Raw genomic sequence first — 54,042 nt, forward strand, 5'->3', positions numbered from 1 at the left:
GCCAGCGCTTCAAAGCGCGGCTCAACAAAAGGCCCAGCGGCCAAATCCATTGCAGCCAACTTTTGCAACAAAATCGGTCAACAGCAGACTAAGGCTCCGCAGGCGAACGGCGGTGGGTTACCCAATACTCATTCTGCCACGCTTCGTAGCCAAGCAACTCGCCAAAGCGCCGTTCGCGGTCGTCCGACCAGGCTCCGGGTTCGTTCAGAAGCGCGAGCATGGCATCGACCCGCCACTCATGGCCGAGTAAAGTGTAGAACAGCATCTGATATTCGAGCTGCGGCAGTTCGGGACACGGTCCAATCACTGCGCGCCTTATCAAGCGACCCGCATCAACGTGTCTGTCGAACATCCGCCAATACCGAATACAGACATCCGGTTCATGACCGACGATATACGAGAAATATGCAAGCGGCTTCGCCCCGCTCAGCATTAGGCCGAGTTCTCTGTTGGTGTGAACCAAATAGGGCAGCTGACGACGCCATTCGGAATGCATGTTCGGCATCTTGACCGCACAACGTTAATTTCCGCTAAGGGTCAAAGGCTGCCTGGGAAAGCTTGCATGCCCTGTTCCGGTGAACTTCAGGAAGCAGACCTCGCGACACTCTGAGCTAATGGAGGACTCCGCACGGTTTTTCCCATGCTGACCGACATGACATAGGTTCAGGCGGCTCGTCGGCTAGGCGATCAAATAGAAGGTGGTTGCCAGCGCCGCGGCGAGGACCGCCAAGCGAGTGGCCGCTTTCATCATTTTAGTCATGGACGATTTTTCGATGATGAAGTTTAGCCCGCTAACGACCACGACCATGAAAGCCACAAGCAACCACATGACGCTCCTCCTCTGATTGAGCACGTGGTATCTGTATCGGGCCAAGTGTCCTAATTTATCGCTGCTTTATTCTAACCAGACAGCACCCAACAAAGGTCTGCTCAGGGTCACAAGCGGTCCTGGACCAGCTGCTCGCGGCAGGCCACGGGCGCAAGAAAACCGGTCGCTCACGCGACCGGCTAGCCACGAACCTTTAGGTAAAAATTATCAGCGGCCCAGCTTACGCTCTACCTTTATCCGGCTGCTGCCCACCTTCTTGACCGCTTTCTTCACGGCAGAGGCCGAGCGGCCCGTCTCCTTCGCTTCGTAGCCGACTTCGTATTTCTGTCCGCCCGCTACGCGCGCGCGGTCTTGCTTGCGACCGCGAGTTGTCTGCTTCTTCGCTTTAGCCATGTTGCTCTCCTTGCGTCTGTGAAACGCAAGAGGATTCAAATGGTTCCTTAGATCCGTCCGTCCGCGCCGATCAACGGAACGAATCCGGCCGTGAAGATTCGAATCAAGGTGTTCGTTGCGTGGAGTTTGTCAGTGGCGTTGCAGCGTCAGCGTAGGCAGGGGATAATCGGGTGAAAGCGCCCTTCCCCGGCTTCATCAAACCGGCCTTGGCATCGTGGGTGGACCGCGTGCCATCCGGAGCGCGGTGGATTCACGAAATCAAGTTCGACGGCTACCGGGTCCAGGTTCATTTGGCGAACGAAGTCGTCACCGTCTACACCCGTCGCGGCTTCGACTGGACCAAGCGCTTCAAGAAAGTCGCCGACGATGCCTGGCACATCAAGGCGGGATCGGCGGTCATCGATGGCGAGGTTGTGGTCCCCGCGGCCGATGGCAGCACCGATTTTTCCGTCCTTCAAAACGAGCTGAAGGGCACATCAACCAAGATCGTGCTCGTCGCATTCGATCTGCTTTATCTTAATGGACGAGACCTGCGCGGCCTGCCGCTGTTTCAGCGCAAGGCCGAGCTGAAGAAGATCATTTCCGGCACCGACGTGCAGTTCAGTGAGAGCTTCGAGATCGAAGGCCGCGAGATGTTCGCGCACGCCTGCAAGGTAGGGCTGGAGGGCGTCGTCTCAAAGGTTCGCGACAGCACCTACAACAGCGGCCGCGGCAACAACTGGGTCAAGACAACTTGCGCGCAGCGAGAGACGCTAACCATCGCCGGCTTCGCACTCGACGAAGGCAAATGGGACGGCATCTATCTCGGGCGCCACAAGGGAGATGATCTTATTTATGCGGGCAAGGTTGACCACGGATTCGACAAAACGTCTGCCGCAGAACTGCAAAAACGATTGAAGCCGCTCATTCGCAAGACGCAGCCTTACGCCAAGCGAATCGCGCACAAGGGTATCTGGGTCGAGCCAAAGCTGCTTGCGGAAATCGAGTATCGCGCGAAGTCGGCGGAGGGGAAAGTCCGGCATCCATTCTTCAAAGGCTTGCGGGAGGACCTTTAGGTGAAGTTTTGCGCTGTTTGCGACAACTACCGTTGGGTCTGCGAAAATCATCCGAACCGCCCCGCTTTCGGCCCTCGCGCCTGCGAGTGCGGCGCGGAGAGCCCTGCCCCGTCTGCAATCCAAGCGATGAATTCAACATCCCAGCCATGCCACCCAAGTTTGTGCCTGATCGTCTGGATGAAGATGATGGAGACGACTGAGGTGAACATGAAGGTCGAGGACAGGTCCGAATTGATCGGAGCATTGGCGTCTTACGATTCAGCGGATGACGAAGGCGGTTCAGCAATTGCGGATGGCCCGGCTCCAGTCGCCAGCATGCTGGTCTATTGCGCGCACAATTGTAACACTGAATTCGAGACCGAGGTTGAGGAGCTCGAATGCGGCGCCGGCCAGATCGTCTGCCTGGAATGCGACGGGAGCGGACGCTGCCTGTTTCCTCCAGAGATGGTCGGAGGCGAACTGGCCTGCGTCGATTGCAAGGGGACGGGCCGCCAGTTGGTCAGCATATGAAAGCCCTTTGGTTTTCCACAGCCACGACAGGAAGTAGCCCGTTGCGCTTCTCGCCTACCACCTATCGATAATTTGTCAGCTTGGCCGGCACATGGCTTTGATCGCGGCATGACCACCAAGTCCCGCCAACATCTCTACGGCACTCAAATCAAGATGTCGGCCGAGCGCGCCAAGGAGGCGCGCAAGGAGGCCGACAAACTGGCTTGCGCGGCCTGGAACTATCGGATGCTTGGCTATAAGGGCCCGGCGCAGCCATCGCCGACGATCGGAGATGCCATCAACGCCGGCTTCCTATACCTCGAAGTGCGATGCCTTGGATGCGACACCAACCAAACCGTGGCACTCGATGTCGTCCGTCGTGCCAAGACGACGCCGGTGCATGAACTTGAGCGCTACATGCGATGCAAGAACTGTTCGGAAGTGCGGCGCTATCCGTATAAGCGAAGCGCACTCGTTGCATTAAGACCAACGAAAATCTCGGCGGATAATCCGGCATCTTACTGGTGGCCCGGCGAGCGCTAAGGATCATCGAACATATGTGCAATCTCTATTCGATCACCACCAACCAAGCCGCGATAGCCGACCTCTTCCGGGTCGTCCGCCGCTATGAAGGCAATTTGGCGCCAATGCCGGGTGTGTTTCCGGATTACCCCGCGCCAATCATTCGCGATGCGGGCGGCGAGCGAGAGATGGTGCTGATGCGCTGGGGCATGCCGCCCCCTCCGCGTACCGGCGGCCCGCCCGTCACGAACATTCGCAACACCTCGTTGCCGCACTGGCGCGCGTGGCTCAAGCCGGAGCACCGCTGCCTCGTGCCACTCAACAGCTTTGCCGAATACGCGCCGGAGCCCAACCCGGAGACGAAGAAGAAAGACATCGTGTGGTTTGCGCTCGCGGACGCCCGGCCGCTGTTCGCGTTCGCCGGGATCTGGACGACTTTCAATGGTGATCGCGGCACCAAGTCGAAGCCGATCCCCGGACCGCATCAGGTGTACGGTTTTCTTACCACGACGCCGAATGCGGTCGTGGAGCCAATCCATCCGAAGGCAATGCCGGTGATCCTGACTACAGCGGAAGAGCGAGAGATTTGGCTGAGGGCGCCGTGGGATGAAGCCAAAGCACTGCAACGGCCGCTGCCGGATGAAAGCTTGAAGATTGTTGCGCGCGGCATCGAGAAGGAAGATGCGTTCACCACTGCTACAGCCGTAAGATCGGGCGAGCTGGGTTAACGCTGATTATGCCGAGCCATCGGCACAGAAAAGAACGGGCAAGCCTTCGAATCGATCGGAGGCCTGATAACGAGCCGAGAAGCGCTCGCGCGAGTCGCGACCAAACGTATCGCCGTCTTTGACCACAAGCCCGTGCTCAACCAGATAGACGGCAAGGCCGTCCACCTTATTGATCAGCGTTGGAAGTGTCAGCTTGTGGGTCTCGAACTCGATTTCACGCTCAGCGAATGCTGACAGCCCCATCGTTACCGCTCCGATGGCCGTGTCAGATCGGAACGGCAATATGTCCACCCACAGTGAGGAAGGATAGTCTGGATACGGCGCAAACGATCGGCTGGACATGTCCAACCATAGATCGGCGGATCGTGCGACCTTGCCATTCCATACAACGGCGCAACATTCCGGCACCGTCGCGATCAATGCGCCGATAGCGGCAGTCGTGAGACGAGCGGCGCGCAACGGACGCTGATTCTGGCCAAGCACAGAGACGATCAGATGCCCTCGATGTCGCGCCGCGGCCGCCTCAGCCTGCGGCCATGTCGTGGAGGCGCGCGACCACAAGCCGGGATCGTCAGGAATGGGCGCCGGCATCGACATGACGGCAACAAGCTCGTTGCCACAGCGAATGAGCGGCGAGTTTGCCTGAGCCTGTTGCGCGTCTCCATTCTCTGCAACCTCAGTTGCCAGTTCAGGATGTCGAGTGCGGAGGGCCTTCGCAAGCGCCGACATGTCCGGCGTTGCCGGCGTGTCCAACAGGACCAAAGCGAGCAGTGAATTGCTCATCGGCTACCCCGCACAAATTTTGGGAACGAGATCAGATACACTTTTGTCATTCGCCCACAGGTTGAATTTTTAATTTCCTAGAACAAAACGCGAACACTGTCAATATCCTCTCGCCCGCGTTGGGTGGCGGGCCACACGCACGTTGTTCTGAAATCTTCTCGCGCGTGATGATGTCATCGGCTTTGCTGCGTTGAGCTGGGCAGCGCTCGAGCCCGCGCAGAGACCACACATCCCGCGCTGATCATCCGGCGCGTCCCGTCCCGCGCGAGCTGAGCTCGCCTCTGTCCAAAAGTGCACATTGCTCACAAGCACTCAAGATGAGTAACGCGCTCAAGTCGCTGAATTTGCTCGCGCAATTAAATCCGCCAACATATCATATGATATTTCCTCTCGCCACCAGAAGCGCGAGGATTGATCCATCACCGCAAGGCAGTTGGCATCGACCCGGTGATGAGACCGCCGAAATTGCTCCCGCACCATAAGAACGAGGGAGACGTGCATGCAGAAGCGTCGACGTTTCAAGCAGACCAAGACACTCGACGAACGGCTCGCCGCGGAGGCCGCGCGGCTGCGCGAGGAGGCGCGCACGCTCGCGCCGGGGCGCCGCCGCGAGATGCTGCTGCGCCAGGCGCGGCAGGACGAGACCGCCATGCATATTGCCGCCTGGCTGCAATCGCCAGGGCTGAGGCCGCCGACATGACCCAGCAATATCGCGCTTACCTGGTCGGCGACAACGGCGTCTTCCGCTCCGCCGAAGCGTTCGAGGCCGCGTCGGATGCGATCGCCCTCACCTTCGCGCAGCAGTTCACGCGGCACGGCAAGGTCGAGGTCTGGCAGCTCGGCCGCAAGATCGCCGTGCTCGAGCCCGAGCAATCCCCGCCCGGCGTTCTCACGCGTCAATGATCGCGTGATGCCGCAGGCGTCCTGAAGGTCTCGATCGCGAACGAGAACTTGACCTGCATCACGGGACCCCTGGCATCGCGAACGTCGATCGCCATCGTCTGCCTGCCGCCCGCGGCAGGCGCGGAGAGGATGGCATCGCGCGCCATGTCCGCGACCGACTTGGCGGCCTCCGCCTGAACGGCGCGCCAGCTGGCCAGCTCCAAGCCTTCCTCGTCGAGCGCTACACCAGTGTCGTCGCGCAGATCGAAATAATATCGGGGCATTGCAGCATCCTTTGCCCTAATAGGTCCGAAGCGGACAAAGGTTTCCGGAAGCCGCGAAAAAATCTATGGGGGATCAATGGGTTCCGGGAACTTCGCGGTTCCCTGCTGCCGCGTTCGTGCCTCTTCAGGAAGCCGAAAGCGACAGGGCGAAACGACATTCGGCCCCCTCACTCCTCCGCAAGCTTCCCGACGATGTAGGCATCCACCGTTTCGGCGAACGAGCGCTGCACGCCGACCGCAGTGCCATGCTGGTCGAGCGCGTCGCGCTGGAGCACGCGCAGGCCACGGCCGCGCATGCACACCGGCGCCGTGTTCAGATATTGATCGATGGCGCCTGTCGCGAGCGGGATGGCCTTCGGGTCGCCCCTTGCGATCAGAAGCCGCAAGAGGCTCTGGCATTCGGCCAAGCCTGGCATGGATCAGCGCCTCACGCCTGCCGCGATTTCGCCGGCCGCTTCACCGGCTGGGTGTGGGTGCCGAACAGAGCGAGCAAAAACGCGACTTCTTCCTTCGAGCCAACCTGGATCATGATGATCTCCTTTTCGCTAGGTTGGTCGGGCGCAACGGGCGGGGCGTTCGAGACAATCGGGTTTCAGCACTGTTTCAGGCGTGTTTCGTCGCGTCGCGCGATGTCCACGCTCGCCTGAAATAGGAACAGCTTCTGGGATCAAAAAGTTATTCGCGCGTCGGTCCGGATGCACGACCGGCGCCCCCCACGGCCTCAGCTCGCCCCCCGGGCTGGGGCCGTTTCTTTTCGACGCCTTAGTTTCGGCTTTGGCTTTGGCTTTGGCTTTGGCTTTGGTCTCGCCCGGGCGTCTCCCAGAACAGCTTGTTGCACTGGGAGCACCGAAAGATGGCCATCGCGCCGTCCGGTGAACTCACCGCGTCGATGAATGTCATGGGTTTGTTGCACGCAGCACAAATCGGCCGCTGCCTGGTGTCTTGATCCATGCGCGCAAACGCGGGAACGGCGGAAGAGGTTTCTATCGTTCTGGAGGTTCAGGGTGCCAGATTTTCGGAACTTGCTGCTGAAGCAGTGAGATCGATGCCGCGATCTGCTCCCGCGAACGGCGCAGCAATTGTCGTGTCGTTTGGCTTGCATCGAGCTGGTGCATTTTCTGCCGGTCGAGATCCGTCTCGAAGTCCTCGCGGGTGAGCATGACAAGCTCCCGTGTTGCTGCCCATTCGCAGAGTACGTCGAGAGACGATTGCGGACCGTTCATAAGTGAACACAGGCCGGGATGCCCGCCTTCGACCCAGCCGGTCTTCAGGGTCCGCGCTTCTGCGTGACGAGGCGCAGCGCGATGCCGTGCTGCCACGCGCGCACCCTCACCGCGGCTTCACTGCGACCAAGTTCGCCCGCGATCTCGTCCGGCCGCCAACCGGCTTCGGCCAACGCCTTCAGCCGCTCGTGCTCTTCCGCTGTCCACTTCTTCAACAACGGGTAGCGTGATTGCATGGTCGGAAGCTGTCTCGCCTTGCGTGATCGATGCAGGCGACAAGCGAGCGAAACAGGCAAAGTTCCTGTCCGACATTCTTATGCGTTGTTTCCATGAGATCTACAGCGCGCCATCCCGCAAGCGGGCCGACCCCGAGGACGTGCCTCGCTCAGATCCAGACGTCCTCGCGGCACGAATCGCACCGATAGATCAGGACCGAGCGTTCGCGCCTCACGTCGAAGATCGAGGTCAGGCAGCGCGTGCCCCTCTCGCATTTGGGGCACGCCGGCCCCGGCTCGTAATATTGATCCGGCCGCGTTGCCGGGCCTGCTTGCTGTTCACTGCTCATCTCATCCCTCGTTGGAGGATTGAGTTCCAAAGTGCCAAAGTGGACATTCGTTCCTATCACGCGGGTGGCGCTTCTGATGGAAGCGAGGGCCTAGACGCCCCATGATCGCGCCCGCGGATCATCGGCTTCGTCCTGAACCATCAAGCGGGTTTGCCCTGAACGATCAAACCGGCTTGCTGTTGGCGCCCCCCCCGCAGTTCGTCCAGGCTCTCGACGGTGCAGATGCGCGCTGCGCGGCGGGCCAGTTCGTCGTAGTTTTGCGCCACCTTGCGCAGCACGTCCCGCGTCTCGGGGTACTCGCAATTGTCCGCCTTGGTGCGAAATTCTTCCGCCCGCATCCGCCAGTAGCGCGGAGGGTGCATCCGCTCGGTGCCCATGGGCCCCTCCCCTCGATTGGACTGTTCGTGTTCGTTAATGGAGAGCGCGTCCAACAGTTCCCGCGCAGATGTTCTGGCCCCGATCACACGTCCAGATTGCGGCCCGCTGGGACAGCATCTCCCTGGATTGGTCGACTTTAGTTCAAATGCAGCAGGGCGGGTTCGCCAGGATGCAATTGGTTCGCGCCATGCTGGACAATGTCCCCTGCGACCAACGCAATCGGGAAAGGGCCGGAGAGATCATCGATGTATTACGTCGCCGCCGCGCTGCTGGTACTGTCGGGACTGTTCTACTCCGCGAGCCATCACGAGATCGGCTCGTTCGGCGTCACCATGTGCACCTATGGCAGTGCGTTCTGCAACAACCCGCTGATCGTCTTTGCCGGCGCCGCGCTGGCCGGCGCCTGGGGCATGTTCGTCAGCATCAAATAGTCCCGACCGCACGCGCTCAGGAGATAAACATCTCGCCGGTGTCCCTGCGCGGGTTGCGCACTGCGCGAACGCCGGGCCATCGCAGTCCGGTCGCGCTCGGAATGCGTGCAAACGCTGCACCAGGTATTCTCCGATGATGCACTTATACAGGTGTTTTGCCCGACGAGTCAAACGAAATTAGCTTTATCAGAAATCAACGAGGCGCGCCTTACCCGCAGCCCGGGAACCTTGTTCCCTCATTAGCATTTGTGAAGGACGCGCCCCGACCGAGACCCCTCCTGCCATGACCGACGATGCCGTCAGCCCCACGAAATCCGCACCGTCGCTGTTGCAGAGGCTGGGGCCGGGTCTCGTCACCGGGGCCGCCGACGACGATCCGTCCGGCATCGCCACCTATTCGCAGGCCGGCGCGCAATTCGGTTACGGACTGCTCTGGACGGTATTTCTGACCACGCCGTTCATGATCGCCATCCAGCTCGTCAGCGCCCGGATCGGCCGCGTCACCGGCAAGGGGCTGGCCGCCAACGTCATGCAGATCGCGCCGCGCTGGGCGGTGCTGTCGCTCGTCGCCATGCTGGTCGCCGCCAACACCTTCAACATTGCCGCCGACATCGCCGCGATGGCGGAGGCGCTCTCGCTGGTGATCGGCGGCCTCAACCACGAGCACGCGCTGATCTTCGCGGCGGGCTCGACCCTGCTGCAGGTGTTCCTGCCCTATCGGCGCTATTCGCCGGTGCTGAAATTCCTCACCTTGGCGCTGTTCGCCTATGTCGCGACCGCCTTCACCGTGAAGATTCCGTGGAGCACGGCGCTGCTCGCGGCGGTGTGGCCGAAGACGAATGTCAGCGCCGACTATTTCATGATGGTCGTCGCCGTGCTCGGCACCACGATCAGCCCGTATTTGTTCTTCTGGCAGGCCTCGCAGGAGGTCGAGGAGATGAACCAGGGCAAGCGCGACAAGCCGCTGCGCGAGCTGAAGCGCGGCGGCAGTCTCGAGCTGGCGCGCATCCGGGCCGACACCCTCTCCGGCATGCTGCTCTCCAACGGCATCGCCTTCTTCATCATCCTCACCACCGCCTCGGTGCTGCACGCGAATGGCGTCACCAACATCAACTCGGCGACGGAGGCCGCCGAGGCGCTGCGGCCGCTCGCCGGCGACTTCACCTTCGCCCTGTTCGCGATCGGCATCATCGGCACCGGCCTGCTCGCAATTCCGGTGCTGGCGGGTTCGGCCGCTTACGGCGTGGCGGAGATCTTCGGCTGGCGCGCGACGCTGGAGGCGAAGCCCGACGAGGCGGTCGGCTTCTACACCATCATCGCCGCCGCCACCATCATCGGCTTCGGTCTCGGGTTCACCGGCATCGACTCGATCCACATGCTGGTCTGGAGCGCCGTGCTCAACGGCATCGTCGCCGTTCCGATCATGGCCATGATGATGCTGATCGTCTCGAGCAAGGCGATCATGGGCCGCTTCAAGGGCCGGTCATGGCTCGTCGCGCTGGGCTGGCTCGGCACCGCGTTGATGGCGCTGGCTGTGCTCGCCCTGCTCGGCTCGTCATTGATGGGCTGACTAGCCTTTGACTAGCCTTGCGACAAGACTGCCGAGATCTGCGAGGCGATGATGAAGGCCGCAAACACAGCCGGCACGCTGATGAAGCGCAGGAATTGGTCGATCGAAAGCATCGCTGTCTCCCCCACGACAAAAACGTATACGCCGCCGCGCTATTCCACCCCGTGCGCGACGTGCTGATCGGCCGTCAGAAACTGATCGGAAATGGCGGCTCCACTCATCGTGAGCAGCGCCAGGATCGTAATCACAGCCAGAAATCTCATGGCCGGAAGATCGATCCCGATTGTGGCCAAAAACGTCAGAGCATGGCGCCTTTTCAGGACGATCCCGGGCAAGATCATGGCTGTCCCCACCGGATTCCCCGCGTTTTCCAATAGAACGTTCGGAAGGGGCTTCCCTGCACACCTCGCCAGGCTTCACTGCGCAAGGCCGTTAGCCTAACAATCGTGGCTGGACCCGGGCTTGCGCCCGCCAAAGAAAAAAGCCCAGCCGGGCAACAGGGAGCGACATGACCAAATCGTCGAAAGCAACAAGTCTCGAAATTCTCGCCTGCGACGCCGGCTGGAGAAACTACCACTTCGTCAAGCTGACGACCGAGGACGGCATCGTCGGCTGGAGCGAGTTCGACGAGGGCTTCGGCTCGCCCGGCGTCGGTGCTGCGATCCAGCGCCTGTCTGCCCGCGTCGTCGGGCAGAACGTTTTCCGGCACGAGCGCATCTACGCCGAACTGTTCGCGGCCACGCGTCCCGCCGCCGGCGGCGTGGTGGCGCAGGCGCTCGGGGCGATCGAGAATGCGCTGCTCGATGCCAAGGCGAAATGTCTTGGTGTGCCCTGCTACGAACTGCTCGGCGGCAAGATCCGCGACCATGTCAGGGTCTATTGGTCGCATTGCGCAACGTGGCGGATCAATCACCCGTCCTGGTACAAGCAGCCGATCGAGAACCTCGACGGCGTCAAGGCAATCGGACGCGAGGTCCGCGAGAAGAAGTTCACCGCGCTCAAAACCAACATCTTCTCCTATGATGACGGCAAACCGACCGGTTGGCGACCGGGCTTCGGCTCGCCCTTCGCTCCCGAGATCAACGTCGATCGCAAAATCCTGCGCGATCTGCGCATGCATCTGGAAGCGATCCGGGACGGTGCAGGCCCCGACGTCGACATCTTGCTTGACTGCAACTTCAACGCCAAGACGGAGGGCTATCTGGAGATCCTGCGCACCATCGCGGACCTCGACATGTTCTGGATCGAGATCGACAGTTTCAATCCGGAAGCGCTCGGTTACATCCGCAGGCAAAGCCCGCATCCGATCTCGTCCTGCGAGACGCTATTGGGCTTGCGGGAATTCCTGCCCTATTTTCGCGAGCAGGCCATGGACGTCGCGATCATCGACACGCCCTGGAACGGCGTCTGGCAGTCGATGAAGATCGCAGCCGCCGCGGAAGCGTTCGAAGTCAACGTTGCCCCGCACAATTTCTACGGCCATCTCTGTTCGATGATGAACGCGCATTTCTGCGCCGCCGTGCCGAACCTGCGCATCATGGAGATCGACATCGATCGCCTGGCGTGGGACCGCGAACTGTTCACGCATGAGCCCGACATTCAGAACGGCCATCTGGTCATTCCGGACCGGCCCGGCTGGGGCACCGATCCGAACGAGGAAGCCCTGCGCGCGCATCCGCCGAAGACCACCGGCGGATTGCTCAACTACGGCCGCAAGGGCTAGAGCGTGTTACGGCGTCACTGGATTGACGGTTGGGGACGTCTTCGGCCCCGGCCGCTCCGGCTCGATCGGGGAGTGCGGTTCGGTCGGGAGAATTTTGGCACCTGCGGCCCGCGCGGCTTCACCCGTGGTTGCGTACATCGCAACATGGGCGGGCTGCGTTTTGGCCCGATTCCATGGTCCGTGATCGACGATGAGCATCGCAGCAATCGTCAACGCGGCCACAATCAACGCGATAACGCCGGGATGGCGAAGCGCTGAGGACATGGAGTTTGCGAAGCGATCCGTTGCCATCGTGGAATCCATAGGCTTTTCCTCTCACAGGTTAATGCAATCGCGTCCTGCGAGTTCCGCCCTTGGCCAAGGCAAGTTCCAAGCGGATACGGGAACCTGGTCGCCCCAAGGCGCTCAGTGTTTCACATCCGGCCGCGCGTCGCCGACGAACCGGTCGCGGTTCGGCATCTTGACCGCTGCAAGCGATTTGGCATCGAGCGTCGCATCCGCTCCGACCAGTCCATTCAGGTTCAGGATGTAGGCGGACACCGCATAAACCTCTTCATCGCTCAACGATTGCGGCGCGTTCTGCGGCATCGCGCGGCGGATGTAGTCGAACAGCGTCGGCGCATACGGCCAATAGCTGCCGACCGTGCGGATCGGCCTTGGCGTTGCGATCGTGCCCTGCCCACCGACGAGCCGGTCACCGAGCCCGCCCTCGCCTTTGTCGCCATGGCATGATGCACATTGCTGGGCGAACACCTCGCGCCCTTGGCTCACCGAGCCGCTTCCCTTCGGCAGATTGCTGCCGTCGCGTCCGATATCGATATTCCAGCCCGCAATCTCCGCAGCCGTCGCGGGCCGTCCGAGGCCGTACGGGGCTTGCGCCTGCGCGCCACTCGCGAACGCACACAGCACGATGACGACAGCAATGCCGCAAGTCTCACGCCAGCGCATTGGTCACCTCGCCGTCAGCCGCGATGCGCCAGGGCCAGATCGCGTTGTTGTGGTAGAAATAGTTCTCGCCGCGCACCGCGAGCAGCTCGGAGAGCGTCGGCTGCACATAGCCGGTCTCATCGATGGCACGACTCTGGATCACGGCAGGCCTGCCGTCCCACTGCCAGGGCAGGCGAAAGCGTGTCAACGCACGCGTCAGCACCGGCTCCTGCAATTGCGTGCTTTGCCAACTCTTTCCCTCGTCGACGGACATCTCGACGCGCGCGATCTTGCCATGCCCGCTCCAGGCTATACCGGTGATCTCGTGGAAGCCGGGCCCGTTCAGACGCTGGCCGCCCGAAGGCCGGGTGATGATCGACTTCGCCTCCATGTAGAACGAAAATTCACGCGCGGTGCCGTCCGGCAGCAGGTCGGTGTATTTCGAGGTCTCCTCGCGCGAGTAAACTGGCTCAGCCGTCACATGCAGGCGGCGCAGCCATTTCACGCTCATGTTGCCCTCGAAGCCCGGCAGGAACAGCCGCAGTGGATAGCCCTGCTGCGGGCGCAGCCGCTCCCCGTTCTGGCTGTAGACCAGCATGGCGTCCTCGAGGCATTTCTCGATCGGGATGCTGCGGGTCAGCGCAGCCGCGTCGGCCCCCTCGGCGACGACCCATTTGGCTTCCGGCTTCAACCCGGCCTCCTGGAGCACCAGCTTGAGGCTGACGCCAGTCCATTCTGCACAACTCACCAGACCTACAAGGTCCGACGCGGTCTTGCCGTAAGGCTTGCTGTAGCCGGGATTGCCGGAGCATTCGAGAAAGTGGACGCGCGATTCCGACGGGAAACGCCTGAGATCGTCCATTGTAAAAATCAGCGGGCGCTCGACCAGCCCGTGCAGCATCAACCGGTGCTGGGCCGGATCGATGGTCGGAACGCCACCATGATGACGCTCGTAGAACAGTCCGTTCGGCGTGATGATGCCATCGAGCTCCTGCAATGGCGTCCGGCTGGAGGCCGAGATGTACTGCTTGAGCGTCTTCGAGATGTTCTTGACGACGCCCTTTTCGAACGGTGACGGCGCGCCGTAGGGCTGGCTTCCCATCGGTTCGCCGGGCGCCTTCATCCATTCGGGAATGTTGGGTGGAAGGTTGTCGGTCTCGGCGGCAACCGATGCGCGGGCGCCCAGGACGGTACCACCCGCCACCGCAGCACCGCCGCGCAGAAAGCGGCGGCGAGTCGTCCCCGCGGGTTTGTCGTCGGCATCGAACGTGCGGCTCATTTGCGGATCCTCGGCTGAAGCGCGACCCGCATGAAACATTCTGCGACGAGCATTTGCAATTCGCACCTGTTTCAAAAACAGGCGATTTCCATCTGGACTGATCTAAATCCGGTGGCGGCGACGGCAGTTCTCTTCTTCGCAATGCACAAACGGCTCGTCCGTCACTCGCCCGGCGCGATCGCATTGCTCGGGGTCGGCCGGTCGGCGATCTGCTGGCCGAACAGGCTGCCGATCAGTTCGACCGCGGTGCGCGCGGTGCGGCCACGCTCGTCGAGAAACGGATTGAGCTCGACGATGTCGACTGATCCGACCACGCCGGAATCGTGCAGAAGCTCCATGATCAGATGCGCCTCACGATAGGTCGCGCCGCCCGGCACCGTCGTGCCCACTCCGGGTGCCACGCAGGGGTCGAGAAAATCGACATCGAAGCTGACATGCAGCACGCCGTTGCTGGCCCTGACGCGCTCGATGACGCGGCGGATCAGCACGGCGACGCCGAACTCATCGATCTGGCGCATGTCGACAACCCTGATCCGGCGCGTGCGCATCAACTCCTTTTCGAGCTTATCGATTGAGCGCGCGCCGAACAGGTCAAGCCGATCGGGACCGATCGGGGCACGGGGATCATCGCCGAGCAATCCGTCGAGGCCGGGTTCGCCGCACAGGAATGCCGCCGACATGCCGTGCATGTTGGCCGTGATCGTCGTCTCCGGCGTGTTGTAGTCGGCATGTGCATCGAGCCAGAGCACGAACAGCTCGCGTCCGCGCTCCTGCCAGTGACGCGCCATGGCATTCACCGATCCCATCGACAGCGTGTGATCGCCGCCGAGAAAAATCGGCAGCGCGCCGGTTTTTGCGATCTCGTAGCCTCTGCGGCTCAGGACGCGCGTCCAGCGCTGAATTTCGCGGTAGTGATTGGCCTTGTCTGGGGGCCTGTCGGCGAGGTCCCGGAGCTCGGCCACCGAGAGATCGCCATAATCGACGATCTCGAAATCCAGGCTCTCGAGCAGTGTCGCAAGGCCGGCGGTGCGGAGCGCCGCAGGGCCCATCAGGGTACCGCGCTGCGAAGCCCCCATGTCGATGGGAGCGCCGAGCAAGGCGATACGCCGGGCTCGATCCGTCGTGGTCGGGTCGGTCACAGCTGTCTCCTGAGATCAGCAAGATTGAGCCAGCCTAACAGAGATTCGCATCCGTCGTTTCACGGGGGGCGGTCCGCGCAGGGGCGCATCATCTCGGAACAAAAGCCCGCGCGCCGAATTGCTCATTCAAGGCCGGTACCCGCCGTAAAAACCACGGCGCCTGTCGCGGATAGCCAAAGGTCAAGCGACCCGCTGTTCAGAACGAGCGCTCGCGCGGATAGCCAAAGGTATCGGCCTCCGTCACACGATCAGCCCGGAGGTCGCGCACTTGAGCACGGAGATCCCGCAACCCACCTCGCATCCCGGCATGGCCGAGCGCGCCATCGATGCAGCGACGGACGTATCCCACACAGTCGGCGAGATCGCAGGTGGCCTTCATGCTGCTGTCGACCGCATAACCTCCGCAATCGACGAAGCGCGAAAGCCCGGCCGGCCCCTCGCGACCGTCGCCGCGATCACGCGCGAAGCGCCGCTCGCCAGCCTGTTCGTTGCTTTCCTGTTCGGCGTCGCGGTCGCGCGTCGGCGCTAACGCATGTGCTCAGGAAGCGGCTGCCGCCTGATGTCCGGTTTACCGGCAACAGAGTCGCCGCAGAGAGCAGCGGACCTGCAGCGATTGGGATCACGCAATAAGCGAGACCTCCCCCGACTGATTTCATCTTACATTGTCGCGCCGATCGGTTGTTTGTGAAAATCTCGTCCATACCATCAGTTTAGTAGAGACGGACGGCTTCGGATCAAAAGCACACGCATTCAATTGACCTTCGGCAAGGGCCAAAAGCAGCTCAAGCCTTCCCGTGAGAGGACGGATGCAGTCCACTCCGGCTGTGAGCATCGATTAGCCCGAAAGGTGCCGAACGCACCGTTGTGCTCTTCGTTCCTCGATCGGCTTTCACTCGCGTCAGGGGACAGCTAATTGAGCTTATGCCGCAACTCCTTGGCCACCGCGGAGTTCGGTGATGACCTCCTTCTCGCGAGGCAATTGCGGATGCTCCAAACAGGGCGGGACTGCGGATTGCTGCCGCCGATCCGGCCAGTACGACTGGCTAGTATGCTGCTGGCGATCGTCTAGCGCTCATGTGCGCCACTCCTGCTGATCCGAGATCCGCTGTCGTTTAGCTGGTTTGTTCTTGGCGCTCAGCCCAGTTAGGCCTCAATCGTAGCTCCGCCATTTCGATCCTAATCGGCACCAGAATTGAGCTGCCGATGACAATAAAGGCGTGCAGTAGCGGTGCACACGACGGACCCGGACCTCTCCCCATGAAGGTCAACGCCCGGGCCTACAGAAAAACAGACCATGCGGTCGTCTGCGCCCGGTAGGCTGATATCTACTCCCGTCTGAGCTGCCACAGACACCTCCAGAGTTGTATTGCAGTCTCGCTTGCGAAGATCAGATCGCGCTCGCCCAGGCCAAGTGCGCTCTGTGAATGGAATGCACCGCTGTAGCGCGCAATAGGAACAATTCAAAAAACCGTGAGTTGGATTGCAAGAAATCCGAAAAGCGAGAGAGGGTGATGCGATGACGCGGTCCGTGGAGGAATTAAGACGTGAGTCCGAGCGAAGTCGCGCTCAGTTGGCCGCTACGGTCGACCGGCTGAAAGAGCAGGTCTCCGAGACGGCCGAGGACATCCGCCACAAGGTCTCGCCGCAGCATATCAAGTCGGAAGTATCCGACTACGTCACCCATACGACAAAGAGCTGGGTCGACGGACTGAAACAGCAGCTCATGGATAACCCTATGCAGGCAGTGGCCGCCGGGACGGCCGTGGCGATTCCACTTCTGCGCTTGGCGCGCGGTGTCCCCTTGCCGCTTTTGATGATCGGTGCCGGCTTGGCGCTCACCTCGAAAACCGTGCGAGACCGCGCCTCCGAGGTTTCCGGCCCTGCGATGGACAAGGCGGGCGAGGTTTTCGAGGACATGGCGGGCCGAGCGCGCGCCATGCAAGGCGATCTCAGGGATCAACTATCTTCCGCCAGTAATCAGGCCGCCAGCATGGCCGATATCGCGCAAGATTCGACTGCCGGTCTCGCGGCGGATTTGCGCGCACGGGCTACCCAGGCCGCCGACACGATTGGCGAGAAGCTCAAGAGCGGGGTGGATGCGGCGAAGGACGGTGCCTCCGCAGCGAAGGACGCGGCCGGCAGAGCGCCCCAACAAGCTCGCGCGATTATCAGCGATAATGCTGCGCTGATCGCCGGCCTTGGCGTGGCGATCGGAGCCATCGTCGCAGCCGCTCTTCCGGAAACCAAGGTTGAAGCCAAGGCAATGGGCCAGACGAGCGACGGCGTGAAGCGGGCCGCTGCCGAGGCGGCTCAATCGGGATTTGACGCGGCAAAAGATGCCGCAATGTCGGCAGCCGACGCGGCAACAAGCAGGGTCGCTGAGGCCGGCCTCGGTGAGCATGCCAGCCGCCTGACTCAGAACCTCGCTGACTCCCTCAAGACAGCCGCCGACGACGTCGTCGGAGCCGCTTTCAATCCCTCCCGCAATTCCAATACCTGAAGGAACGCACCATGAGCGATCTAGACCTGAGCAGAAACACGAATTCAAATGAAGATCGGAACGCGGGATCTCCCAAGAACCTGAAGGACCAAATGGCGGAGGCTGGCGCGACTGTGAAGCAGCGGGCCGACGAGGCCTTCCGGGCAACCGCTGACGTCGCCCAGGACAAGTTCAAGGAAGCCGGGGATGCGGCCAAGGACCTCGCTTCGGGGACGATGGACCAGATTCGCGGCCAGGCACGCGAGCAGCAGCGGTCTGGAGCCGAGTTCATTGAGCGACTTGCCGGCAATGTTCGGGAAGCGGCTCGCGCCTTCGAGAGCGATGTGCCTTTTGCCGCCCGCGGCATCAACTCCGCCGCGGACTATGTTGAAGATACCGCCGAGAAGATCCGCAACGGCAGCTTACGCGATCTCCTCGATGGCGCAACCGATTTCGCGAAGCGTCAGCCAGCTGCTTTCCTTGGCGTCTCGGTGCTCGCCGGTTTTGCCGCCGTCCGCTTCTTGAAGGCCTCCGGCGGTGACTCGCCTTCATCGCGACCTGGAACGAACAGTGGAACGTCCTCGACGCAGGGCGACGAATGGCGCGGAACCACGTCTTCCGCCAAGGCCGGTCACGCATCAATGCAGGGCTCATCGGCGCCCGGCAACAATCCGCAGCGAACGACGTCCTTCAAAGGCGGCAGCGTGTCATGACCATTCAGCATGATATCGAGACAAGCCAGAACGATCTTCGGACCATCTCCACGCTGGTAGCCGAAGCGATGGGCCAGTTCGCCAAGCTGTTCCAGAACGAGATCGACTTGGCCAAGGCTGAACTCAGCGACAGAGCGCAGAAGATAACGGGAGCAGCAGGCCTCCTTGCCGGTGGCGCTCTCCTGGTGATCCCCGCCCTTGTGATGGCGCTGTTGGCGCTGTCCGCGGCGTTGATCTCCGCGGGATGGTCTCAATCGCTTTCCTACCTGACATCCGCGATTGTCGCTGGCGCCATTGCGGGCGTGCTGTTTGCGGTCGGCATCAACCGGCTGGATGCCCGTAATCTTGCGCCGCGGGAGACCATCCGGCAGCTGGAAAAGGACAAGGACACTGTGAAGGGAATGGTCCGATGAGCAGCACGCAAACTGGCTTTTTCGATAGTCTGGTCGCAGCGGCCAAGGAAAATCCCCTCGCCGCCGTCCTTATTGGAGGCGGCGCGCTGTGGCTTATGGCTGGTGACGACAGGATCAAGGGCGCGGCTCGGTCCACGGCGGCTGCCGCGTCCGGTGTGGTCGATAGCGGAGTGAGCACAATGCGGACTACGGCATCGGCGCTCCAGCGCACTGCGGCGCCTCCCACGGCGCCCGAAATGGATCACGTAGGGTCACTCGATGGCGACGATACGTTGCGGTCAGCCAAGGGCGCCGCATCCAGCGTTCTGTCGGACACCGCCGACAAGATGAGGGCCCAGTTTGAGAGCGGCGTAGAGATGGTGCGGGACGGCTTCGCCAAAGTAGGCGACCAGGTTCCGGGCGGCGAAGCCGTCTCAAAAGCAAAGTCGTCGTTGTCTGATATGCTCGAAAAGCAACCGCTGGTGCTTGGCGTCGTCGGCTTGGCCATCGGCGCTGCAGTCGCAGGGGCATTTAGAGCAACCGACATCGAGAATGAGTATGTCGGAGAGACCAGCGATGCTATGAAGGCCGACCTGAACAGCCGTGTTGGTGCCGTCTCGCAGGCGCTGCGCGAAAACTCCGACACACTGTTGGCAGAGGTTTCCGATACCGGCGGCGAGGCTCTGGATCGGATCAGGCAGACCGGGATCGATGCAGTCGAAGCAGCCCGTGAAAAGGCCAAGTCGTCCTGATGTGCTGTGGCCACGAAGAGTCGTCGCGACGTCTGCGGCGACTCTTCCGAATTATTCCGCGTAAATCAGTGCATCATCCAGGTGCCCAGCTCGCGCTCCCCGATTCGTCATCAGCGCTCCTCGTAGCAGTAGATCCGCTTCGGGGATGCTGTGCGCTGTCGGTAAGAACAGCTCCTGGTCATCGCGACGACCGCTTGTGGTCACAATGCCAAGATCTCAACGTCAGCAACTCTGGTCCGTCATGCCCTGATAAGCGGACCTCTTGGGAGGGGCCGACACTTCGCCGATAGGCCAGATATGGAAGATCGATCAGCTTTCCGGTTTTTCCGTCAGCGGCCGTCCTGCGACTTGAGCGATGTCGCGGGAACCTGCATCGAAGCTCAAGTGTTCAGGCGGCACTGACGGCGGCGCACTCGGCTGCGAGGAATTGCCGCTCGAATGCTTCCGCCGGCATCGGACGGCCGAAGAAATAACCCTGACCTTCCTCGCATCCCATGCTCACCAGGAAATCGGCCGTCGCGCGGTTCTCGATGCCTTCGGCCACGACTGTCAATCCGAGCTGTTTGCTGAGGCCGATGGTCGACCCGACGATCGCGGCATCGTCGGAGTCCGCGAGCAGACCGAACACGAACGACCGGTCGATCTTGAGCCCGTCGAGCGGAAACTTCTTCAAATAGCTCAGGCTTGCATAGCCGGTGCCGAAATCGTCGAACAGGACGCGGACGCCGAGCTGCTGGATGCGTTTGAACATGTCGAGCACGCGCGCTTCATCATGAAGCAGGATGTCCTCGGTAACCTCGAGCTCGAGCAGCGACGGTGTGAGCCCCGTCGCTTCGAGCATCCCCGCAACCGAATGCGCCAGATCGCCGGACTGCAACTGCGAGGGCGACAAATTGATCGCGACGCGCACTCTGTCGCCGGACAATTCCCAGGCGCGTGCCTGCCGGCAGGCGTTCTCCATCACCCAGTTTCCGATCCGCTCGGACAGGGCCGAGCTATTGACCACCGGCATGAACTCTCCTGGCGAAACGTAGCCGCGCACGGGATGCCGCCAGCGGATCAGCGCTTCGGCCCCGACCAGGCTGGCGTCGACCAGGCGAACCTGGGGCTGGTAGAACAGCTCGAACTCGCCGCGATCGGCGGCAAGCGCCAATTCACTCTCCAGCGTCAGCCGGTTCTCCAGCTCCTCCCGGATCGCGCTCTCGAAGATCACATGGCTGCCCCGCCGGGTCAGCTTTGCCTTGCTCAGAGCGAGATGGGCATTGCTCAGGAGATCGTCGGCGTTGTGCCCGCCTTCCGGATGGATGGCGACGCCGATGCTGATTCTGACGCGATGCTGCCGCGTGCCGGTCGCAAGCGGCGCTTCGAAGGCGCGCGCGATGCGCTCGGCGAACTCTGCGATTGGCGGGTCGCCATCGGCGCCTTTGCGCACAATGGCGAATTCGTCTCCGCTAAGCCGGGCAACGACAGCGCCGCGCGCCTCGGCTCTCAGGCGACCAGCGACCGCCTGCAGCACGAGATCTCCGGCCGAATGACCCAGCATGTCATTGATGCTCTGGAAGCCGTCGAGCCCGATCACGAGCAGCGCGACCTCGCAAGGGCGCTGCCCCGCATCCGCGATCATGCCGACCAGCCCTGCATGCAGCGTGTTGCGGTTGGCAAGACCGGTCAGTGCGTCGTACTCGGCGAGATATCTGACGCGTTCGGCCTCACGCTTGCGGACCGAGATATCGCGCAGGATGGCTCCGTACTGGAAGCCGTCCGTTCCCTGCCAGCCCGAGAAGCTCGCCTCGACCGGGAAAGTTTCACCGTTCTTGCGCCGCCCTTCGAACTCGACGACGACCGCCCCGCCAGGGACCAGGAGGGCCTGGCGCGCGGCGTCGCGCATGGACGGCCTCGCGTCACCGTCCACCGACACGGCGCACAGCGTTTCGAACGGGCGGCCGATGATCTCGGCGGGCATATAGCCGAAGATCGCACTGGCGCCGGGATTCCACACGGTGATCAGCTGACCTTCGTCGGTGCAAACGAGGCCATCGCCGAGCGACATCGCGATACGATGAAAGCGGCTTTCGGCGATGCGCCCCAAGAGACCGCGGAAATCGATTTCGTCGAGTGCGATCGCCGTCAGATAAGCCACAATCGCGATGTGGAACAACGATGTGTCGATGATGAAGGGCCATCTTGCTTGCACGAGGACCGCCAGCAGCTCGAAAACCGCCCCGGCCGAGATCAGGATTGCGGCGCGAATTCCCGGTCCGAAGCGGCGCCACGAATACACCATCAGCAGGCAGATCCCAGCGAGACCCAGGAACATCCCGGTATCGGAGGTCCAGCGCAGCATCCGGTTCTGGAGGATCGATTCCGCTGCCAGCGCCTGGAGGATGGGTCCGGAGATGATGCGGCCATTCGGAACGCTGAAGCGGTCGCCGAGTTCGAGCGCCGTCGCTCCAATGATGATCTTCTTGTCTCTCAGCTTGTCCAGAGCGGCGGTTTCGCCGCGGAGCACGTCGACATATGAGACACTCGGAACCGAGTTCGCCCGAATGCTGAAATCGATCAGGAAAGGCGGCCGCCGATTGGCGTTCTGCCCGGCCAGCACGACGGCCATCGATGGCATCACGGCATCGCCGAGCTTCTCGCCGAACGGATAGCGGCGAACGAGCCCGTCGGATTCGATCGCGACATTGACCAGCGCCGGCCACGACTGGTTGCCGAACGGCTTGAGGGGGCGATTGATGTGAGCTGCGCCGCCATTCGGCGCGGGCTGCTTGAAGGACGGCAGGATGGTCGAGCCGCCGGCCTTACGCAACGCGTTGACGAAAGCCTCGTCGGAGGCGGGATCGGATGGCGAGCTGAAATCGACGTCGAAAGCGACGTCCTGCGCCCCCGCGGCCTCTAACCTGTGCAACAATTCCGCGTGCAGCCGGCGCGGCCAGGGCCACACCCCGATCTGGTCGATCGAGGGCGCGTCGATGGCCACCACGACGACGTTGCCGCTCGCGGCACGCGATTGCCATGCGAACCGCAAGTCGGTCAGCGCGTTGCGAAGCGCACCATGCCACCCCGTGGACAGCACGATCGCCAGCGCGGTCACGACTAGAATATGCGGACGATAGCGCGTCACTCCGATCCTCCCGCGCACCTGCTTCTGCAGGTACGCCCCCTCATCCCCTACGAAATCGCCTCAGTGCTTGTTGTGGCCAAAGGCATTGCCGTGGCCATTGCTGCCGTTGCCGCCGCCGTTGCCGTTGCCGTTACCATTGCTGCCGTTGCCGCCGCCATTGCCGTTGCCGTTACCGTTGTTGCCCCTACCGTTACCGGTGGCGCCGTTGTTGCCGTTACCGTCGCCGGAATTCCCATTGCCGGAATTGCCGTTACCGGAGTTGCCCTTGCCGGGGTTGGACTTGCCACTGGAATTTCCACTGCCGCCGCCAGAGCCGTCGCTAGACGCACCGGCCGTCGTCGCGGCTATTGTCGTGCCGGCGGCCGAGGAGCTGGTGCTGCCAGCCGTCACGCCGCTGCTCGTGGTGACCGCAGTCTGGCCGGTGCTGTTGGATGCCGTCGTGCTCGCTTTCGAGTCGCTCCAGACCGTCTCGGTGCTGGCGTGCGCGTTGCGCACCTGTCCGGGGGCACCGCCGCCGTGGGCGAGCCCGTGCGTGACCTTGTGGACGTTGAGCTTGACCTCGCCCAGCGAACTCGAGATGCGCACGACGCCGGGCTTTGCAGCACCGCCCTTGGACGCGTGAGCTCCGGCCGCCGGTTGCGATGGCTTGAGCGCGCCGGCCGCCTTGGCGCCCTTGTCGATCGGACCGAGCGCGTGGATCGCATGGCCGTTCGCGGCGTTGCGCGGGGCCGACAGACCTGATTTCGGCACCGGGACGCGCTCGATGCTCGAGGCGCGCGGCTTGCCGTGCTCGATCGGATTGAAGGTGCCGGAGCCGCTCAGAGAGAGGCCGGGCTTGCCATGCTCGAAGACGGTGGCGGCCTGCCCCGGCAGGACCTGGGCGATCTGCCCCGTCTTGAAGTCGGAGACCTCGACTTGGCCGCGAAGCACGCCCACCTTGGTGCTGCCCGCATTCACGGTGACGCTGAACTGGGTGCCCTTGACCACGGCGGCGAGATAGGGCGTCTCGACCTCGAAGTGCTTGACGTTGCGCTTCTCGACCTCGAGCAGGATCGAGCCCGCCTGCTGGATGATGGTGGTCGAGAGACCGTCCTTTTTCTCCGTCGGCAAGCCGACCACCGAGTTGGGAGAGATCAGGATGGTCTCCTCGCCGCGGACGAGCAGGACGCGGCCATTACGTCCGGTACGAATGGTGTCGCCGGGCTTGAGCGCCTCCTGCTGACTCAAGGACACTTGCTGAGCGCCGCTGGTGGCGACCCACACCTCGCCGGTGGCCTTGCCAACCGACCAGACGCCATCATCCGCAGCGGATGCGGCGGAAGCCGTTCCCAGCATCAGCGCGGCCGCCAAGGCGCACCGCATTCCAACCTTGTTCAGCATGACGATCCTCAGTCCGCGTTACAGCCGGCCTTGAGGGGTATCCGAAATCACTCAACATAGGATTAGCGGGAAGCGGCCAGCGGAGCGGTCGCGTTAACCATTCGTTGACCATAAAAAACTATGAAAAATCATGTGGCTAACGAACCCTTTTAGCATCAGGGGCACATCTCCGTCGAACTACGGGGACAGGCGCGTCGCGCGCGTTGCGAAGCGGCATCTCGTTACCGCAGCGGTGCTGTTGGCGCCGTTCTTCGCGGGAGTCCCTCAGGCTTTCGCGCAGCAGGCGAACCAGCCGGGTTTCGATCCGCGCCAACCTCAGAAATATTTTGAGAACCAAACCGAGCGGGAATCCCTGAGCCGTCCGCCGGTCAGGCTCCCAACAATCGACCAGCCCAGCACCGGCGGCGATACCAAGCCTCAATTCGTGCTGCGCGGCGTCAACGTCAGCGGAGCCCGCGCCGTTTCTCCCGATCGCATCGCCGCGGTCTACCAGCCCTATGTCGGCAAGAAGGTTTCGCAGGCGGATCTCGCCGCGATCGCCGGCGCGATCAGCGATCTCTACCGTGCCGATGGTTTTCACTTGAGCCGTGCGATCGTGCCGCCGCAGGACATTGCCGACGGCCTGCTCCGGATCCAGGTGATCGAAGGCGCCATCGTGCAGGCCGAGCTGAAAGGCGATGGCGCCGAGCAGTTCGGCGTGAGACCGATGCTTGGGCCGGTTCTGGCTGAGCAACCGTCGCGCCTGGCAACGCTGGAACGTCAGCTCTTTCTCGTCAACGGCAGACCTGGCGTCCGGATCACCGATACCGCACTGGAGGAGATCGGCGGTGCAACCGGCCGCTTCCGCCTCATCGTCTATTTGAAGACCTGGCACGTCTTCTCGTCGTTCGGTCTGGACAATCTCGGCTCATCATCAGTCGGTCCGTGGCAGACCTATGCGACCGGCGCGTTCAACTCCTATCTCACGGCCGGCGACACGCTGGCGGTCAACCTGTCGACCATCGCCAACGACCCCCGCCAGCTTGGCTTCGCACGGCTGTCCTACGATGCACCGATCGGTGTCGACGGCGTGCGTCTCGGCGGGTCTGTCTTATACAGCGCGGTCAGGCCGGGCGATGCGCGCCGCCTCGACAGCGACATCACCACGACCGAGGCGTTCGAGCTGCGTGCCAGCATCGTCCCATTGCAGTCGCAATTGTCCTCGCTGACCCTGACCGCGGCGACGACCTTCAGCAACGTGTCCGAGCATGACCTTTACGGCCCCTGGTACAACGACCACATCAGGACCGCGAGCCTGACCGCCGACTACCGGCTCCAGGATCATTTCGGCGGCACCAATTTCGCGACGCTGATCTACCGCCAGGGCCTCGACATCTTCGGTGCCTCGCATTTCGACGACGACCTGTTGTCGCGCGATGGCGCGTCATCGAACTTCTCCGTGCTGAACCTCTGGTTCACGCGCTACCAGACGCTCAACGACGTCTGGTCGCTCAAGCTCTCCGCTGCGAGCCAGACGGCGTCACGGCCGCTGTTCACCTCGCAGCAATTCTATCTCGGCGGCGCTGCCTTCGGGCGCGGCTATGGCGCAGCCGAGATCAGCGGCGACAATGGTCTCGCCGGCTCGCTCGAACTGCGCTTCGACCAGAAGCTCAATTTCCGCTACTGGACCGGCTATCAGCTCTACGCCTTCGGTGACGCCGGCGCAGTCTGGAACCACGGTTACCGCCTGAGCGAGGGCCTGTCGCTGACCTCGGCCGGAGCTGGCGTGCGGTTCTTTCTGCCAGACGATTTCCAGGCCGATCTCGGCGTGGCCGTCCCCCTGAGCTACCGGGCGCCCGACAACGAGCGCCGCAGCCCGCGCTTCCTGTTTACTCTGTCAAGCGCGTTGCAGCTCTGCTCCGAACGCGGCAAGGGCGGTTGTCTGTAAACCCCTTGTCCTTCGCGCTGTAGCCCGCGACATGCGGCCCCTGGGCTCAGGCTCACAGCCTTGCCTAAATTTAATCCCGTAACCTGCTCACGATCGCTCGATCCGGGAGTTCCCAATGGCCATGTTCAGTCAAAAGTGATTTGAGACGGACCATGAAAAGGGTGTTTGCAGTTCTGGCGTTTCTCTGCGTCCTCGGCGTCGGCCAGTATTTCGTCGTCAGCCGGTTCGCGATCCGCCATGAGGTGTTGACCCTGTTCGACGCCGCCCGCCAGCGGCCGATTGCGGTCGAAATCGCTGTACGGCGCGATTACGAGACCAAGGCCAATCTCGGCCTCTGGAAGCTCCCGCTCGCCATCATCAGCAACGGCAATACCGTCAAGGCCACTGAATATTCCTTCCTAGCCAACGTGCTCGCCGCACGCGGTTATCTCGTCGCCAGCATCCAGCAGGATCTGCCGAGCGATCCGCCGCTGATGACCAAGGCCGGTCAGCAATATGTCGGCCGGCGCGAGGTCTATATCCGCTGCGAGGCCAACATCCTCTTCACCTTGGGCGAGTTGAAGCGGCGGCAGGAGAACGCCGACTACGACCACATCACGCTCGTCGGCCATTCCAACGGTGGCGACGTTTCGATGTACGTCGCCCATCAGCACCCGGAGCTGGTGTCGAAAGTGATCACGCTCGACAATCTGCGGGTACCTTTCGTGCTTAGCGACAACATGAAGATCCTGTCGTTCCGCTCGAAGGATCCGCATTTCGTAACTGATCCCGGCGTGCTGCCGACGCCAGAAGAGGCCAAGGCGCGCGGCATCGACATTATCCACACTGGCGCACAGCATACCGAGATGAGCGATCGCGGTCCCGATGCGGTCAAGGAGAAGATCCAGGCGACGCTCGACCGCTTCCTGCGCGACAGCGCCAGCAGCGCGCTCGCCCCGGCCGATACACGAAGCCCGATGATCATGAACCCCGGCGACTATTAATCCGGCCCCTTTGCGGCAGATCAAGGCTGCCGCGAGCCGACCCCGATAGAAAGAGCCTCGTCATCTCGGAGAGGCACGTGTCGCACTCCATCGATAGCCTTGATACGAAAAGACACGATACGACAAGCTTTGGCCTGCCCGCGGCAAGGACGCTGAGATTCGCCCGGCACCTCTATCGTTCGGCTCGCAAGCTGCTGCGGTCGATCATCGCCCGCATCGACCTCTCGCAGTTTCCGGGTTCGTGTTGCGGATGAGGATGGCGTCGCTAGCCAACAACACACAGGATTGCCCCATGCACCGGCATTTGAGACGAATTTGCCTGCTGGTTGCCGTGGCCTTGAGCGTGGGCACGTCGTCCGCTCTCGCCGCCGATGCAGATCACGGCGCCGACCTTGCGAGGCGCTGGTGCGCCAGCTGCCATGTCGTGGCGAACGGCAAAACTCAGGCGAGCGCCGACCGAGTCGTTCCGAACTGAAGTCAGGCCTGCGCGCAACGGACACGAAAGAGGGGGACGCACCCGAAGATGCCGAATTTCCCCTTGAGGCGGATCGAAGCCGGCGATATCGCGGCCTACATCGCATCGCTGCGTTAGCAGAGCGACCGATTGGTCAAGACACCTGCGACAGATGCAAATCCCTGCCTGAGAACCGACAGGGATCAGCGGAAAGGATGATGGGCGGCGAATGAGGTCCATTCGACGGCCCATCATGGACCGATACCAGTGCGGATATTCACGCCGTGCAAGTCCAATCTGTGGACGCGCCGTGAACACACCGAGAATTAGGACTTGCCCTTCCCCGGTTGCATCAGACTACCGGTAATCTGGCGCATGTGGTCTCCGGCACTGGTGAACTGGCTGCGCAGGAAATCCGATTGGATTCGCATCGCCTCCTGAAGGTCGGTCGCATGGACGAGCTTGCGGGCATGCTCGAACGCCGACTTCATGTTCTGCTCGGTGAAAGCGAGCGCCTGCTTCGAGACGTCCGCCCCCGCGCCCGGAACGGTCGTCATCGATTTGGTGGCGGCTTCGAAAAACATGCCGAATGCCTTTTCCGCCTGGTCAATCGTCTTCTCGGCCAGGTCGCGCAGTTCGGCCGGAACTTCGAGCTTCGGTTCGATCATGGTCGCACTCCTCCCGTTTTCAGAACTGAATACCACACTTGCCGGATCGCCTGCCAGCGTCCAGCCCCGGGGAAGACGTCGCCCGGCGGCCTGCTGTGGCAGGAAAACATAAGGCCGGCGCGCAAGCCGGCTCAGGACAGGGGGTGTTCGGGGAGGGTTTCTTCGGTGGCGAGGTCTTCGACGAGCTTGATGACCTCGAAACGCTGCCGGGGCGCGAGCTTCAGAAAGGCGCGGAGCAGGCGCAGGCTTTCGACGGTGCCGCTTGCAGGCGCGCCGAGCTTGAGGTGCAGCTCAGCTGCGAAATTGAGGTTCTTCATCTCGCACCTATGACAAGCATCGGACTTCGTGATCCAACATCGAGGTCCCAACTAAGAACCCAACGACACAACTGGATGCCATAACCGGATGCTATGGCGACGGCGCGCCTTCGGCCGGGGGGAAGCCCGGTGTGTTCGCACGCCGAGCTACATGTGCAGCGCGCACACCTGAATAGGTTGCAACTATGTCAAGAAACAACCCCTCCGGCAAGCCTAACGGTTGGCGCAGCGATGCTTCGTCTGCATCGCACCACGGCAATTCCGGATAACAGGAATAGGGCCGGCCGTCACCCACCTGCGTCAAGAAGCGGCATCGATCAGGCATACAGCCTCGATTGCCGTCAATCGACGCTGCGTTTCGTGTTGTTTCGGATGTGAATGGACGTTGGCGGACGCGAACCAGTGCTTCTTCAGCGTATACACGTAATTGTTGAATCTGGCGTCGGCGGTTGTATCGTCGACGAAATAGGCGTCGATCTCGCGCTATGGATCGGCAGCCACAGCGCGGCCTTCTGACCAAGAGACAAACTATGACGTTTGGATTTCATCCAAACCCGTCCCCTCGAGCTCTTGGACTTGGACCCGCCTCTTCGCATCAGGATTCATCGGGCCCCATTTGTTTCCGGCCGTGAACTGTTTTCGAGGAGCAAACGACAAACCGGTGGCGTAACAGTCACGCAGATCACGGGCGCCGTGGCCGATGCATTGATCGATTCGGGCGCCCCAGCACCAAAGGACGACGGCATGCTTTCTCGCTGCGATCTCATCAAGGGCGCCGCAGTCGCGCTTCTCACCTTCTCGACACAAAGCGCGTGGGCGCAGGAGACCAGGATGAACCTGTTCAAGATCGTCACCATCAAGGACGAAATCGTCGTCGGAGCTTCAGGCCCTCGGCGGCAATGATGCGAGCGCCGTTGCACATGCTCTGGCACAGAAGGGCGATCTCACCGTCTGGCAATACAACGTGCATCGCGGTCCGAACGGCGAATTGCAGCAGGCGCCGACCGCCAGAATCGGCCTTTTGGCCAACGCCTCGCTGCGGGTCGAGCCCTATGCCACGACCTACCAGATCCTACCGCATCCCTAAGCACAAGACCGGCGCGCCCGCGATCGTGGTCGCGGGCGCGCCGTTGTCATCTTCGTTGCCCTGCACGCTGTCTCCCCGTTTCCGTCGCAAAGCCATAGATCACTGCCAGCCGGTCCAGGCATTCACGGAAACGTCGGGCAAAATAGTCGATCCAGCGCTGCGTACGGACGGCGCGACGCTGACCGATCTCGTCCATGGTCAGGCCCAGCACCAACACGTCGTGCACTAGCGCCGCACCGTCTGTGCCGAGTTCGCGCTCGATCCGGTTCAGCCGCAGCACCGCCTGGCGTTGGCTCTCGGTGACCGGCTCGCGCATGCGCGCGCCATCGACATATTCGCGAGTCGGGTCCATTGCCTGAGGGCCTCGCTCGGCCTTCTCCCAATCGTCCTGGAAGGCGCGCCCGCCGCGATACTGCGCCTCGTCGATCTGACGGTGCGCATGCAGCCGGCCGAGCGGATCGCTGCGGATCGACCGCACGGCCATAATCTTCTCGCCGGGGTCGAACGCCAGCGGATTGTCCACCTCGACTTCCGCCACCTCCGCATTGAACGGTATCTCACGTGAGCGTCGGTCGTAGACATTCGCCGATTTAAAGGAACTGTTGCGTCGGACACGTGCCACTCGGATACTCCTTGCGAATTGACGATTGAACGGACGGTCGTGAGGTCACGCGGCAGAGACCAGCCTCAGCACGACGGGGCCGGCGACGCGGGCGGATCCAGCTCCGGCGCGGCGCGTCAGGCGCGCATGCGGCGTGCAATAGCTCGAGCCAGGCTCACTTGGATGGCCGCAGAAGGTAATCTCCTCCCCGTCCTTGTCGCCACCATAGGGATAGCGACAGTCCTCGGCAGCGAGTTCGACCAACGGGACCAGGCGCGGCTGGACGCCGACGCAGCGCAATTTGACCTGCGCGGCAGGCTTCATCGCAGATTTCGGCGGCAGGTTCAGTAACGCGGGACGGTGCGGGAGGATAAGACAGGCTCCAGACGGCAGCACCGGCACGATCGACGGGCTCGTCATCCGCACCTGCACGATCAGCCCGAGCCGCTTGGCGCGGCCGACCACCGCGTTGCGCGTGTAAGCCGTTCCGAACCTTGCGTTAATCTGTCTTCCGATCTCCGCATAAGACAATCCCTTGAGAAAATAGTCGCGAAGCGCGTCGGAGTGCTCCGACGGCCAATGAGCCGGTTCCATGCTGCTGTCCTGTGATGCGCCTCCTCCGATCGCACGACCGCGAGGCGGAGCCTACATTCCGGTATTCCGAAGTCGAAGTCAAGCGATAATTCTGATATTCATAATTGCATCAATTCCGAATTTCGGATTACAAGAGACGGACGATGGACAATCGAGGGAATCACCATGTTGGACGCTGCAATGATCGAACGGGGCCTGGAAAAGACGGGCAAGAGCAAGGGCGGCCTGGCGGCTGCCATGGGCGTACGCCCCGGCGCTGTCTCGGAGATCCTCGGCGGCGAACGCCTGGTGAAGGCTTCGGAAATCATTCCGATCATGGAATATCTCGAGCTCAATCTCGCGCCGATCATGGGCCGCGTGGGGGCCGGTGCCGTGATCGAGCCGGATTATGAGCAGGTTCCCCCCGAAGGCCTTGGCGACATCGCGCTGCCCTTTCCGATCATGGAGGAGACCATCGCATTCGAGATCGTGGGCGATTCGATGCTGCCCAAATACGAGAGCGGCGACGTAATCGTAGTCTACAAGGATCAGCGCCATCCCCTGTCGAGCTTCTACGGCGAGGAGGCCGTGGTCCGGCTCAAGACCGGCGAGCGCTATCTGAAGACCATCGAACGAGGCAAATCCCCTTCCGTCGTCAATCTCAGCAGCTTCAATGCCAAGCAGATCGTCGGCGTGAAACTAGAGTGGGTCGGCGAGATCTGCCTGTCCATGCCCAAGGGGCAGCTGGAGCGGCTGCGCGCCAAGTCGGCGCGCCCGCGCAAGAGGAGCAAGTAGGCTGCAATTTCCGTTTTTACGAAATTCACCTTGACTTGATTCCGTTTTTCGGAAATACTCTGCCGTCCCGACCATGGGCACGGCAGGATCGTTTCATGCAGTATTTCGTCGTGATGATCGACTATGGGCGCCGCGGCCGCGAGGCAGTGGTCGACCCTGAAATCACCAGGCGCGAGGTCATTTCCCGCGTTGCCTCAGGGGAATATCGGAATATCTCGTTCATCCAGGAAATCGTGGAGAATTCGGTCGAAGACGTGACCGAGGCGATCCTCGCTGAGGCTGCCCTGCCCCGGATCCCGCCCGAAGAAGTCGACCTCCAGGCTCTCCGCCTCGATCACGCCCGCGATCTGCGTAAGCACGAGCGGACATAACGCAGGCCCAGGGCCGACCTTTTCCGGTCCGATCGAATCGGAACGGGCTCTGGATTTCTTATTTTGACGCGTTTTCTCTACGCGAACCGGAATCCAGTTCGCTCGAAACGCTCTGCCAGCCTGCGCCACAGCCCGGTCGGAGATCACACCGTGAGGACGGTCGATCCCGTGGTCTTACGCGCGGCGAGATCGGCATGCGCCTTGGCGGCGTCCTTCAGTGGATAGGTCTGGCGCACCTCGATCTTGACCGCGCCGGACTTGACGACATCGAACAGCTCGCCCGCCATCGCGACCAGGCTTTCACGCTTGGCGGCGTAGGTGAACAGCGTCGGCCGGGTGACGTAGAGCGAGCCCTTCTGCGCCAGCAGACCGAGATTGAGCGGCTCGACGGCGCCGGAGGACGCACCGAACAGCGCGGCGACGCCGAGCGGCGCGAGGCAATCGAGCGACTTCAAGAACGTATCCTTGCCGACCGAGTCATAGACCACCGGCACCTTCTTGCCGCCGGTGATCTCGTCCACGCGCTTCACGAAATCCTCGCGGCTATAGATGATGACATGGTCGCAGCCATGCTCCTTGGCGAGCTTGGCCTTCTCGTCGTTGCTGACGGTGCCGATCACGGTTGCGCCGAGATGCTTGGCCCACTGGGAGAGAATCAGGCCGACGCCGCCGGCGGCCGCATGCAGCAGGATGGTGTCGCCGGCCTTCACCCGATAGGTCTGCCGGATCAGATATTGCGTTGTGAGCCCCTTCAGCATCATCGCCGCTGCGGTCTTGTCGTCGACACCGTCCGGCAGCTTCAGCAGTCGGTCGGCCGGGATCAGCCGCGCCTCGGAATAGGCCCCGAGCGGCGAGGCGCCGTAGGCGACGCGATCGCCGGGCTTCAGATCGGTGACGCCAGGCCCGACCTCCTCGACGACGCCAGCAGCCTCGCTACCAAGCCCACTCGGCAGTTGCACCGGGTAAAGGCCCGAACGATTGTAGATGTCGACGAAGTTGAGACCGACGGCGGTATGGCGGATTCGTGCCTCGCCTGGTCCGGGCCTGCCGACACTGACTTCTTCCCAGACCAGCACTTCCGGACCACCAGTCTTATGAAAGCGAATGGCATGCGTCATGGGCGTTGCTCCCTTATCGTTGAGGTCAAAGTCCGAATATCGGATCGGGCTTTGAAATAGGTATTTGGTCCACCCGTCACAGTACAGAGACGTAACAAGAATGTCACAGCGAACGACAAACCTCCGCCGTTCCGCCTCTGTTCGAAAGAGTTGATGTCGGCCTTTCGCCGGCCGGCAGTAGCCTTCGCGCGGGTTTGGAGGTCGTCTGCGAAGGAGAGCCGAGATGCCAGCTTATGTACAGCATCATCAGGATATCGAGATCGCGCCTGTGATTTGCCCTGCTTGCATGGGGTTCCTTCCAATGTATGTACGCGAGGTCGAACCGCATTGGAGTCTTGCCACGATCGACTTCGTCTATGAATGCGCCGATTGCGGCGCCGAGGTCAGACAGACGATCCGCAAGCCGGAGTTGCTGCGGCACTGATCCCGCGGCCGGTTGGCCGCCCGACTATTTGCGTTGAGCGGAAAAAACGCCCATTCGCGCGGGTCTGGCCTCTCCCAAACGAGGCTTGTTCTTTGCCGTGAACGCAGGCAGAACAAGCCTCAATCAAGACCTTTGGGAGCGCCTTTTCGTGGCTGAACAGAAGCCCTCGACAGCGATCGAGGCGGTGGAGAGCGGCCTCGCCGCGCAAGGCTACATCGCGAGCCGGCAGATCGCGACCGCCGTCTATTTGTCGCAACAGATCGAGAAGCCGATCCTGGTCGAAGGCCCCGCGGGCGTCGGCAAGACCGAGCTTGCCAAGGCGATCGCGGCCTGGCGCGGCCTGAAGATGATCCGCCTTCAGTGCTACGAAGGCCTCGACGAGGCCAAGGCGCTCTATGAATGGAAATACGCCAAGCAGCTTCTCTACACGCAGATCCTCAAGGACAAGCTCGGGGAAGTCCTCGGCGGCGCGCAGACTTTGCACGCTGCACTTCATCAGCTCCACGATTTCGGCGACGTGTTCTTCTCCAAGGAATTCGTCGAGCCGCGGCCGCTGCTGCAAGCGCTGGAGCAGCCGGGCGGCTGCGTGCTCCTGATCGACGAGATCGACAAGTCGGATGCGGAATTCGAGTCGCTGCTGCTGGAAATTCTCTCCGATTTCCAGGTCACGATCCCAGAACTCGGCACCCTCTCCGCGATCACGCCGCCAACGGTGATCCTCACCTCCAACAGCGAGCGCGATCTCGGCGATGCCTTGAAGCGGCGCTGCCTGCATCTGCACATCGGCTTCCCCGAGCAGCGGCTCGAGGAGCGCATCGTCGAGAGCCGCGTCCCCAACATTTCGCAGACGCTGCGGCGGCAGATGGTCGGCTTCATCCACGAAATCCGCTCGCTCGACCTGAAGAAGCTGCCTTCGGTCAGCGAGACCATCGACTGGGCCCGCGTGCTGGTGCTCTTGCAGGCCTCAGAGCTCGACACCGAGATCGTCAAGGACACGCTCAACGTGCTCCTGAAATACGAGGCCGACATTGAGGCGGCTCAACCTCAGATTACGACCTTCATTGCCAAGGCAGCACGATCCAACGTCTTCGGTTGACGCCGATGCGCGAGAATATCCATCGTTTCTTCCGTGCCGCACGGGGCGCCGGCGTCCATGTCTCGCCTGCCGAAAGCATCGATGCGATGCGCGCGGTCGAGCAGGTCGGCCTTTCCGACCGGACCATCCTGCGCGATGCGCTCCTTCTGACGCTCGCCAAGTCGCAGGACGAAAAGCTCGCGCTTGGAGACTGTTTCGATCTGTTCTTCAGCCAGCCGGAGCCGCGGCAGGAACAGCCTGAAGCCGACAGCAACGATGTTTCGGAGAACGCGGATCAATCTCCGTCGTCGGGCGCGGCCAGCGATGCGAGCGTCGGTTCGCCTCCCGCAGAATTGGGTCCCCTCGCGCAGATGCTGCTGTCGCAGGATCGCAACGCGATCACCGCCGCGATCGCCAGCGCCTCAGGTGCGGCCTCCCTATCCGACATCCGCTACTCCACCCAGCGCGGCATCTTCTCCAGCCGCATCCTCGACGCCATGGGGGTCCAGCGGCTACGCGACGATCTCGACGAGCTGACCGCGACCAATCCGGCACTGGCCGAGCGGCTTCGCGCCGCGCTCGATGCCTTGCGCGAAGCCGTCCGCGACACCGTCGCGCAGGGGCTTGCGCTCTATGCCCGCGAGGAAGCTGAAAACCTCCGCAACGAGATTCTTCGCAACGCGCCGCTTGCCCGCATCGAGCGCCGCCATGTCGCGGAGATGCGCGCTCTCATCCGCCAGATCGCACGTCGCCTGCGCGAGCGCTATTCGAAACCACGCAAGCGCCAACGGCGCGGTCATCTCGACGTCCGCCGCACGCTGCGCCGCAATGCCGCCTGGGGCGGCATCCCCTTTCTCACGGCCTGGAAGCGCAAGCATCGCGATCGGCCGAAGATCGTGGCGCTCTGCGACGTCTCGGGCTCGGTGGCGCAGGTCTCGGATTTCTTCCTGCTCCTGATCCACTCGCTGCACGAGGTGGTCGACGACGTCAATTCCTTTGCCTTCTCCTCGCATCTGATCGAAGTCAGCGACATCCTGGAATCGAAATCGCCGGAAGAAGCGATGGCCGAGATCATGTCCAAGGTCGGCTTCGGCTCCTCCGACTACGGCTCGTCGCTGGCCGATTTCGAGAAGGAGTTCATGAGCGCGCTGACGCCGCAGACCACGGTGATCGTGCTGGGCGATGCCCGCAGCAACAATCTCGATCCGCGCGCCGACATCCTGCGCCGCATCTCCGAGCGCTCGAAGCGACTGGTGTGGCTCAATCCCGAAGGACGTCTCGCCTGGGGCTTTGGCGATTCCGAGATGCCGCGCTATGCGACCTTCTGCAGCGTGGTGCGCCAGTGCGCCACCGCGCAGCAGCTCGAGCGCGCGGTGTCCGATATTGTGGCGACTTATCAGTAGGTCTTACCCACAGCCGACGTCAGTTTCGCCCCAGCTCCATCTGAGCCACATTGCACTCCCGGAAATGATAGGCGATCTCGTCAAGCGCGCGCTGCTCCCATTCCTGAGCTTGCGCAAGCCAGAAAACCCGGCGCTGGAAATCAAGCGCGGCGCGCTCCCGGCACAGGGATTCCTGACTGCGAATTTCGACCAGCCTGTTCATGCACTCCACTCCTGCCGTGTGAAGCCATTCCCCGCGAATCAGCGTAACAGAATCCCGAACCCTTCGTTCTCATGATTTCTGTGCATATTGCGACGCAGAATGGGGCAGCAGCGCTTCCCGTGCAGTGCGGTAGTTCGCGGACCAACATCAAGCCTACATCATCAATATGTGATCGAGGCTCGGACGGTCCTCGTGACCGAGCGGTCTTAACTCTTGTGGCGCAATGGCGTGCAGCAATTTGTGAAGAGAAGTTCTAAACGCCTCACCGAATTCCCGACTCATTGTCGTCGCACGGTCTTCATGCAGCGCCTCTAACAGAGGCGCAGGAACGGCACCACGGCTTGAGGCAACATGAGCAACGACATCGACTTCGATCTTTCGCCAGACCAATGGGAGGTTCTGAAGGCGCTTCGCGACCCGGTGTCGAACGGTCGCCTTTCCAAGGCCTATCTCATCGAGAGCCTCGTCAAGTTCGGTCTTGTCGTCGTCTGCGACGGCGTGCCGGTCATGACGCCGAATGGACGCAAGGTGCTGGTACGCGGATCGTGTCGGCTGCTGGATCTCGCGGCGTGACGCGGCCACCCGCGCGCAGAACGTGACTGTGGACCGCAAAATCGTCTGTCCACGTGACCGACGGCACCTGGAACGGTTTCCCGGCGCCGATGCGGATGCCGGTCGCACCGCAAAAAGACCGAATAGACCTCCTCCTCAGCGAAAACCGCGACAATCTGGCACGCTAGTTGCTCCTTTCGACGATCGAGACGTCGTCAAAACGGGGGAGTCACCATGTCGACCATTGCCGCGGCCCCGGCCGCCGAGCCAAAGCCGCTCTACACGTCGCTGTTCGTCCAGGTCCTGGCCGCGCTGATCCTCGGCATCATTCTCGGCGTGGCCGCGCCGGATTTTGCCATCTCCCTCAAGATTCTCAGCGACGCCTTCCTGAAGCTGATTTCGATGATCGTGGCGCCGATCGTGTTCTGCGTCGTCGTGCACGGCATTGCCGGCGCGGGCGACCTCAAGAAGGTCGGACGGGTCGGCGTCAAAGCGCTGGTCTATTTCGAGGTGATGACCACAGTCGCGCTCGTGGTAGGTCTCATCCTGGCCTACACTTTCGGCCCCGGCCATGGCATGAACATCGACCCCTCGACGCTGGACGCCAAGGCGCTCAATACCTATGCCGACAACGCCCACAAGCTTCAGGGCGGCGGCATCGGCTCCTTCCTCCTCAACGTGATCCCGAGCACCTCGTTCGACGCGTTGTCGCGCAACGACGTGCTCCAGGTGCTGTTTTTCGCCGTGCTGTTCGGCGTAGGCCTCGCACTGGTCGGCGGCGAGAAGGGCAAGCTCGTGACGTCGATGATCGATGCCGCCTCGACCGTGCTGTTCCGCGTCATGGGGCTTATCGTCCGCGTTGCTCCACTTGGCGTGCTCGGCGCAGTCGCCTACACCGTCGGCAAATACGGCGTCGGCTCGCTCAAGCAGCTCGTCTCACTGGTTGCGCTGTTCTACGTCTCGGTCGGCATCTTCGTGCTGGGCGTGCTCGGCGGCGTCATGGCGCTTGCCGGCATCAACATCCTCAAATTCCTCGCCTACCTGCGCGAGGAGTTGACGATCGTGCTCGCGACCGCCTCGTCCGACGCCGTGCTGCCGCAGATCATGAAGAAGCTGGAGCGGATGGGCGTGAAGGATTCCGTCGTCGGACTCGTGATTCCGACCGGATATTCCTTCAACCTCGACGCGTTCTCGATCTACCTGACGCTTGCGGTCGTCTTCATCGCGCAGGCGACCAACACGCCGCTGTCCTTCGGCGACCTCCTGCTGGTGCTCGGCGTCTCCCTGATCACCTCGAAGGGCGCCCATGGCGTACCGGGCTCCGCGATCGTGATTCTGGCGGCGACGCTGAACGCGGTGCCCAGCATCCCTGCGATCGGCCTCGTGCTGGTCTTGTCGGTCGACTGGTTCATCGGCATGGCTCGCGCGGTCGGCAACCTCACCGGCAATTGCGTTGCGACCGTGGTGGTGGCCGCCTGGGAAGGCGACCTCGATCGCGCCAAGGCGGCCAAGGTCCTCGACGGTGGCGAGCTTGTGGACGTGACGGCTGGGTAACGACCGCCGTTCAGTCATTCCAATGGAGGAGCGGCGTTCCATGCGCCCTCCTCCACACAGAGAGGAAACGCGGAAACCAGGAGTGGGCCACGGCACCCTTGTAGGCCCAGGTGCGATACTTCAGGCCCCGCTCCGAGATCAGTTCCTGATAGCCGCCGTGGACTTCGGTTGCGGTGCGAATGTCCTTCAGAATTCCCTGGGCGCAGGAACGGTAGGTATCGCTGCACGAGAATTCATCATAGTCCAGCATGCGATCCGCGAATTCGACGTTGAACGTCGGCCAGGAGGAACGTCCCTGATAGGCGGGAGCCGCGATCTTGTGGATCATCTTGTTCCGCGGATTATCCGCGGACACCAGGAAGTGGAATGTGCCGGGGATGCGAAAGCGCGGCTCCGCCATGATCAGATCCGCCGTGGCTGCGAACAGCGCGCGCTCGGCCGGCTCGTTCATATCCCAGAAGCCGCGATGCACATTGACGAAATCCAGAGCGACCGAGGACACCGGCGAGCCTGAGGGGCCATCCAGGGAATGCCTGATATAGCCACCCTTGCCGAACAGGCGGAGCAGGTCCCTCTTGTACTGCGCCAGGTCGCGTCCGAGCCGCCGCTTCAGCTCGTTCTCGTCGATGATCCCGAGCCGCACGCCCCACACGAAGGTCGTGTAGACGCAGGCATTGGTGACGAAACGCCTGCGCTCGGCGCGCGTGTCCGTTGCCGCAGAGCGCGGAGCACTGGCATCGCACAGCAAATACGTAGAGCCATCATCATTGAACGGCTCGAGCTCGCTTGCGAGCTGGAGGATCGCGCGCTTCAGATCACCGCAATATTCGGCCAGCAGCAGGCGACCGGCATGCGCGCATTGCGACATCGCCAGATAGGACGACGCTCTCTCCTCGGCAGAGATCATCTGCCGCAGGCCGGCCAGAATGCCGAGCAGCGTATCCGAAGGGCGCGAGAAATAGTTCACGCCGAGATACCGGGCGCGCGCCGCCGGGACGATCGTCGTCGTGACGACGTTGGCGCGAACTGCTTCCAGCAGCAGGCGGACGCTCTTTTCGAGCAGACGAGCCCGGCGAACCGCATCCTGCGAATCCATGATGGTGTCGGGGTCGAGGATGTCGGGATAGAACCAGGCAAAGTCGCGCGGATAGCACGCAGAAGCGTGCGGCGCGCCCGTAACGAGAAAGGACTCAGATACCGCAAAAGCACTGTCCATCGAGTGCCGGTAAAGGTCCTCGATAGCCGTGAACGGATGATGCGACTGCCTCAGGAATCGATCACCGAGAAAGTTCACCGCCTGAAGCGCGTTGGCAACGAAGGTCGCCGCCATACCCTGGTAAAATCGGTTTTCGCCATGGGATGGAAAAGAGATGCCGCTGTTCATACGCGCCGTCGAATGTTGTCTCGTGGTCCGGCGGGACGCCGTTACGACGCTAGACCTGTCTGATTCTTATCTCTAGCCGGTGACGTGAGGAGCCGATTTACCCTTGCCGCGGCCGAAAATTCTCGATCAGCCCCAGCAACACTCGCGCGCCGGCGTCGGCATCGGCGAGCTCGACATGCTCGTCGGGGTGATGGCTGATTCCGCCGCGGCAGCGAACGAAGATCATGCCGACGTCGGCAATGTCGATCATGGCCATGCCGTCATGCCCCGCCCCGCTCGGCAGCTCGAACACGGAAAAACCTTCCGCTTTGATCGCCTGCGCGATCTGCTCCTTGAGCCAGGGCGCGCAGGGCGCGGTGCGGTTCTCGTGGGTGACGTCGAGCTGAAGTGTCAATTGGCGGCGCTTTGCGATGGCCTCGATCTGCCTCACGACGTCGGCGACCGCGCGCTTGCGGTGCATGTCGGTCGGCGCCCGCATATCGATGGTGAACGACACCTCGCCCGGGATGACGTTGGTCGCGCCGGGCCTCGCCTGGATGTAGCCGACGGTGCCGACCAGCCCACCCTCGTCGGTGCGGCAAAACTGCTCGATCGCACCGATGCATTCGGCCGCGCCCGCCAACGCATCGCGCCGAAGCGCCATCGGCACCGTGCCGGCGTGCCCCGCCATGCCGGTTAGCCGCGCGGCAAGCCGTGTCGCGCCCGCGATCGCAGTGACAACTCCGACGGGGAGGTTTTGCGTTTCCAGCACCGGCCCCTGCTCGATGTGCAGCTCGAGATAGGCAAGCAGCTCGCGCCGGGCCCGCGCGGCCGCGCCGATATGATCGGGGTCGAGCCCGAACTGCACCAGCGCATCGCGCATCGCGACGCCATCGCTGTCGCGTGTGTTGAGGACGCTTTCGTCAAAAGTGCCGGCCACGGCGCGGCTGCCGAGCAGGGTGGAGGCAAAGCGTACCCCTTCCTCATCCGCAAAACCGACGATTTCGATCGCGAACGGCAGGCGCTTGCCGCGGCGGTTGAGATCGGCGACGCAGGCGATCGCCGTGATCACGCCCAACGGCCCGTCCCATTTGCCGGCATCGCGCACGGTATCGTAGTGCGAGCCGAGCATCAGGCAGGGCGCGCCCGGCCGCTCCCCTTCGTAGCGCCCGCAGACATTCCCGATCGCGTCGAGACGTGCACTCATACCGGCGTCGTGCATCCAGCTCAGGATGAGGTCCGCCGCCTTGCGCAGCTCGCCGGTCAGATAGATGCGGGTGAGCTTGTCGCCTTCTTCCGAGATCGCCGCGAGCTCGTTGATCCTTCGCGCGATCTCTTCGCCGAGCGAACCATTCTGAACGGCGGTACCAGCAACCATCTCGGCGGGCTTTCCATCTCTCGAGACCGCAGCGACGGCAGTCCTGGCGGCTATCGATTCAAGTTCGATGCCAGCGAAATCACGCTACCGACATCGTTCCAATCAGCGCGTGGTTAGCATGAATGCGGTCGCCGGCAGACCACCCGGCCCTCGTCATGCACATGCCTAAGCCGGGTAAGACTGCTTAACTCCATTGCATACAATCATAAAATACTGCCTATATTTTCATCTGCTGCTTTCCTGATCAAGCTCGGATCACCGAAAATAGCAAATTACTCTCAATAACTTAAGTGGAAATCCTCCCTCGGTAGCCTCTGGCACGAAGCTTGCGACAATCTATCCCGGGCTCCGCCAGACCGGCGCAGCGCGAGATGAGGCGGTGCATCCGCCAAGGGGAGCAAGCAATGGAATTTGGCAGGATCTCACGACGTCATTTGTTGCAGGGCGGCGCGGCCGTCACCCTCGGTGCGGCGACGGGCATTCGTCCGGCCTTCGCGGCCGAGACCACCATCGGATTCATCTACGTCGGCTCGCGGGACGACTATGGCTACAACCAGGCGCATGCGCAGGGCGCGGCGGCGCTGAAGAAGATTCCCGGCCTCAAAGTCGTGGAAGAAGAGAAGGTGCCGGAGACCGACGCGGTCGAGAAGACGATCGAGTCCATGATCAATCTCGACGGCGCCACCCTGCTCTTCCCGACCTCGTTCGGCTACTACAATCCTCACATGGTCAAGATGGCCAACAAATTCCCGAAGCTGCACTTCGAGCACTGCGGCGGCCTGTGGAGCGACAAGGACCCGAAAAACGCCGGCAGCTATTTCGGCTACATCGATGAAGCCCAATACATCTCGGGCATCGTCGCCGGCTATAGCTCCAAGAGCGGCAAGCTCGGCTTCGTCGCCGCGAAACCGATCCCGCAGGTGCTGCGCAACATCAACGCATTCGCGCTCGGCGCGAGGCTTGCCAATCCCAAGACAACCACGCAGGTCATCTTCACTGGTGACTGGTCGATGCCAGTCAAGGAAGCCGAGGCCACCAACAGCCTGATCGATCAGGGCGTCGACGTCCTCACCTGCCATGTCGATGGTCCCAAGACTATGGTCGAGAACGCCGCGCGTCGAGGCGCCATGGTGTGCGGCTATCACGTCAACCAGTCGCCGCTCGCGCCAAAAGCGTATCTCACGGGCGCCGAGTGGAACTGGGAAGCGCTGTACCCCAAGTTCGTCAAGATGATCGCCGCCGGCGAGAGCATTCCGAACTTCTATCGCGGCGGCCTCAAGGAGGAGATCGTCAAGACCTCGCCCTATGGCGAAGCGGTCTCCGCCGAGGCGCGCAAGCACGCCGACGACGTCAAGGCCAAGTTCTTGTCCGGTGACGGCTACGCCATCTTCAAGGGAGGGCTGGTCGACAACAAGGGCAAGACGGTGATCGCGGCCGGCACCGATCGTGGCCAGAAGGATCCCGAACTCGAGAAGATGGACTATCTCGTGGAGGGCGTGGTCGGGGCGACTTCGTGACGACGGAAGCTGCAGATCTCGCTGAAGCGGTCGGGACCGTTGCCCCGGCCGCCGATCCGGGATTCCTCCAGCGTCACGGCGGAGCGATCGAATATATCCTGATCCCGGGCGCGGCGCTGGCCGGCGCGCTCGGGGTCTTCGGCATCTTCGTCGCAATGTTCGGCAAGAGCCCGCTCGACCTCTATTTCTACATGTACTACGGCGCGTTCGGCACCTGGTTCTCATGGCAGAACACGTTGACGCGCGCGGCGCCGCTGATCCTTACCGCACTCTGCACGGCACTGCCCGCGCAGCTCGGCATGGTTATCATCGGCGGCGAAGGCGCACTCCTGATCGGCGCGCTGTCGGCAACCAGCGCAGCACTGGTGCTTCAGGGCATGCCGCCGCTCATCGTGCAGATCGCCATGGTCGTCGCCGGCGTGATCGGCGGCGGCCTCTGGGTCATGCTTTCGGGCGCGCTACGGCAATATCGCGGCGTCAACGAAACGATCTCGAGCCTGCTGCTCGTCTATATCGCGCTCGCGGTCGTCAACCATCTCGTCGAAGGCGCGATGCGCGACCCCGGCAGCCTGAACAAGCCGTCGACCCGCGAGATCGGCGCGGCCAACATGATCGGATCGATCCCCGGCACCGATGTGCATTGGGGTCTCGTGTTCGGCCTGATCGCCGCGTTCGCCGCCTATATCCTGATCTATCACACTGTGTTTGGCTTCGCCGCGCGTGTTGCCGGCGGCAACATCCGCGCTGCGAAGATCGTCGGTCTCAATGTCAGCAAGCTGATCCTGATCGTCTGCTTCCTCGCCGGCGGCGCCGCGGGCCTTGCAGGCATGGTCGAGGTCGCCGCGGTGCAGGGGCGCACCAACGCGAACCTCGCCGCAGGCTACGGCTTCACAGGGATTCTCGTCGCCTTCCTGGCGCGGCAAAATCCGCTCGCCATTATCCCCGTCGCGATCCTGCTCGGTGGTATCAGCGCCAGCGGCGGGCTGTTGCAGCGCCGCCTCGGATTGCCGGATGCATCCGTGCTGGTGCTGCAAGGCATCATCTTCGTCTTCGTGCTGGCCAGCGATGCGCTCTACGGCCGCATCGGGTTTCTGAAGGGAAAGTCCTGAGATGGCAGACGGCTCGATCGGACTCTGGACCGTTCCGCTCGCCGTGCTCGGCGGCGCCATTCGAGTCTCGACCCCGTTCCTGTTCGTGAGCCTGGGCGAATGCATCACCGAGCGCTCCGGCCGCATCAATCTCGGCCTCGAAGGCACGCTGGTAATGGGCGCGATGAGCGCCTACGGGATTTCCTACCTTACGGGATCGCCGTGGCTCGGCGTGCTCGCCGCTGGCATCACCGGCGCGCTTCTGGGCGCGCTGCATGCCGGCATCTGCTCGTTGCCGCGCGTCAACGACATTGCGGTTGGCATCGCCTTGATGCTGTTCGGCACCGGGCTTGCCTTCTATCTCGGCAAGCCGCTGATCGAGCCCACCGCGCCGCGGCTGCCCGCGATCGATTTCGGCTGGTGGAGCGACATTCAACAGGTGCGCGCGGCACTACGGGTCAACGTGTTGTTCCTGATTGGTGTCGCGCTCGCCCCAACTCTCTACTGGGCCTTCCGGACCACGCGCTGGGGCCTCCTGATCCGCACCGCCGGCGAGAGTTCGGACGCCGCGCGTGCGATGGGCAACTCCGTGCTGTTGATCCGCTTGCGCGCGACCATGGTCGGCGGCTTCCTCGCCGGCATCGGTGGCTCCTTTCTGTCGCTGTTCTATCCCGGAAGCTGGAACGAGGGCCTGTCCTCGGGCCAGGGCATCACGGCCGTGGCGCTCGTGATCTTCGCGCGCTGGGACCCCTTGCTGTGTCTGTGGGCCTCGCTCGCCTTTGGCGGCGCCGCAGCGCTGGGCCCGGCGCTGCAATCGGTCGGCGTCACCTCCGGCTACCACCTTTTCAACGCCGCACCCTACATCCTGACGCTGGCGATCATGATCATCACCTGCTCGCCGAAACGCACGCTGACCGGAGCCCCGGCCGAATTGTCGATCACCCGCTAGAGAGCCAAATCATGCCCGAGCGCACCATCAAGTCCGAGCCCTATGCCTGGCCCTATAACGGCGACCTGCGTCCGGAGAATACCGCGCTCATCATCATCGACATGCAGACCGATTTCTGCGGCGTCGGCGGCTATGTCGACAAGATGGGCTATGACCTCTCGCTGACGCGGGCGCCGATCGAGCCGATCAAGAGACTGCTCACGGCAATGCGGAGCCGAGGCTTTCACATCATCCATACCCGCGAAGGCCACCGTCCCGATCTCTCGGATCTTCCTGCCAACAAGCGTTGGCGCTCCCGGCAGATCGGCGCCGGCATCGGCGATCCCGGTCCCTGCGGCCGCATCCTGGTGCGCGGCGAGCCTGGGTGGGACATCATCCCGGAGCTCGCGCCGCTGCCCGGCGAACCCATCATCGACAAGCCCGGCAAGGGCTCGTTCTGCGCCACCGACCTGGAGCTGATCCTGCGCGTCCGCGGCATCGAGAACATCGTGCTCACTGGCATCACCACCGACGTCTGCGTTCACACCACCATGCGTGAGGCCAACGACCGCGGCTTCGAATGCGTGCTGCTGCACGATTGCTGCGGTGCCACTGACAAGAGCAACCACGACCACGCGCTGAAGATGATCAAGATGCAGGGCGGCGTGTTCGGCGCGGTCTCGACCGCCGACGCCTTCATCGGAGCGATTTCGTGATCGTCGGCGAAACGTCGCCGCCATCGGGCGCCTTCGGCGTCGATGCCATCGCCATGACCATGCGCTTCGGTGATTTCCTGGCGCTGGACAATGTCGCGCTGAAAGTGCGGCCGGGTTCGTTCCATGCGCTGCTCGGCGAGAACGGCGCCGGCAAGTCGACGCTCGTCAAATGCATTATGGGCTATTACCACGCCACCGAGGGTGACATTCTCGTCGGCGGGCGCGAGCAGGCGATCGGCAATCCGAAGGACGCCCACGCCCTCGGCCTCGGCATGGTCTACCAGCATTTCACGCTGGTGCCGGCGATGACGGTCGCCGAAAATCTGGTGCTGGCGCGCGATGACGTGCCGGCTGTCGTGAACTGGCCGAAAGAGATGAAGGAGCTCGAGGCCTTTCTCGCGCGCATGCCATTCAAGGTACCGCTCAGCGCAAAGGTCTCCGACATCTCCGCGGGCGAGCGCCAGAAATGCGAGATCCTCAAGCAGCTCTACCTGAAGCGTCGCTTCCTGATCCTGGACGAGCCGACCTCGGTGCTGACCCCGGCGGAAGCCGACGAGGTGCTTGGCATGCTCCGCGACATGGTCGTCAAGGGCGAGCTGACCATCCTGATGATCACGCACAAGTTCCGCGAGGTCATGGCCTTCGCCGACGACGTCACGATCCTGCGCCGCGGCAAGCTCGCCGGCGCCGGCAAGGTGTCCGAACTAACGCCGGACGCCATGGCGCGCACCATGATCGGCGCCGAGGAGCTGACGCTACAGCCGCCGCGCACCGGTGAGGCCGGCAAGGCGAGGCTGGAGCTGGCGAAGATGCGCGCGCGCGACGACGCCGGCGCCATCGCCGTTCACGACGTCTCCCTTACGGTCCGTGCCGGCGAGATCGTCGGCATCGCCGGCGTCTCCGGCAACGGCCAGCGCCAGCTCGTCGAGGTGCTGGCCGGGCAGCGCGGCGCTGAGAGTGGCGAGATCCGCGTCGCCGGCGATCCCTATCACGCCAGCCGCGAGGAGATGCGGCGGCACAATATGTCAGTCCTGCCGGAGGAGCCGCTGAAGAACGCCTGTGTCGGCGGCATGAGCGTCGCCGACAACATCGCCTTCCGCGAATTCGACCGCGCGCCTTTCGCTAGCCTCGGCTGGTGGCTCAACCGCGGTGCCTTCCGCGTCGACGCGCGGAAGAAGATCGCCCAGTACAAGATCAAGACCCGCACGCCCGACACGCCGATCTCGGCGCTGTCGGGCGGCAATGTCCAACGCGCCGTGCTGGCCCGTGAGCTCGGCGGCGACGTCGAGGTGCTGATCGCGGCCAATCCCTGCTTCGGGCTCGATTTCGCGGCGGTGGCGCAAATCCATGCCGAGATCATGGCCGCGCGCAACCGCGGCGCCGCGGTGCTGTTGGTCAGCGAGGACCTCGACGAACTCCTTGAACTCTCCGATCGGCTGGTGGTGATGTTCCACGGCGAATTCGTGTATGAAGCACGGACCAGCGAAGCCGATCTCACCGTGGTCGGCCGGCACATGGCGGGGCATTGACCAGGGAAGAGCGATGAGCGGCGGGTCCGAGCGTGACGAGCACTTCCTTCGCCTTTCCTTCGCGGTCGCCCGCCGTTCCCTCACGCACGGCAACCATCCCTTCGGCTGCATCGTGGTCGATGCCGAGGGCAAGGTCCTGATCGAGGCCGAGAACGGCTACATGCCGGATCACGACGGCACCGCGCATGCCGAGCGCCTCGCCGCCACGCAGGCCTGCCGCACGCTTGGCCGCGAGGTGTTGGCGAGAGCCACGCTCTATTCCTCCGCCGAGCCCTGCGCGATGTGCGCCGGCGCGATCTACTGGGCCGGCATCGGCCGTGTCGTCTATGGCCTCAGCGAGCACCGCCTGCGCGGCATCACCGGCGATCATCCGGAGAACCCGACGCTCGACTTGCCCTGTCGCGAAGTCTTTGCCAGCGGCCAGCGGCCGACAGAGGTTGCGGGGCCGCTGCTCGAAGACGAGGCCGAAGCGCTGCACGACGGCGTGTGGACGAAGTAGCAAACACCAATTCAATTTCGTAGAGCGGATTGCGCCTACGGCTCATCCCCTACCTACCTTCCTGCCCACAAACGAAGATGACGCCGCGGAGGTTTGACGCGGCGCCATCGTCGTTCACCTGAAGCGTGTCAGGTGGCTAGAATTTCACAGTGACACCGGAGTAGAGCGAGGACTCGGTGCAGGAGCCTGTGCTCACCCTCGCGCCGCCGGCCAGGGTGGTGCAGGCCACGGCGTTGTTGTGATCGAGGCCGAACTTGTTCTGCCAATACCGGTAGGCGACCCAGACGTCCACGAAGTGCGAGTACTTCTCACCCCACACTGCCTTCGAGGCATCGAGGGTCAGGCGGATCGGCTCGGAGTTGAACTCGACCTTGGTGGGATAGACGCCGTTGGCGACGCTGGCGGGAAGCGGCTCAGTGTCGGTGCCCTTCTTGCCGTACCACGCCGCTCGGCCGCTGATCGAGAAATACTGCATGTTCTGCGGCAGGAAGCCGAGGTCCATATAGTAGTTGGTTTCGATCGCCCAGGTCGGCTTGAACGATGTGTTGCCGTCAGCAATACACGGAGCGGACCAACCGGCGCCGCACTGCGAGAAGGAGTTGTGGTTGGCGAACTCCCAATACACCAGCGGCGCGACGTTGAAGTAGCCCTTATAGGGGAGATCGAAGGCGAACTGCAGACCGGCGACAACGTCGCGCTTGGCGGCGCCGAAATACCGGTTCTCCGTGTTGGCATCCATGCCAATCTCGAACGAGATGTTGTGCAGCGGGCCCTGCGTGAATGCCTTGGTGTTGAAGATCTCGTTCCAGCCGAAGGTCGAGCGGAAAAGACCGTAGATTTCTGTCGCGCCGGCACAGCTCGTCGGCGTCGCAGCGAAGCCCGCAGCCGGCGAAACGACCACGCCTGTGGCGGTACACGGGCCGGCCGGATCATTGTGGTCCGACTTGAACATCGAGATGGTGAAGAAGTTGGTGCCGTAGGTCCAGGCATCGAAGTGGGTGAAGGAGTAGACCTGCTTCGTCGTCTTGGCGTTGATCACGCCGTTTGTGTTGGTGAACGCACCGGGCTGCGAGGCATTGAAGATGTAGGAGAAGGTGACGCGGTCGTCGATCACCAGGAAGAACGGAAGGTCGGCCGCCTTCTTGGCAGCCTTGACCGGCAGATCCGCCGCCTGAGCCAGGCCACCGGTAGCAACCGTAGCAAGTGACAGCGCGCCTGCTGCAATTGCCTTGAAACGAAACGACATCCTGAATACCCCCAAGTTTGGACACGTAAAAATGAACGTCCCTTGGGTGCGACACTTGCGCCGATCTCCCGGAGTGAGAAGCCTCAACTTGTTTCAAGGCATGCCGCTTGTTTGCACAGGGCGCGGCGTTTCACCGGCCGATTTGGAAGGCCAACCTCACCGCCACGCCGTCGGCCGAAAGTGACCCATTGCCGGATATCCCCATTTGATTTCGTTCGCCTTTTCATGTCGACCGGACAAGGCAAACAAGATGGGTGGAAGCTACTGTCGCGGTGTTCGCAAATGCATACGCGTGCTGGCGCGTCTCTGCTTAACTTCACGCCAAGCCTGCATAGCGGGTTCCGATTTGGCTTGAGCCGTCACAAATTTGCAACAGGCGTCACACGCAAGCCGGGACTGCAAAGGCTGCTCGGAAGGTGTCTGAGGACGATCGCCGCCGGCGAGAGCCGAGACTCGCCGACACCTCCTGCCTGCCGAAGCGTTGAGCAAGGGATGACGCTTTTTCACACCTTACGCGGCGGTTCAAACTAGCCCAGTATTGAGGCACTTCACCCCATGCAAGCGCATCAGCGAATGTTGGATCCCACGGCTAAGAGCCTGCATTCCGGCGAGTCCCCGCTCCTCAGGACGGTCGGGCTCACCAAGCGCTATGGCGATTTCCTCGCCAATGAGGCCATCGACATCGATATCTGGCCAACGGAAATCCACGCGCTGCTGGGCGAGAACGGCGCCGGCAAGTCGACGCTGGTCAAGGCGATCTACGGGCTGATCCAGCCCAGCGCTGGTCAGATTTTCTGGCAGGGCCAGCCGATCGTGCTGTCCGGTCCCTCGGAAGCGCGCAGCCGCGGCATCGGCATGGTGTTCCAGCATTTCTCGCTGTTCGACAATCTCACCGTCGCCGAGAACGTCGCGCTCGGCCTCGACGGGAAAGAATCCTTCAAGGACATGTCGGCGCGGCTTGAGCAGGTGTCGAAGACTTATGGATTGCCGCTCGATCCCAAACGCGAGGTCTGGCAATTGTCGGTCGGCGAACGCCAGCGCATTGAGATCGTTCGCGCGCTGATGCAGGATCCGCAATTCCTGATCCTTGACGAGCCCACCGCGGTGCTGACGCCACAGGAAGCCGACCAGCTCTTCGTCGTGCTGGAGCGGCTCAAGGCCGAAGGTCGCGCCATCCTCTACATCAGCCACAAGCTCGAAGAGGTGAAGCGCTTGTGCGACACGGCAACGATCCTGCGCGGCGGCAAGAAGGTGGAGACCTGCAATCCCAGGCTTGAGACCGCCGCTTCGCTGGCGCGCATGATGGTCGGCGGTGAGATCAAGGAGGTGAAGGCGGCCGCCGGCCGGCAGACCACGGTGCCGCGCCTCGTCGTCAACGATCTCTCGCTCGCCCCTGGCGAGGCGCATGGCGTGCGGCTCGAGCACATCTCGTTCGAGCTGAAAGGCGGCGAGATCCTCGGCATCGCCGGCGTCGCCGGCAACGGCCAGGACGAACTGTTCGCCGCGCTGTCCGGCGAACGCCTGTCGAAGGATCCCGGCACGATCGTCATCGAAGGCCTTGCTGCCGGCCATCTCTCGATCACGCAGCGCCGCAAGCTCGGTGCGGCCTTCGTTCCGGAGGAGCGGCTCGGCCACGGCACCGCGCCGCGCATGAAGCTTTCCGAGAATGCGCTTCTCACCGGGCACGCCGCCAGCGGCATGGTCCATCACGGCTTCATCGATACTGCCGCCACCCTGAAGACGGTTGACCGCGCAACCGAGACCTTCGACGTCCGCAAGGCCAAGCGCGATCCGGAAGCAGCATCCCTCTCCGGCGGCAATCTGCAGAAATTCATCGTGGGACGCGAGATCCTGCGCAATCCCGCGGTGCTGGTGGTGAGCCAGCCGACCTGGGGCGTCGACGCTGGCGCTGCCGCCGTCATCCGACAGGCGCTGCTTGATCTCGCAACCGCAGGCGCCGCCGTGCTCGTCACCAGCCAGGACCTCGACGAGCTCGCGGAAATCGCCGACCGCATCGCCGTGATGTTCCATGGCCATCTGTCCGCACCGCTCGCCGCCAGCGAGGCGACGCGCGAAAAACTAGGCCTGTTGATGGGCGGCAGCACGCTGGAGCCGAAGGAGGCTGCGCATGCAGTTGGTGCTTGAGAAGCGCGCCGAACGCTCCAACGCGATCGCGCTGATCTCGCCGCTGATCGCGATCGGCCTCACGATCGTGACCATGGTCATCCTGTTCGCGATCCTCGGCAAAAATCCGCTGCTCGCGCTGCACGCCTATTTCGTCGCGCCTTTGACCGACAGCTATTCGCTGCAGGAAATCGCGGTGAAGGCGACACCGCTGGTGATGATCGCGATCGGGCTTTCGCTCTGCTATCTCGCCAATGCCTGGAACATCGGTGCCGAAGGGCAATTCCTGATCGGAGCGGTCGCCGGAAGCTGGATTGCGGTGAAGACGCAGGGCACCGACGCTGGCGTCTGGGTGCTGCCGGTCATGCTCGTGCTCGCGGCCGCCGCAGGCGCGCTCTACGCACTGATCCCGGCAATCTGCAAGGTGAAGTTCGGCGCCAGCGAAATCCTGACCAGCCTGATGCTGGTGTATGTGGCCGATCTCTTCCTCGACTATCTCGTGCGCGGCCCCTGGCGCGATCCGCACGGTTTCAATTTCCCGACCACCGCCGAGTTCGATCCGGTCGCGACGGTGCCGCTGCTGATCGAAGGCGGCCGGCTGCATCTGGGCTCGATCATCGCCCTGCTCGTCGTCGCGGCAGCCGCAATCCTGCTGGGACGCACCATCAAGGGCTTCGAGATCCGTGTGGTGGGCGCCGCGCCACGCGCCGCGCGGTTCGGCGGCTTCAATTCCAACCAGTTGATCATCCTGACCTTCGCCGTCTCCGGCGCGCTGGCGGGCCTCGCCGGCATCATCGAGGTCGCGGGTCCGGTCGGGCATCTCCAGCCCGGCATCTCGCCGGGTTACGGTTTTACGGCGATCATCGTCGCCTTTCTCGGCCGGCTGAACCCGCTTGGAATATTAATTGCAGGCCTTTTTCTCGCGTTGACCTTTATCGGCGGCGAGCAGGCGCAGATCGCGATGAAGATCCCGTTGGACGTGACAAAGGTTTTTCAAGGCATCCTGCTGTTCTACGTGCTCGCCTGCGATTCCCTCATTCTCTACCGGTTCAAGCTGGTCTTTCCGAACCGACAGGTGGCTCGTGGAACTCATTGAAGCCATCATCCTCGCGGTGCTCGCCGCCTCGACGCCGCTCCTGATCGCGGCGACCGGCGAGCTCGTGACCGAGCGCTCCGGTGTGCTCAATCTCGGCGTCGAGGGCATGATGATCGTCGGCGCCGCATGTGGCTTTGCAGGTGCGTGGTTGACCGGCTCGATCTTTATCGGCGCACTGTTCGGCATCGTCGCCGGCACGTTGATATCACTGGTCTTCGCACTGATGGCGCTCGGGCTTGCGGTCAACCAAGTTGCGACAGGGCTGGCGCTGACCATCCTTGGTGTCGGACTCTCCGGCCTGATCGGCGCTGGCTTCGTCGGCGAGCGCATCACGCCGGCGCTGCATCTCAACATTCCCGGTCTCACGGATATTCCGCTGGTTGGCCGCGTGTTGTTCGGCGAGGACGCCTTCGTCTATTTCTCGCTGGCGCTGGTCATCGGCGTCTGGTGGTTCCTGTACCGTACGCGGCCGGGATTGATCCTGCGCGCCTGCGGCGACAACCACGTGTCTGCGCATGCGCTCGGCTATCCCGTGCTGCGCATCCGCACCTTAGCGGTGATGTTCGGCGGCGCCTGCGCAGGACTTGCCGGCGCTTATCTGCCGCTCGCCTATACGCCCTTCTTCATTCCGGGCATGACCGCAGGCCGCGGCTGGATCGCGCTGGCGCTGGTGGTGTTCTCGTCCTGGCGGCCGGGCCGCCTCGTGGTCGGCGCGTATCTGTTCGGCGCGGTGACGATCCTGCAGCTGCACGCGCAGGGCTGGGGCGTCGGCATTCCCTCGCAGTTGATGTCGGCGCTGCCTTATCTTGCGACTGTCATCGTCCTGGTCCTGCTCTCCCGCGCGCGCACGGGTGGATCGACCGCACCGGCTGCGCTTGGCACCGTGTTCGTGCCTGACCGCTAGCGTTTCATCTCCGCACCGTGCGCGATGGGGCGCGCACGGTGCGGATCATGGCTTTCCCCTGATGTTTGGAGATTGATGATGAGGAAATCACTTCTTGCGCTGGCTGCCGGGCTCTTGCTTGCCGGGAGCGTCAGTGCAGCCTCCGCCGCCGACAAGCTGAAAGTCGGATTTATCTACCTCGGCCCGGTCGGTGACCTCGGCTGGACCTATCAGCATGAGCTGGCACGCCAGGCGCTGGTGAAGGAGCTCGGCGACAAGATCGAGACCACTTTCCTCGAAAACGTGCCTGAAGGCCCCGACGCCGAGCGCTCCATCGAGCAGCTCGTCCGCGCCGGCAACAAGCTGATCTTCACCACCTCGTTCGGCTACATGGATCCGACGCTCAAGGTCGCGAAGAAATATCCGAACGTGCATTTCGAGCACGCGACCGGATACAAGCGCAACCCGAACATGTCGACTTATTCGGCCAAATGGTACCAGGGCCGCTACATCCAGGGCCTGATCGCGGCCAAGATGTCGAAGTCCGGCGTGCTCGGCTATATCGGCTCGTTCCCGATTCCCGAGGTCGTCTCCGGCATCAACGCGACGATCCTCGCCGCGCAGACCATCAATCCGAACATCAAGGTCAAGATCATCTGGGCCAACACCTGGTTCGACCCAGGCAAGGAAGCCGACGCCGCCAAGGCGCTGATCGACCAGGGCGCCGACATCATCATGCAGCACACGGATTCGCCGGCGGCAATGCAGATCGCCAGCGAACGCGGCAAGCTCGCCTTCGGCCAGGATTCCGAGATGATCAAGTTCGGGCCGAAGACCCAGCTGACCTCGATCCTCGATACCTGGGGTCCCTACTACATCGCCCGGGTCAAGGCCGAGCTCGACGGAACCTGGAAATCCGAGGACACATGGGGCGGCCTCGACAGCCACATGTTCGCGATGGCGCCCTACACCAATATGCCTGACGACGTGAAGAAGATCGCCGAGGATGCCCAGGCGGCGATCACCGCGGGGAAGCTGCATCCGTTCAAGTGCCCGGTCCTTGGGCAGGACGGCAAGGAGGTCGAGTGCAAGGGCGGCGCCAATCTCGACGACGGCCAGATCCTCGGCATGAATTTCTATGTCAAAGGCATCGACGACAAACTGCCGGGCAAGTAGCACGCTTCTTGCATCGCCTAATCACCTGCTCCTCCCGGAGGAGGTTCGGAGGGGGTGGCCAGAAGCACCCGGCACTTGTGGTCGCCCCCTCTTTCTATCTTCGCCTGGATACTATCCCGCCTGCATGGCCCGCGCCGCTGAACTGTGGCGGTGGATGAGGTCTGCCACATCAAGGCCGGGGATCGCGCCGTCGATCACGGCCCATTTTCCTGCGACCATCACCCTGTCGGCCCGGTGCGCCCCGCACAGCACCAGAGCGGCCAGGGGATCGCCATGGCCGGAGAAGCGCAGCTCGTCGAGCCTGAACAGCGCGAGATCTGCTGCCTTCCCGACGGCGATCTCGCCGAGTTCC

60 protein-coding genes and 2 pseudogenes (1 of these 62 only partly in view) are annotated in these 54,042 nt (G+C 62.6%); 35 read left to right on the forward strand and 27 right to left on the reverse strand.

The genetic code is table 11. The features are described 5' to 3' along the window. Positions 1-88: 88 nt before the first annotated feature. From AC0L3B_RS33295 to AC0L3B_RS33305, 3 genes are all read right to left on the reverse strand, one after another. Positions 89-496, reverse strand: a complete 408-nt coding sequence (locus AC0L3B_RS33295; RefSeq protein ID WP_368507491.1) for a hypothetical protein — start codon at positions 494-496, stop codon at positions 89-91. A 183-nt stretch (positions 497-679) separates the two neighbouring features. Then, positions 680-829 carry a hypothetical protein gene (locus tag AC0L3B_RS33300; RefSeq protein WP_247395406.1) on the reverse strand — a complete coding sequence of 50 codons (150 nt, stop codon included), beginning with the start codon at positions 827-829 and terminating at the stop codon, positions 680-682. Positions 830-1,036: 207 nt separating this feature from the next. After that, a complete protein-coding gene (locus AC0L3B_RS33305; RefSeq protein ID WP_368507490.1) occupies positions 1,037-1,222 on the reverse strand; it encodes a DUF3606 domain-containing protein in 186 nt (61 codons plus the stop codon). Between the two features lie 170 nt (positions 1,223-1,392). Between AC0L3B_RS33305 and ligD the strand changes: the two genes are divergently transcribed. The 4 genes from ligD (at position 1,393) to AC0L3B_RS33325 (ending at position 4,016) form a co-directional block, all read left to right on the forward strand. Beyond that, positions 1,393-2,277, forward strand: coding sequence for a non-homologous end-joining DNA ligase (gene ligD / locus AC0L3B_RS33310; RefSeq protein WP_473381763.1), 885 nt, complete (start codon positions 1,393-1,395; stop codon positions 2,275-2,277). A 183-nt stretch (positions 2,278-2,460) separates the two neighbouring features. Continuing rightward, positions 2,461-2,787, forward strand: a complete 327-nt coding sequence (locus AC0L3B_RS33315; protein WP_368507489.1) for a hypothetical protein — start codon at positions 2,461-2,463, stop codon at positions 2,785-2,787. A gap of 108 nt (positions 2,788-2,895) precedes the next feature. After that, positions 2,896-3,309 (forward strand): hypothetical protein, encoded by a 414-nt coding sequence (locus AC0L3B_RS33320; RefSeq protein WP_377829709.1) that lies wholly within the window; start codon positions 2,896-2,898, stop codon positions 3,307-3,309. A gap of 14 nt (positions 3,310-3,323) precedes the next feature. Beyond that, a complete protein-coding gene (locus AC0L3B_RS33325) occupies positions 3,324-4,016 on the forward strand; it encodes an SOS response-associated peptidase (protein ID WP_473381764.1) in 693 nt (230 codons plus the stop codon). A 6-nt stretch (positions 4,017-4,022) separates the two neighbouring features. On the opposite strand, the gene AC0L3B_RS33330 is transcribed toward AC0L3B_RS33325, so the two are convergent. Further along, a complete protein-coding gene (locus AC0L3B_RS33330; protein ID WP_473381765.1) occupies positions 4,023-4,799 on the reverse strand; it encodes a DUF4261 domain-containing protein in 777 nt (258 codons plus the stop codon). Positions 4,800-5,298: 499 nt separating this feature from the next. On the opposite strand from AC0L3B_RS33330, the gene AC0L3B_RS33335 reads away from it, so the two are divergent. Together AC0L3B_RS33335 and AC0L3B_RS33340 are read left to right on the forward strand one after the other, a co-directional pair. Next, positions 5,299-5,499, forward strand: coding sequence for a hypothetical protein (locus tag AC0L3B_RS33335; RefSeq protein WP_204511899.1), 201 nt, complete (start codon positions 5,299-5,301; stop codon positions 5,497-5,499). After that, positions 5,496-5,702, forward strand: a complete 207-nt coding sequence (locus AC0L3B_RS33340) for a hypothetical protein (RefSeq protein WP_456653755.1) — start codon at positions 5,496-5,498, stop codon at positions 5,700-5,702. The genes AC0L3B_RS33335 and AC0L3B_RS33340 overlap by 4 nt, the downstream gene beginning before the upstream one ends. On the opposite strand, the gene AC0L3B_RS33345 is transcribed toward AC0L3B_RS33340, so the two are convergent. The 6 genes from AC0L3B_RS33345 to AC0L3B_RS33370 all read right to left on the reverse strand — a co-directional run bounded on the left by AC0L3B_RS33345 (position 5,696) and on the right by AC0L3B_RS33370 (position 8,130). Then, positions 5,696-5,965: a DUF6894 family protein gene (locus AC0L3B_RS33345; RefSeq protein WP_085361079.1), complete on the reverse strand. Its 270-nt coding sequence runs from the start codon at positions 5,963-5,965 to the stop codon at positions 5,696-5,698. The genes AC0L3B_RS33340 and AC0L3B_RS33345 overlap by 7 nt on opposite strands. A gap of 167 nt (positions 5,966-6,132) precedes the next feature. Beyond that, complete coding sequence (locus AC0L3B_RS33350; protein ID WP_085350655.1) at positions 6,133-6,381, reverse strand: hypothetical protein; 249 nt, start codon at positions 6,379-6,381, stop codon at positions 6,133-6,135. Positions 6,382-6,948: 567 nt separating this feature from the next. Then, the gene (locus AC0L3B_RS33355; protein ID WP_166517529.1) at positions 6,949-7,125 is read right to left on the reverse strand and encodes a hypothetical protein; all 177 of its coding nucleotides are present in this window, start codon (positions 7,123-7,125) and stop codon (positions 6,949-6,951) included. 107 nt (positions 7,126-7,232) lie between these two features. Next, positions 7,233-7,424, reverse strand: coding sequence for a hypothetical protein (locus tag AC0L3B_RS33360; RefSeq protein WP_027519295.1), 192 nt, complete (start codon positions 7,422-7,424; stop codon positions 7,233-7,235). 149 nt (positions 7,425-7,573) lie between these two features. Continuing rightward, complete coding sequence (locus AC0L3B_RS33365) at positions 7,574-7,753, reverse strand: hypothetical protein (RefSeq protein ID WP_085350653.1); 180 nt, start codon at positions 7,751-7,753, stop codon at positions 7,574-7,576. Positions 7,754-7,893: 140 nt separating this feature from the next. Beyond that, positions 7,894-8,130 carry a hypothetical protein gene (locus AC0L3B_RS33370; protein WP_204511901.1) on the reverse strand — a complete coding sequence of 79 codons (237 nt, stop codon included), beginning with the start codon at positions 8,128-8,130 and terminating at the stop codon, positions 7,894-7,896. Positions 8,131-8,376: 246 nt separating this feature from the next. Between AC0L3B_RS33370 and AC0L3B_RS33375 the strand changes: the two genes are divergently transcribed. Both AC0L3B_RS33375 and AC0L3B_RS33380 read left to right on the forward strand, forming a co-directional pair. After that, entirely contained in the window at positions 8,377-8,562 is a 186-nt protein-coding gene (locus tag AC0L3B_RS33375; protein ID WP_018454867.1) for a hypothetical protein, read from the forward strand. A 283-nt stretch (positions 8,563-8,845) separates the two neighbouring features. Then, a complete protein-coding gene (locus tag AC0L3B_RS33380) occupies positions 8,846-10,132 on the forward strand; it encodes an NRAMP family divalent metal transporter (RefSeq protein WP_094183309.1) in 1,287 nt (428 codons plus the stop codon). Positions 10,133-10,284: 152 nt separating this feature from the next. Here the strand turns inward: AC0L3B_RS33380 and AC0L3B_RS33385 are convergent, their stop codons facing one another. Then, entirely contained in the window at positions 10,285-10,473 is a 189-nt protein-coding gene (locus tag AC0L3B_RS33385) for a hypothetical protein (protein ID WP_247296981.1), read from the reverse strand. Between the two features lie 167 nt (positions 10,474-10,640). Here AC0L3B_RS33385 and AC0L3B_RS33390 point away from each other — a divergent pair, with 167 nt between their 5' ends. Further along, a complete protein-coding gene (locus tag AC0L3B_RS33390) occupies positions 10,641-11,855 on the forward strand; it encodes a mandelate racemase/muconate lactonizing enzyme family protein (RefSeq protein WP_204511902.1) in 1,215 nt (404 codons plus the stop codon). Positions 11,856-11,861: 6 nt separating this feature from the next. Here the strand turns inward: AC0L3B_RS33390 and AC0L3B_RS33395 are convergent, their stop codons facing one another. From AC0L3B_RS33395 to rocF, 4 genes are all read right to left on the reverse strand, one after another. Then, a complete protein-coding gene (locus tag AC0L3B_RS33395; RefSeq protein ID WP_018454872.1) occupies positions 11,862-12,158 on the reverse strand; it encodes a hypothetical protein in 297 nt (98 codons plus the stop codon). A gap of 102 nt (positions 12,159-12,260) precedes the next feature. Continuing rightward, positions 12,261-12,803, reverse strand: coding sequence for a c-type cytochrome (locus AC0L3B_RS33400; protein ID WP_204511903.1), 543 nt, complete (start codon positions 12,801-12,803; stop codon positions 12,261-12,263). Further along, positions 12,790-14,061 carry a sulfite dehydrogenase gene (gene soxC, locus AC0L3B_RS33405; protein ID WP_204511904.1) on the reverse strand — a complete coding sequence of 424 codons (1,272 nt, stop codon included), beginning with the start codon at positions 14,059-14,061 and terminating at the stop codon, positions 12,790-12,792. Before soxC ends, AC0L3B_RS33400 begins: the two co-directional genes overlap by 14 nt. A 161-nt stretch (positions 14,062-14,222) precedes the next feature. Further along, positions 14,223-15,200, reverse strand: coding sequence for an arginase (rocF, locus tag AC0L3B_RS33410; RefSeq protein WP_204511905.1), 978 nt, complete (start codon positions 15,198-15,200; stop codon positions 14,223-14,225). A gap of 268 nt (positions 15,201-15,468) precedes the next feature. Between rocF and AC0L3B_RS33415 the strand changes: the two genes are divergently transcribed. The 5 genes from AC0L3B_RS33415 (at position 15,469) to AC0L3B_RS33435 (ending at position 19,536) form a co-directional block, all read left to right on the forward strand. Then, positions 15,469-15,729 (forward strand): hypothetical protein, encoded by a 261-nt coding sequence (locus AC0L3B_RS33415; protein ID WP_204511906.1) that lies wholly within the window; start codon positions 15,469-15,471, stop codon positions 15,727-15,729. Positions 15,730-16,716: 987 nt separating this feature from the next. Further along, positions 16,717-17,700, forward strand: a complete 984-nt coding sequence (locus tag AC0L3B_RS33420; protein ID WP_473351834.1) for a DUF3618 domain-containing protein — start codon at positions 16,717-16,719, stop codon at positions 17,698-17,700. A gap of 92 nt (positions 17,701-17,792) precedes the next feature. Continuing rightward, positions 17,793-18,392, forward strand: a complete 600-nt coding sequence (locus tag AC0L3B_RS33425; protein ID WP_473381766.1) for a hypothetical protein — start codon at positions 17,793-17,795, stop codon at positions 18,390-18,392. Then, positions 18,389-18,805 carry a phage holin family protein gene (locus tag AC0L3B_RS33430; RefSeq protein WP_085350643.1) on the forward strand — a complete coding sequence of 139 codons (417 nt, stop codon included), beginning with the start codon at positions 18,389-18,391 and terminating at the stop codon, positions 18,803-18,805. Before AC0L3B_RS33425 ends, AC0L3B_RS33430 begins: the two co-directional genes overlap by 4 nt. Further along, positions 18,802-19,536 (forward strand): hypothetical protein, encoded by a 735-nt coding sequence (locus tag AC0L3B_RS33435; protein ID WP_085350642.1) that lies wholly within the window; start codon positions 18,802-18,804, stop codon positions 19,534-19,536. Before AC0L3B_RS33430 ends, AC0L3B_RS33435 begins: the two co-directional genes overlap by 4 nt. A 388-nt stretch (positions 19,537-19,924) precedes the next feature. Here AC0L3B_RS33435 and AC0L3B_RS33440 read toward each other — a convergent pair whose 3' ends face one another. Next, the gene (locus tag AC0L3B_RS33440) at positions 19,925-22,663 is read right to left on the reverse strand and encodes an EAL domain-containing protein (RefSeq protein ID WP_473351835.1); all 2,739 of its coding nucleotides are present in this window, start codon (positions 22,661-22,663) and stop codon (positions 19,925-19,927) included. 60 nt (positions 22,664-22,723) lie between these two features. Beyond that, positions 22,724-24,043: a FecR domain-containing protein gene (locus tag AC0L3B_RS33445; RefSeq protein ID WP_204511909.1), complete on the reverse strand. Its 1,320-nt coding sequence runs from the start codon at positions 24,041-24,043 to the stop codon at positions 22,724-22,726. Between the two features lie 130 nt (positions 24,044-24,173). Here AC0L3B_RS33445 and AC0L3B_RS33450 point away from each other — a divergent pair, with 130 nt between their 5' ends. The 3 genes and pseudogenes from AC0L3B_RS33450 to AC0L3B_RS33460 all read left to right on the forward strand — a co-directional run bounded on the left by AC0L3B_RS33450 (position 24,174) and on the right by AC0L3B_RS33460 (position 27,545). Then, positions 24,174-25,970, forward strand: a complete 1,797-nt coding sequence (locus AC0L3B_RS33450; protein WP_085384825.1) for a ShlB/FhaC/HecB family hemolysin secretion/activation protein — start codon at positions 24,174-24,176, stop codon at positions 25,968-25,970. Between the two features lie 152 nt (positions 25,971-26,122). After that, the gene (locus tag AC0L3B_RS33455) at positions 26,123-26,953 is read left to right on the forward strand and encodes an alpha/beta fold hydrolase (RefSeq protein ID WP_085384826.1); all 831 of its coding nucleotides are present in this window, start codon (positions 26,123-26,125) and stop codon (positions 26,951-26,953) included. Positions 26,954-27,245: 292 nt separating this feature from the next. Continuing rightward, positions 27,246-27,545 (forward strand): annotated as a pseudogene (locus AC0L3B_RS33460) (cytochrome c). 188 nt (positions 27,546-27,733) lie between these two features. Here AC0L3B_RS33460 and AC0L3B_RS33465 read toward each other — a convergent pair. Both AC0L3B_RS33465 and AC0L3B_RS33470 read right to left on the reverse strand, forming a co-directional pair. Next, positions 27,734-28,075 (reverse strand): phasin, encoded by a 342-nt coding sequence (locus AC0L3B_RS33465; protein WP_473381767.1) that lies wholly within the window; start codon positions 28,073-28,075, stop codon positions 27,734-27,736. A gap of 131 nt (positions 28,076-28,206) precedes the next feature. After that, positions 28,207-28,392, reverse strand: coding sequence for a hypothetical protein (locus tag AC0L3B_RS33470; RefSeq protein ID WP_007612798.1), 186 nt, complete (start codon positions 28,390-28,392; stop codon positions 28,207-28,209). Between the two features lie 744 nt (positions 28,393-29,136). Between AC0L3B_RS33470 and AC0L3B_RS33475 the strand changes: the two are divergent. Continuing rightward, positions 29,137-29,479 (forward strand): annotated as a pseudogene (locus AC0L3B_RS33475) (hypothetical protein). Between the two features lie 46 nt (positions 29,480-29,525). On the opposite strand, the gene AC0L3B_RS33480 reads toward AC0L3B_RS33475, so the two are convergent. Then, positions 29,526-30,101, reverse strand: a complete 576-nt coding sequence (locus AC0L3B_RS33480) for a hypothetical protein (protein WP_473381768.1) — start codon at positions 30,099-30,101, stop codon at positions 29,526-29,528. 45 nt (positions 30,102-30,146) lie between these two features. Next, entirely contained in the window at positions 30,147-30,674 is a 528-nt protein-coding gene (locus tag AC0L3B_RS33485) for a GcrA family cell cycle regulator (RefSeq protein ID WP_247542990.1), read from the reverse strand. Between the two features lie 165 nt (positions 30,675-30,839). On the opposite strand from AC0L3B_RS33485, the gene AC0L3B_RS33490 reads away from it, so the two are divergent. Continuing rightward, the gene (locus AC0L3B_RS33490; protein ID WP_007612810.1) at positions 30,840-31,448 is read left to right on the forward strand and encodes a S24 family peptidase; all 609 of its coding nucleotides are present in this window, start codon (positions 30,840-30,842) and stop codon (positions 31,446-31,448) included. A gap of 95 nt (positions 31,449-31,543) precedes the next feature. Continuing rightward, complete coding sequence (locus tag AC0L3B_RS33495) at positions 31,544-31,819, forward strand: hypothetical protein (protein ID WP_085395314.1); 276 nt, start codon at positions 31,544-31,546, stop codon at positions 31,817-31,819. Between the two features lie 143 nt (positions 31,820-31,962). Here AC0L3B_RS33495 and AC0L3B_RS33500 read toward each other — a convergent pair whose 3' ends face one another. Beyond that, the gene (locus tag AC0L3B_RS33500; protein WP_473381769.1) at positions 31,963-32,937 is read right to left on the reverse strand and encodes a quinone oxidoreductase family protein; all 975 of its coding nucleotides are present in this window, start codon (positions 32,935-32,937) and stop codon (positions 31,963-31,965) included. A 223-nt stretch (positions 32,938-33,160) separates the two neighbouring features. Between AC0L3B_RS33500 and AC0L3B_RS33505 the strand changes: the two genes are divergently transcribed. The 3 genes from AC0L3B_RS33505 to AC0L3B_RS33515 all read left to right on the forward strand — a co-directional run bounded on the left by AC0L3B_RS33505 (position 33,161) and on the right by AC0L3B_RS33515 (position 35,839). Continuing rightward, positions 33,161-33,361, forward strand: a complete 201-nt coding sequence (locus AC0L3B_RS33505; protein WP_085350632.1) for a hypothetical protein — start codon at positions 33,161-33,163, stop codon at positions 33,359-33,361. A gap of 148 nt (positions 33,362-33,509) precedes the next feature. After that, entirely contained in the window at positions 33,510-34,457 is a 948-nt protein-coding gene (locus AC0L3B_RS33510) for an AAA family ATPase (RefSeq protein WP_473381770.1), read from the forward strand. A gap of 5 nt (positions 34,458-34,462) precedes the next feature. After that, positions 34,463-35,839, forward strand: a complete 1,377-nt coding sequence (locus AC0L3B_RS33515) for a vWA domain-containing protein (protein ID WP_473381771.1) — start codon at positions 34,463-34,465, stop codon at positions 35,837-35,839. Positions 35,840-35,858: 19 nt separating this feature from the next. Here the strand turns inward: AC0L3B_RS33515 and AC0L3B_RS33520 are convergent, their stop codons facing one another. After that, positions 35,859-36,041, reverse strand: a complete 183-nt coding sequence (locus tag AC0L3B_RS33520) for a hypothetical protein (RefSeq protein WP_317245922.1) — start codon at positions 36,039-36,041, stop codon at positions 35,859-35,861. 351 nt (positions 36,042-36,392) lie between these two features. On the opposite strand from AC0L3B_RS33520, the gene AC0L3B_RS33525 reads away from it, so the two are divergent. Together AC0L3B_RS33525 and AC0L3B_RS33530 are read left to right on the forward strand one after the other, a co-directional pair. Continuing rightward, positions 36,393-36,614: a hypothetical protein gene (locus AC0L3B_RS33525; RefSeq protein ID WP_018456680.1), complete on the forward strand. Its 222-nt coding sequence runs from the start codon at positions 36,393-36,395 to the stop codon at positions 36,612-36,614. A 213-nt stretch (positions 36,615-36,827) separates the two neighbouring features. Beyond that, positions 36,828-38,147 (forward strand): dicarboxylate/amino acid:cation symporter, encoded by a 1,320-nt coding sequence (locus tag AC0L3B_RS33530; protein ID WP_018456682.1) that lies wholly within the window; start codon positions 36,828-36,830, stop codon positions 38,145-38,147. A 10-nt stretch (positions 38,148-38,157) separates the two neighbouring features. Here the strand turns inward: AC0L3B_RS33530 and AC0L3B_RS33535 are convergent, their stop codons facing one another. Together AC0L3B_RS33535 and AC0L3B_RS33540 are read right to left on the reverse strand one after the other, a co-directional pair. Continuing rightward, entirely contained in the window at positions 38,158-39,531 is a 1,374-nt protein-coding gene (locus AC0L3B_RS33535; RefSeq protein WP_317245921.1) for a hypothetical protein, read from the reverse strand. A 97-nt stretch (positions 39,532-39,628) separates the two neighbouring features. Continuing rightward, complete coding sequence (locus AC0L3B_RS33540) at positions 39,629-40,888, reverse strand: allantoate amidohydrolase (RefSeq protein WP_317245920.1); 1,260 nt, start codon at positions 40,886-40,888, stop codon at positions 39,629-39,631. Between the two features lie 404 nt (positions 40,889-41,292). Between AC0L3B_RS33540 and AC0L3B_RS33545 the strand changes: the two genes are divergently transcribed. From AC0L3B_RS33545 to AC0L3B_RS33570, 6 genes are read left to right on the forward strand one after another with little or no spacing between them, the layout of a single operon-like run. After that, positions 41,293-42,405: a BMP family ABC transporter substrate-binding protein gene (locus AC0L3B_RS33545; protein ID WP_247441361.1), complete on the forward strand. Its 1,113-nt coding sequence runs from the start codon at positions 41,293-41,295 to the stop codon at positions 42,403-42,405. Further along, positions 42,402-43,514: an ABC transporter permease gene (locus tag AC0L3B_RS33550; protein ID WP_473381772.1), complete on the forward strand. Its 1,113-nt coding sequence runs from the start codon at positions 42,402-42,404 to the stop codon at positions 43,512-43,514. The genes AC0L3B_RS33545 and AC0L3B_RS33550 overlap by 4 nt, the downstream gene beginning before the upstream one ends. 1 nt (position 43,515) lies before the next feature. Beyond that, on the forward strand, positions 43,516-44,442 hold the full coding sequence (locus AC0L3B_RS33555) for an ABC transporter permease (protein WP_247297927.1): 927 nt from the start codon (positions 43,516-43,518) through the stop codon (positions 44,440-44,442). A gap of 11 nt (positions 44,443-44,453) precedes the next feature. After that, positions 44,454-45,137, forward strand: coding sequence for a biuret amidohydrolase (gene biuH, locus AC0L3B_RS33560; protein WP_247375635.1), 684 nt, complete (start codon positions 44,454-44,456; stop codon positions 45,135-45,137). Continuing rightward, entirely contained in the window at positions 45,134-46,666 is a 1,533-nt protein-coding gene (locus AC0L3B_RS33565; protein WP_473381773.1) for an ABC transporter ATP-binding protein, read from the forward strand. The genes biuH and AC0L3B_RS33565 overlap by 4 nt, the downstream gene beginning before the upstream one ends. A gap of 13 nt (positions 46,667-46,679) precedes the next feature. After that, on the forward strand, positions 46,680-47,165 hold the full coding sequence (locus AC0L3B_RS33570) for a nucleoside deaminase (RefSeq protein WP_085361054.1): 486 nt from the start codon (positions 46,680-46,682) through the stop codon (positions 47,163-47,165). Positions 47,166-47,301: 136 nt separating this feature from the next. Here AC0L3B_RS33570 and AC0L3B_RS33575 read toward each other — a convergent pair whose 3' ends face one another. Continuing rightward, positions 47,302-48,411 carry a hypothetical protein gene (locus tag AC0L3B_RS33575; RefSeq protein WP_085350622.1) on the reverse strand — a complete coding sequence of 370 codons (1,110 nt, stop codon included), beginning with the start codon at positions 48,409-48,411 and terminating at the stop codon, positions 47,302-47,304. Positions 48,412-48,984: 573 nt separating this feature from the next. On the opposite strand from AC0L3B_RS33575, the gene AC0L3B_RS33580 reads away from it, so the two are divergent. The 4 genes from AC0L3B_RS33580 to AC0L3B_RS33595 all read left to right on the forward strand — a co-directional run bounded on the left by AC0L3B_RS33580 (position 48,985) and on the right by AC0L3B_RS33595 (position 53,690). Continuing rightward, positions 48,985-50,556, forward strand: coding sequence for an ABC transporter ATP-binding protein (locus AC0L3B_RS33580; RefSeq protein WP_247372370.1), 1,572 nt, complete (start codon positions 48,985-48,987; stop codon positions 50,554-50,556). After that, positions 50,540-51,631: an ABC transporter permease gene (locus tag AC0L3B_RS33585; protein WP_473381774.1), complete on the forward strand. Its 1,092-nt coding sequence runs from the start codon at positions 50,540-50,542 to the stop codon at positions 51,629-51,631. The genes AC0L3B_RS33580 and AC0L3B_RS33585 overlap by 17 nt, the downstream gene beginning before the upstream one ends. Then, positions 51,618-52,535, forward strand: a complete 918-nt coding sequence (locus AC0L3B_RS33590; protein ID WP_247297941.1) for an ABC transporter permease — start codon at positions 51,618-51,620, stop codon at positions 52,533-52,535. Before AC0L3B_RS33585 ends, AC0L3B_RS33590 begins: the two co-directional genes overlap by 14 nt. 78 nt (positions 52,536-52,613) lie before the next feature. After that, entirely contained in the window at positions 52,614-53,690 is a 1,077-nt protein-coding gene (locus AC0L3B_RS33595) for a BMP family ABC transporter substrate-binding protein (RefSeq protein ID WP_204511925.1), read from the forward strand. 111 nt (positions 53,691-53,801) lie between these two features. Here AC0L3B_RS33595 and AC0L3B_RS33600 read toward each other — a convergent pair whose 3' ends face one another. Then, positions 53,802-54,042 carry the 3' portion of an 8-oxoguanine deaminase gene (locus AC0L3B_RS33600; RefSeq protein ID WP_473381775.1) on the reverse strand. It continues 1,109 nt past the right edge of the window, so 241 of the gene's 1,350 nt are visible here — the last part of the coding sequence; the start codon falls outside the window, past its right edge; it ends in the stop codon at positions 53,802-53,804.

It is taken from the genome of Bradyrhizobium sp. Kon56 (assembly GCF_055807635.1).

What these genes read in the sequence shown, in the direction of transcription:
- AC0L3B_RS33525 (WP_018456680.1), top strand. Translation starts at nt 36,393, where the DNA reads ATGAGCAACGACATCGACTTCGATCTTTCGCCAGACCAATGGGAGGTT.
- AC0L3B_RS33355 (WP_166517529.1), bottom strand. Translation starts at nt 7,125, where the DNA reads ATGCTCACCCGCGAGGACTTCGAGACGGATCTCGACCGGCAGAAAATG.
- AC0L3B_RS33595 (WP_204511925.1), top strand. Translation starts at nt 52,614, where the DNA reads ATGAGGAAATCACTTCTTGCGCTGGCTGCCGGGCTCTTGCTTGCCGGG.
- AC0L3B_RS33470 (WP_007612798.1), bottom strand. Translation starts at nt 28,392, where the DNA reads ATGAAGAACCTCAATTTCGCAGCTGAGCTGCACCTCAAGCTCGGCGCG.
- AC0L3B_RS33305 (WP_368507490.1), bottom strand. Translation starts at nt 1,222, where the DNA reads ATGGCTAAAGCGAAGAAGCAGACAACTCGCGGTCGCAAGCAAGACCGC.
- AC0L3B_RS33335 (WP_204511899.1), top strand. Translation starts at nt 5,299, where the DNA reads ATGCAGAAGCGTCGACGTTTCAAGCAGACCAAGACACTCGACGAACGG.
- AC0L3B_RS33365 (WP_085350653.1), bottom strand. Translation starts at nt 7,753, where the DNA reads ATGAGCAGTGAACAGCAAGCAGGCCCGGCAACGCGGCCGGATCAATAT.
- AC0L3B_RS33340 (WP_456653755.1), top strand. Translation starts at nt 5,496, where the DNA reads ATGACCCAGCAATATCGCGCTTACCTGGTCGGCGACAACGGCGTCTTC.
- AC0L3B_RS33575 (WP_085350622.1), bottom strand. Translation starts at nt 48,411, where the DNA reads ATGTCGTTTCGTTTCAAGGCAATTGCAGCAGGCGCGCTGTCACTTGCT.
- AC0L3B_RS33300 (WP_247395406.1), bottom strand. Translation starts at nt 829, where the DNA reads ATGTGGTTGCTTGTGGCTTTCATGGTCGTGGTCGTTAGCGGGCTAAAC.
- AC0L3B_RS33345 (WP_085361079.1), bottom strand. Translation starts at nt 5,965, where the DNA reads ATGCCCCGATATTATTTCGATCTGCGCGACGACACTGGTGTAGCGCTC.
- AC0L3B_RS33295 (WP_368507491.1), bottom strand. Translation starts at nt 496, where the DNA reads ATGCATTCCGAATGGCGTCGTCAGCTGCCCTATTTGGTTCACACCAAC.
- biuH (WP_247375635.1), top strand. Translation starts at nt 44,454, where the DNA reads ATGCCCGAGCGCACCATCAAGTCCGAGCCCTATGCCTGGCCCTATAAC.
- AC0L3B_RS33395 (WP_018454872.1), bottom strand. Translation starts at nt 12,158, where the DNA reads ATGGATTCCACGATGGCAACGGATCGCTTCGCAAACTCCATGTCCTCA.
- AC0L3B_RS33495 (WP_085395314.1), top strand. Translation starts at nt 31,544, where the DNA reads ATGCAGTATTTCGTCGTGATGATCGACTATGGGCGCCGCGGCCGCGAG.
- AC0L3B_RS33430 (WP_085350643.1), top strand. Translation starts at nt 18,389, where the DNA reads ATGACCATTCAGCATGATATCGAGACAAGCCAGAACGATCTTCGGACC.
- AC0L3B_RS33350 (WP_085350655.1), bottom strand. Translation starts at nt 6,381, where the DNA reads ATGCCAGGCTTGGCCGAATGCCAGAGCCTCTTGCGGCTTCTGATCGCA.
- AC0L3B_RS33455 (WP_085384826.1), top strand. Translation starts at nt 26,123, where the DNA reads ATGAAAAGGGTGTTTGCAGTTCTGGCGTTTCTCTGCGTCCTCGGCGTC.
- AC0L3B_RS33545 (WP_247441361.1), top strand. Translation starts at nt 41,293, where the DNA reads ATGGAATTTGGCAGGATCTCACGACGTCATTTGTTGCAGGGCGGCGCG.
- AC0L3B_RS33370 (WP_204511901.1), bottom strand. Translation starts at nt 8,130, where the DNA reads ATGGGCACCGAGCGGATGCACCCTCCGCGCTACTGGCGGATGCGGGCG.
- AC0L3B_RS33555 (WP_247297927.1), top strand. Translation starts at nt 43,516, where the DNA reads ATGGCAGACGGCTCGATCGGACTCTGGACCGTTCCGCTCGCCGTGCTC.
- AC0L3B_RS33520 (WP_317245922.1), bottom strand. Translation starts at nt 36,041, where the DNA reads ATGAACAGGCTGGTCGAAATTCGCAGTCAGGAATCCCTGTGCCGGGAG.
- soxC (WP_204511904.1), bottom strand. Translation starts at nt 14,061, where the DNA reads ATGAGCCGCACGTTCGATGCCGACGACAAACCCGCGGGGACGACTCGC.
- AC0L3B_RS33385 (WP_247296981.1), bottom strand. Translation starts at nt 10,473, where the DNA reads ATGATCTTGCCCGGGATCGTCCTGAAAAGGCGCCATGCTCTGACGTTT.
- AC0L3B_RS33465 (WP_473381767.1), bottom strand. Translation starts at nt 28,075, where the DNA reads ATGATCGAACCGAAGCTCGAAGTTCCGGCCGAACTGCGCGACCTGGCC.
- AC0L3B_RS33505 (WP_085350632.1), top strand. Translation starts at nt 33,161, where the DNA reads ATGCCAGCTTATGTACAGCATCATCAGGATATCGAGATCGCGCCTGTG.
- AC0L3B_RS33585 (WP_473381774.1), top strand. Translation starts at nt 50,540, where the DNA reads ATGCAGTTGGTGCTTGAGAAGCGCGCCGAACGCTCCAACGCGATCGCG.
- AC0L3B_RS33435 (WP_085350642.1), top strand. Translation starts at nt 18,802, where the DNA reads ATGAGCAGCACGCAAACTGGCTTTTTCGATAGTCTGGTCGCAGCGGCC.
- AC0L3B_RS33450 (WP_085384825.1), top strand. Translation starts at nt 24,174, where the DNA reads ATGTGGCTAACGAACCCTTTTAGCATCAGGGGCACATCTCCGTCGAAC.
- AC0L3B_RS33420 (WP_473351834.1), top strand. Translation starts at nt 16,717, where the DNA reads ATGACGCGGTCCGTGGAGGAATTAAGACGTGAGTCCGAGCGAAGTCGC.
- AC0L3B_RS33380 (WP_094183309.1), top strand. Translation starts at nt 8,846, where the DNA reads ATGACCGACGATGCCGTCAGCCCCACGAAATCCGCACCGTCGCTGTTG.
- AC0L3B_RS33330 (WP_473381765.1), bottom strand. Translation starts at nt 4,799, where the DNA reads ATGAGCAATTCACTGCTCGCTTTGGTCCTGTTGGACACGCCGGCAACG.
- AC0L3B_RS33490 (WP_007612810.1), top strand. Translation starts at nt 30,840, where the DNA reads ATGTTGGACGCTGCAATGATCGAACGGGGCCTGGAAAAGACGGGCAAG.
- AC0L3B_RS33390 (WP_204511902.1), top strand. Translation starts at nt 10,641, where the DNA reads ATGACCAAATCGTCGAAAGCAACAAGTCTCGAAATTCTCGCCTGCGAC.
- AC0L3B_RS33540 (WP_317245920.1), bottom strand. Translation starts at nt 40,888, where the DNA reads ATGGTTGCTGGTACCGCCGTTCAGAATGGTTCGCTCGGCGAAGAGATC.
- AC0L3B_RS33530 (WP_018456682.1), top strand. Translation starts at nt 36,828, where the DNA reads ATGTCGACCATTGCCGCGGCCCCGGCCGCCGAGCCAAAGCCGCTCTAC.
- AC0L3B_RS33315 (WP_368507489.1), top strand. Translation starts at nt 2,461, where the DNA reads ATGATGGAGACGACTGAGGTGAACATGAAGGTCGAGGACAGGTCCGAA.
- AC0L3B_RS33400 (WP_204511903.1), bottom strand. Translation starts at nt 12,803, where the DNA reads ATGCGCTGGCGTGAGACTTGCGGCATTGCTGTCGTCATCGTGCTGTGT.
- AC0L3B_RS33445 (WP_204511909.1), bottom strand. Translation starts at nt 24,043, where the DNA reads ATGCTGAACAAGGTTGGAATGCGGTGCGCCTTGGCGGCCGCGCTGATG.
- AC0L3B_RS33425 (WP_473381766.1), top strand. Translation starts at nt 17,793, where the DNA reads ATGGCGGAGGCTGGCGCGACTGTGAAGCAGCGGGCCGACGAGGCCTTC.
- AC0L3B_RS33500 (WP_473381769.1), bottom strand. Translation starts at nt 32,937, where the DNA reads ATGACGCATGCCATTCGCTTTCATAAGACTGGTGGTCCGGAAGTGCTG.
- AC0L3B_RS33360 (WP_027519295.1), bottom strand. Translation starts at nt 7,424, where the DNA reads ATGCAATCACGCTACCCGTTGTTGAAGAAGTGGACAGCGGAAGAGCAC.
- AC0L3B_RS33580 (WP_247372370.1), top strand. Translation starts at nt 48,985, where the DNA reads ATGTTGGATCCCACGGCTAAGAGCCTGCATTCCGGCGAGTCCCCGCTC.
- AC0L3B_RS33325 (WP_473381764.1), top strand. Translation starts at nt 3,324, where the DNA reads ATGTGCAATCTCTATTCGATCACCACCAACCAAGCCGCGATAGCCGAC.
- AC0L3B_RS33515 (WP_473381771.1), top strand. Translation starts at nt 34,463, where the DNA reads ATGCGCGAGAATATCCATCGTTTCTTCCGTGCCGCACGGGGCGCCGGC.
- AC0L3B_RS33535 (WP_317245921.1), bottom strand. Translation starts at nt 39,531, where the DNA reads ATGAACAGCGGCATCTCTTTTCCATCCCATGGCGAAAACCGATTTTAC.
- AC0L3B_RS33485 (WP_247542990.1), bottom strand. Translation starts at nt 30,674, where the DNA reads ATGGAACCGGCTCATTGGCCGTCGGAGCACTCCGACGCGCTTCGCGAC.
- AC0L3B_RS33570 (WP_085361054.1), top strand. Translation starts at nt 46,680, where the DNA reads ATGAGCGGCGGGTCCGAGCGTGACGAGCACTTCCTTCGCCTTTCCTTC.
- AC0L3B_RS33375 (WP_018454867.1), top strand. Translation starts at nt 8,377, where the DNA reads ATGTATTACGTCGCCGCCGCGCTGCTGGTACTGTCGGGACTGTTCTAC.
- AC0L3B_RS33320 (WP_377829709.1), top strand. Translation starts at nt 2,896, where the DNA reads ATGACCACCAAGTCCCGCCAACATCTCTACGGCACTCAAATCAAGATG.